The organism is Streptomyces sp. CAU 1734, from assembly GCF_039888735.1.
GTDB lineage: Bacteria > Actinomycetota > Actinomycetes > Streptomycetales > Streptomycetaceae > Streptomyces.
The window spans coordinates 284,028-341,698 of the sequence record NZ_JBDQQP010000004.1; the positions used below are offsets into that span (position 1 = coordinate 284,028).

Below are 57,671 nucleotides of genomic sequence, written 5' to 3' on the forward strand. Positions count from 1 at the left end.
GGACGTACGCCTGCGCTGCCCGCCACCGCCCCTGGAGGACCCGCCGGAACCGGAAGCGGAAGCGGAGTCGGCTCCGTACTCGCCCAGCGCGGCGCGCGCCTGGGTGATGCGGATCTGCTCCATCGTCCGGTCGTGCCGCTGCTCGGCCCGGCTCCAGGCCCGCTCGGCCAGCTCCCACATGGTCGTGAGATGAATGGGGCTGGTGCCCGTCACCTCCGCGAGAGCGACCACGGCCCCCTTGGGCGCGAGAATCCGCCCATTGAGGTAGCGCTCCCAGGATGTCTTGCTGTAGCCGGTGCTGTCCGATACGGCCGATATGCTCAGCCCGCTCCGGTCCACGAGTGTCCGCAACTGCTCCGCGAACTCCTTGACCTCCGGATCCAGCTCCTCCGGCAGCTCTTTCCAACGAGGCATGGCTCCACCCCTCTTGTTCCCCCGAGCGTAGGTGCTGTGCCCCGCGCCCTTCCGCCACCGCACCCCGTCGAAGTCCTCTTGTAGGACCAAACGAAGAGATGCGCGTGGTCAGGATGTCAGTTCCTGACATCAACACGCACGGGAGCACCCGGCACGGCGGCTGCGCCCCTTGTGCGCCCCCATCCCGTGTGCCGCACCAGTGTCCCACTCGCGGAACGACGATCACACCGGGGCGGAACGTCCGCCTCCGTACATCACCGGCCGGCGGCCCGGAAACGCGATATCTCGCCACCGGAATGCTCGATGGCGAGATATCGCGTACGGGTACGGGTACGGGTACGGGTACGGGCGAGAACGCGGGTGCGCGGCCGGAGGGTGTCCGGCTACGGCTGGACGACGGGGGGCCGGCCCATGATCGAGCGGACCAGTTCCTCCACGAACGGCAGATCCAGCCAGGGTCCGGGCTGCGCCACCAGCGCGAGCAGCGAGATCGCGACTCCCAGCAGCCCGTACGTGATCATGTCGGTGAACCGGGACCGGACGGCCAGCATGCCGACCGACGGCAGCACCCGGCGCATCACGGCGCCGGTGATCAGCGCCGCGCCGATCAGCAGGGTGCCGACGCGGAACGCCTGGGGGAACGGGTTCACACCGACGATCAGCAGTCCGAGCGCCGTGATGCCCAGCACCGTGAGCAGCGGCCACTGCCGTGCGGGGGCGGGAGCGTCACCGGGTGCGGCCCGGCCGCCGCCCTCGGGGCGGGCGGTGTCCGTGGTCATGGTGGGCGGCCTGCGGGAACCGGCGGCGGGGGTGGCTCCGGCAGGAGACTCCCCGTCGGAGGTGTCGTCTCCGTGCCGGGAGTCCTCGGCGCTCTCGCTGTCCGGCGCGGGCTTCCCCGCGCCGGATGCGGCCCTCTCCGCGCCGGAGTCGGGCTTCCCCGCGTCGGATGCGGGCTTCTCCGCGTCCGGCGCGGCCTTCCCCTCGTCCGGTGAGACGTTCTCGCCGTCCGGCGAGGCGTGTTCACCGTCCGGCGAGGCGTGTTCACCGTCCGCCGACGCCTTCACGGCGTCCGGCGAGGCGGCGTCCGCCGAGGCGCCCCCGTCGCTCCGTCCCGCACCGCCGGCGGAAGCCGGGTCCTCCGGGGACCCGGCCGCCCGCCCGGCCCGAGGGCCGCCCGTCGCCGGGCGGTCGCCCTCCACCTCGCGGTCGTCGTTCATCAGTACGCCCATCAGGGCAGCCTTTCCTCTGTCAGCCCGCGTCCGCGGCCGAGCGTTCCGCCGCCTCGACCACATTGACCAGCAGCTGCGCACGGGTCATCGGGCCGACGCCGCCCGGGTTCGGGGCCACCCAGCCCGCCACCTCGGCGACCCCGGGGTGCACGTCCCCCACGATCTTGCCGTTCTCATCACGGCTGACACCCACATCGAGCACCGCCGCGCCGGGCTTCACGTCCTCCGGCTTCACCAGATGCGGCACACCCGCCGCGGCGATGATGATGTCCGCCTGCCGCAGATGCGCGGAGAGATCACGGGTGCCCGTGTGGCACTGCGTCACCGTCGCGTTCTCCGACTTGCGGGTCAGCACCAGCGGCATCGGCCGTCCGATGGTGATGCCGCGTCCGACCACGACGACATTCGCGCCCTTGATCTCGACACCGTGGTGACGCAGCAGCTGCACGATCCCGTACGGGGTGCACGGCAGCGGGCCCGGCACGCCGAGCACCAGCCGGCCCAGGCTCATCGGGTGCAGCCCGTCCGCGTCCTTCAGCGGATCCATCAGCTCCAGGACACGGTTGGCGTCGATGCCCTTGGGAAGCGGGAGTTGCACGATGTAGCCGGTGCACTCGGGGTCCTCGTTGAGTTCCCGGACGACCGCCTCGATCTCCTCCTGCGTGGCGGTGTCGGGCAGTTCGCGCTGGATCGACGCGATGCCGACCTGCGCGCAGTCGCGGTGCTTGCCATTGACGTACCAGCGGCTGCCCGGGTCGTCCCCGACGAGCAGGGTGCCGAGACCGGGCGTCACCCCCTTCTCCCTGAGAGCCGCCACGCGGGCGGTCAGATCGGACTTGATCGCGGCTGCGGTGGCCTTGCCATCGAGAATCTGGGCGGTCATGGGCACATCCTCGCGGATGGACCCGCCCCGGTTCCAATCACGTCCGCCTCGCGGCCGGCGGGGCCGCCCGAAATCGCGGGCCGCCGGTGGGCGCGGCATGCTCCGCGGCACCCCGCCCGGCACCGCCGGATGTCCGAAAAGAGCCGTCAGGGGAGATTGCACTTGCACAACACATGGGCTCGCCGCTGGACAGCGGATGGGTGCTGAGCACACGATTGATCGCGTAACAACGCGGAAGGTCTGGGGGGCAAACCGCTGATCTTGTGCAATTCCTCCACTCGGCCCGCGCGTCCCCAGCGTTTCCAACGGAGGAATTCTCGCCATGAGCTTCGGCGACCCGAACAACCCCTACGGCCACCCCCAGCAGCAGGGCGGCCAGCCGGGCCAAGGCTGGCCCCAGGGCGGACCCGAGGGAACCCAGCCGCCCGGATACGGCTACCCGCAGGCCCCGCCGCTCCAGCCCTACGGCGTCGGCGCACCCGTCATGACCGAGATGCCGCCCGCCGTGCGGACCGCCCGGACCCTGCTCTGGGTGATCGTCAGCCTCCAGGGGATAGGCGCGCTCCTCCTCATCGGCTTCGGGCTGGTCGTCAATGTGATCATGAGCGACGAGCAGCTCAAGAACGACTACCAGGCCCAGGATCTCGGCGCCGTGACCAGCGGCAGCGCCTACGGCTTCGGCGTCTTCGCCCTCGTCTGGGGTGCGATCGCCCTGGTCCTCGCGATCAAGTTCAAGTCGGGCGGACAGGGCGTCCGCATCGCCACCATGATCTACGCGATCCTCACCGCCATCGCCGGAATCTATCCGTTCATCCTGGTGGGGCTCATCCACACGGTGCTCGCGATCATCGTCGCGGTGCAGGTGGGCAAGGCCGAGGGCAGCGACTGGTTCGCCCGGCCGCGTCACTGACCCCGCGCGGGCCGGACGACGCCGCGTCACCGGCGCGCACGCCGAACCCGCCGGCCCCTTCGCCGAACACCGGACCGTGTCCCCCGCCCGACCGGCGGGGGCACGGTCCTCGGCCGCTTCCGGCCCGTACCGCCCCCCACGCTCCGGGCGCTCCCCACACCCTCCCGGCGTCCGTTCGGCAGACGTTGTGCGGACGTTTATCGCCCGTTCCTAGGCTGGCACCGCACGGATCCATCGCACGGAATCCCATCGCACGGTATCCAGGGGAGGAGTCAGCCGTGTTCAGCACCATCGCGACGCCCAGACCATCCACCACAGGTCCCGGTGAGCACGTGCGGCCCGCGCCCGGCGGCCACCCGCGCCGAGCCCGCGCCACACCACCCGTACGCGTGTCCGCACCCCCGGTCCCACCCGCCCGCCGCACCGCACCCGCCGCGTCCTTCGCACCGGTGGGAGGCATGCCCCGGTGAACCCGGACTGTCTCGCCCTCCCCGTACCGCACGGATACCGGATCGGCCCCTGGGAGGTCCGCGAGCCGCTCGCCTCCGGTGCCTTCGCGACCGTGTACGCCGCCCGCCGGGTTGTCCCGGCCCCGGGAATGCCCCGGGAGGCGGCGCTCAAATTCCTCCCGACCGGCACCCGCACCCCGCGCCAGCTCCTCCACCTCCGGGAGGTGACCGAGCGGGTGCGCGAGATGATCCGCCGGCTCCGGCGGCCCCGGCTGATCACGATGTACGAGACCCTCACGGTGGACGACCCCGCCGAACCCGCGCTCGACGGTGCGACCGTGGTCGTCATGGAGCGGGCCGCGAGCTCCCTGGACACCCTGCTCACCCGCTGCCCGCGCCCGGCCGCCGGACCCGCGCTCCTCACCGAGATCTGCGAGGGCCTGCACCAGCTCCACCACGCCGGCTGGGTGCACGGCGACCTCAACCCGGGGAATGTGCTGCTCCTCGCCGACCAGTCCGTACGGCTGGGCGATTTCCACCTCGCCACCGAGCTCCGGAGCGCCCACGGCTACGCGCCGGGCTTCCACACCAATGACTACACCCCGCCCGAGCTCCTCGGGGCCGCCGGCGAGCGGGAGCAGCGGATCGACGCCACCGCCGACATCTGGGCCTTCGGCGTACTCGCCCATCTCGTCCTCACCGGCCGGCTGCCCTTCCCCGGCGCCACCCCGGGAGCGCGCCGGGAGGCGGCCGTCAGGTACGCGCGCGGGGTGGGCGTGCTGCGGCTCGCGCCCGGCCTCCCGGAGGCGTGGCGGGGGATCGTGACCGACTGTCTCGCCCGTACGCAGGTGCAACGCTCGGAGGTCGACACGGCGGTGCTGCTGCGCCGGGCCGAGGCCGCCACCGGATCCGAACCCTCGCCCGTGCTGCCCCGCCGCCCCTTCGGCCACCGGCCCCTCACGGGCGCGTCCGGGGCGGGCCGGGAGCGGAGCGGGAACCGCGGCCGGAGTACGAGCCGGTCGCGGTACGGGCTCGGATGGGGCGCCGCGGCGGCGCTCGTCGTCGCGGGCACTCTCATGACGGTCATGGTGCGCAGTGCCGACACCGCGGAGGCCGCCGGGTACGAGCGGTGCGCCCCCGGCCATGTCTGCTTCTTCACCGAGAAGGACGGCGGCGGCGAGATGTGCGCCTGGTACGGAAATGAGCGGGACGCCCACTCCGGGATCGTCGCCTGCGACTGGAGCGAGGTGGAGGCGCCGCGATCCGCCGTCAACAACGGCTCCGGGGCCGTCCCGCTGCCCGGCGCCGGTTTCTATCAGAAGTCGGGATACCAGGAGCAGGTGGGCTGTCTTCAGCCCCGGGAGCGCGCCAATCTCGACGGGGAGACCACCATCCGCTCGGTGAAGTGGCTCCCGAGCTGCTGAACGGCGGGGTGACGCGGGCGCGGCCCGCGGGTCCGGAGTGGACCCGCGGGCCGCGCCCGTGACGTGCGTACCGGTCAGTGGAAGAAGTGGCGCGTACCCGTGAAGTACATCGTCACGCCCGCCTTCTCCGCCGCCGCCACGACCAGCTCGTCGCGGACCGATCCGCCCGGCTGCACCACGGCCCTGACCCCGGCGGCCGTCAGGATCTCCAGGCCGTCGGGGAAGGGGAAGAAGGCGTCCGACGCGGCGTACGCGCCCCGCGCGCGCTCCTCGCCCGCGCGCTCCACCGCGAGCTTCGCGGAGTCGACGCGGTTCACCTGGCCCATGCCGACGCCGACCGAGGCGCCGTCCTTGGCGAGCAGGATCGCATTGGACTTGACGGCCCGGCAGGCGCGCCAGGCGAAGGCGAGCTCGGCCAGCTCCCCGGCGGTCAGCGGGGTGCCGGTGGCCAGCGTCCAGTTGGCCGGGTCGTCGCCCGGCGCCTGGAGCCGGTCGGTGACCTGCGCCAGGGTGCCGCCGTCGATCTGCTTCGCCTCGAAGAGGGCGGCGGGGGCGTCGGGGCAGCGCAGCACCCGGATGTTCTTCTTGCGGGCGAGCACCTCGACCGCGCCGTCCTCGTACGCCGGGGCCACGATGACCTCGGTGAAGATCTCCGCGACCTGCTCGGCCAGCGCGACGGTGACCGGGCGGTTGACCGCGATCACGCCGCCGAAGGCGGAGAGCGGGTCACAGGCGTGCGCCTTGCGGTGCGCCTCGGCGACGTCCGCGCCGATCGCGATGCCGCACGGGTTGGCGTGCTTGATGATCGCCACACACGGCTCGGAGTGGTCGTACGCGGCGCGGCGCGCGGCCTCGGTGTCCGTGTAGTTGTTGTACGACATCTCCTTGCCGTGCAGCTGCTCGGCGCGGGCGAGTCCGCCGTCGCCCACGGCGCTGCCGCTGAGGTACAGCGCGGCGGGCTGGTGCGGGTTCTCGCCGTAGCGGAGCACATTGGAGCGTGTGTAGGTGACCCCGATGAAGTCCGGGAAGCCGGTGGTGTCGGCGGGGGCGTAGGAGGAGGCGAACCAGCCGGCCACCGCCACGTCATAGGCGGCGGTGTGCTGGAACGCCTCGGCCGCGAGACGCTTGCGGGCGGTCAGGTCGAAGCCGCCGTCGCGGACGGCCGCGAGGACATCGCCGTACCGGCCGGGGCTGGTGACCACGGCGACCGAGGGGTGGTTCTTGGCCGCGGCGCGGACCATCGACGGGCCGCCGATGTCGATCTGCTCCACGCACTCGTCGGGGGAGGCGCCGGAGGCGACGGTCTCCCGGAAGGGGTAGAGATTGACGACAACCAGGTCGAACGGCTCGACACCGAGTTCGGCGAGCTGCTCGCGGTGGGAGTCGAGGCGGAGATCGGCGAGGATCCCGGCGTGCACCCGGGGGTGCAGGGTCTTGACCCGGCCGTCCAGGCACTCGGGGAAGCCGGTCAGCTCCTCGACCTTGGCGACGGGCACCCCGGCCGCGGCGATCCGCCCGGCGGTGGAACCGGTGGAGACCAGTTCGACACCGGCCTCGTGCAGTCCGCGGGCGAGCTCTTCGAGGCCGGTCTTGTCGTAGACACTGACCAGGGCCCGCCGGATGATCCGCTTCGCACCGTCGTCCGTCGCCGGCACGGCTCCGGCGCTCCCGGCCGAGCCCCCGGCCGGGCTCTGTGCCGGACTCCCTGCCGGGGTCTCTGCCGACTCGACGTTCTCGACGTTCTCGGTCACGGGAAAACTACCTTTCGTCCCTCAATGCGATAGTCGTTACGGGCCAGGCGCCCCACGACCTCGACGAGCAGCGCTCGCTCGACTTCCTTGATGCGCTCGTGCAGAGCGGCTTCGTCGTCCTCATCACGGACCTCCACCGCCTGCTGGGCGATGATCGGTCCGGTGTCGACACCTTCGTCGGCGAAGTGGACGGTGCACCCGGTGACCTTCGCTCCGTACGCGAGCGCGTCGCGCACTCCGTGGGCACCGGGGAAACTGGGCAGCAGGGCGGGGTGGGTGTTGATGTAACGGCCGCCGAAGCGGGCGAGGAACTCCTTGCCCACGATCTTCATGAAGCCGGCGGACACCACGAGATCGGGCTCGTGGGCGGCGGTCGCCTCGGCGAGCGCGGCGTCCCACTCCGCACGGGTGTCGTAGTCCTTCACCCGGCACACAAACGTCGGGACCCCGGCGCGCTCGGCGCGTTCCAGGCCGGCGATTCCGCCGCGGTCCGCGCCGACGGCGACCACTTCGGCGCCGAGCGGGAGGCGGACACTCCCGGGATCGCCGGGAAGGCCGGAGTCGCCGGGTCCGGTGGACTCGGTGGGCGCGGTGGGCGCGGTGATCCCGGCGGACTCGGCCTTCCCGGCGGACTCGGCGGCGAGGCGGTCCGCGGCGACGGCGTCGAGGAGGGCCTGGAGATTGGAGCCGGAACCGGAAACCAGGACGACCAGGCGGGCGGGGCGGCGGGCGGCGGAGGGCGTGGAGGGCTTGGAGGCCACAGGGGGTCTCTTTCTCGCTTGCGGCTGTCTCTGGGGCTGGGCCCGCTCGCGTGTCCGGGGAGGCTCGCTTGCGGGGCGGCGGGCTTCCGGGACCGCGGGCGTTCAGGGCGTACGTTCTCGGGCTCGCGCAGGTCAGAGGCTCAGCAGCCGGGCCGGCGGGCGTCCCGGCACGTCACGGTGTACGGGGAGGGAGGCATTTCGCGTGGGCGGTACATCTTTCTCGCGGTGACTCGGCGTCACGATCGTTCAACACTGTGCGCGCACGGCTGCCACAAACGCGGAGCGCGCCGATTTTGTACGGTCGTACGAACGACTCATGCTCCCCGATACGGGGAACTCTACGAAGAGGCCGACCGTCAGCAACGATACCGGCACACAGGAAGGCCCCCACGGGACGGGGGCGCGGCCGGGAGGTAGCGTCAGGGGACAACACCCGTCCCTCGACGGGCACAACGACACAAGACCTCATGCGCACCGGTTCCCAAGCTCAGGTGCGCGGGGTCTGAGGGGAAGACGTTCACCAGATGCCGGACCGACGCCGCCGTACGGACCTCCTGTTGCCGCGGGAGCGCCAGTCCACCGACGAGAACAACCCCTTCGCGGCGCCCCCGGAGGGGAGGCCCGACCAGCCCTGGCAGCCCCGGCAGCCGGCGGGCGGCGACTCCGACAAGAAGGGCTCCGACGGCTCGTCCGACGGGTCATCCGGCTCCTCGGAGGAGCGCGGCGGGCGCGGCGGCTGGGGCAGCCAGTGGAGCAGCCGCCAGCCCGGCCGCTCCTCCGGCGGCGGCTTCGGCGGCCGTCCCGGCGGCCAGAACTCCTCCGGCGGCGGGCAGGGCGGCGGCACCCCTGGCCTGCGCTGGGACCCGACGGACCCGACCCAGCGCCGGGCTCGGTACGCCCTGCTCTCGGGCATGTGGGGCTTCTTCTTCGCGGTCTTCCAGTTCACCGAGATCGCGCTGCTGCTGGGCGCGCTGGCGCTCTACTGGGCGATCAGCTCGCTGCGCGGGAAGCCGGGCGGTGTGACCACCGACGCGGCGAAGGCGGGCGGATCGGTCGTCCGGGACGCGGCACCCGCCGTCACCCCGCCGGCCGGCGGCTCCCCGCAGACCGCGGGCCGGTCGCAGCGGACGGCGGCCATCACCGGTCTGGTGATGGGCGGTATCGCCGTGCTGATCGTGGCGGGGACGTACGCCGCCCAGCTCGTGTACCGCGATTTCTACACCTGTGAGCGGGACGCGCTGACGAAGGACGGCCAGATCTCCTGCAATGAGAAGCTGCCGGAGCCGCTGCGCGATGTGCTCGGTGTGACCGAGTAGTCCGCACACCCTCTTCCGCCGCCGTCGCCGCTCCTTCCGGGGCTGCGGCACACGGCACCACAGCGGACACCGACCGGCCCGGCCGGGGATCGACTTCCCCGGCCGGGCCGGTTCGTGTTGCCGCCGTCAGACGGGGCCGGATTCCTGCCCCTGCCCCTGTTCCGGTTTCGGTTTCGGTTCCGGTTCCGGTTCCGGTTTCGGGGCGGGGGCGGGGGGCGCGGGCGGGTCCGCCGGGGTCACCGGGTCCGGGTCCTGGGGCCAGGGGCTGGCCGGGGCCGCCCAGGGGCGGTCGGGGGACGGACCGGCCGGCTCTTCGTCCCGGTCCTCCTCCGGCGGGTCCGGGCGGTGCGGCGGGCCGTCCGCCACCCGGGGGAGTTCCGGCAGAAAGTCATACGCCTCGGCCGGCGCCTCGGGTGCGGCCTTGGCGGCCTTGGCGGGCTTCGGCACCGGGGCGGGAGCGGGTACGGACGCGGGTACGGGAGCGGGTACGGACGGGGCCGGGGGCCCGGAGGTCGGCGGGTTCGGTTCCGGTTCCGGTTGTGGTGCCGATGGGGGTTCGCGATCGGTGGCCGGCGCGGGCGCCGTTCCCGTACCCCGGCGGAATCCGGGCCACCGGGGGAGCCATCGCCGTACGCGTGCCCCCGGTCCCGCACGCCACATCCGTACCGCCGTCGCCAGCGGAACCGCGATCACCGCGGACCAGGCGAGGGCCGCCGCGCCGGCGAGCCACCAGACCGGCCCGAAGGCCAGCAGCCGCGCCGACCCCATCGGTCCCGCCGCGGCGGCTGTCATGGCCGCCGTCAGCACCCCGCAGCCCACGGCGCCCAGAAACGCCGTCAGCGCCGTCTCACGATTGCGCCAGACCAGCGCGGGATCCACGAACCGGGGCGCGGCGGCGGCCGTGGTGAATCCGGCGATCACCAGCCCCGCGAGTACCGGCACAAGTGCGCAAGCCCAGTTCAGCGGGGTGCCGGCGCCCTCCGCCGGGACCGCGGCGAGGAGCGGGAAGACCGGCACGGCGGGGTCGCCGGAGAGTGCCAGCGGGGTGGCCGAGGCACCCGTACCGAGGGCGAAGCCGGGGCCCAGCCCGTACGCCGCTCCCCAGGCCGCCGCGTTCGGCACCAGAGTGAAGGCCAGGAGCAGCACCGTGAACTGACCCGACCAGACCTCGGAGAGGTACGGGAACGCCTCCCGCACGGCCTCCCCGTGCCACACCAGCGAGAGGGCCACGAGCACCGCGCCACCGCCGAAGAGCACCAGCGCTCCCGCGCAGGCGGCCCGCAGGGCGACCGCCACCCGGGTGCGGACGAGCCTGAGCCGCAGCGCTCCCGGCAGCCACTTGGGCAGCGGTCCGGCGGGGCGGCCCTTCGCCGTCCACACTCCGGCACAGGCCGCGAGCACGGTCACCAGCGGGAGCTGGACCAGCGCGCTCAGCGGATTGACCGCCGGCGAACCGCTCCGCGAATATCCCGCCACCACCGCGCCGACCAGCAGATATCCCATGCTCACCGCACAGATCGCGCCACGCGGCGACGGCCGGGGCCGCCGCTCGGCCGGGTCCGGGATGACGCCGTCGCGGGCGGCGCGGTGGACCAGCCAGACCGGGAGCACCACCAGCAGCAGGGGTACGACCCCGACCGGCGCGGGCTGCCCGGAGAGGGTGTCGGTGCGGATCAGCTCGGTGCCGTGTGCCATCAGCCAGAGCCCGGCGGCGATGTGCAGCGCCCCGTCCGGGCCGTTGTCCGGATAGGGCGAACTGATCCACACCACCATGACCAGGACCGCCAGCGCGCCGAGTCCGAGCCCGGCCGCCGTGGCCCCGCGGACCAGGCACGCGACCAGCGCCGCCCTGCGGCCTCCCTGCACGAGGACCGGGGTGGTGGAGTGAACGGGGCCGCGATCGGTCGTCTGGGTCACCGGGCCATGCTCCCAACGACACGCGCCTTATTCATGTAACAGGCGAATAGCCGCTGTGTCGCCCAATATACGTTTATGTACTTTTATGCCGAGTGCAGCGCTTCGGGGAGCCCTTGATGACCCAGAGCACCACACACTCCGCTCCCGATCCACCACTGCCCACTCCCAAGGAGCGGCGCAGGCTCCGGGAGGCGAAGTCGATGACCGAACAGGAGGTCGCGGCGGCGATCGGCGTCACCAGGGCGACCGTGCGCGCGTGGGAGGCGGGCCGGAGCGATCCGCGGGGCCGCCGCCGCGAGGCGTACGCGAAGCTGCTGGCGACTCCCGGCCGGCCCGGTCCGGACTCCGGCGGCGCCGCCCGGGTGGAGCCGGAACAGAAAGCGCCGGACCGGGAGGAATCGAGCGCCGGCGTGGCGGGGTCCGGGTCCCCCTCGGCGGAAGAGTGTGCGACGGGGGACGGCGCCACGGCGGGTGGACCGGAGGCGGTGGACGCGCCGTCCGAGCCCTCCGTGTCCGCCGGGCCGGCCGGGCCGCCGGAGCCGGCCGCGCCCTCCATTCCCGTACGCGCGATCCGGGCCATCCGGGCGGCGCGGGCGGCCGAGCAGCCGGAGCGGACCCGGCGGACCGGACAGACGGAGCTCAGGACCGCCGCCGCCAGGACCGGCGAGAAGGGGAAGCAGCCGCACTCCGTCACCCGGCCGGCCACGGCGGCCAAGCGGGCGGCCCGGCCCGCCCCGCCGCACCCGCCGAAGGGCTCGCCCCCCGTCGTCCACCCGGCGCAGACCGCGCCGCAGGCGCCCTCCGCGCGGCCGGGGCACCCGCCGCACCCCGCGCATCCGCCCCATCCGTCCCATCCATCCCATCCGGCACCGCTGTCGGAGCCGTCGCCCCAGCCGTCGCCCGAGCGGTCGGGGCCGTCCGGGCCGTCGGGGCAGACCGAGCGGACCGAGCGGACCGGGCAGACCGCACCGCGGACCGCGCCTTCGCCGAAAGCGGCGGTGAAGACGGCGGGGGGCTGGGACGGCTGGTCGGAGGAGATCCCGGGATCGGAACAGGGGCCCACCCCGGCCGAGGCGTTCGACACGCTCTACACCCGGACCGCCACCGCGCTGGTCCGTCAGGCATATCTGCTCACCGGCCGGCGGCGGCTCTCGCACGAGGTGGTGGAGCACGCCTTCCATCTTGCCTGGCAGCGGTGGCCCGAGGTCGCCCGCGACCGGGATCCGGTCGGCTGGGTGCGGGCGGCGGCGTACGAATTCGCGATGTCGCCCTGGCAGCGGCTGCGGCCCGCGCACCGCCATCCCGATGTGCCGCCACTGGATCCGCCCCGGCGCGCGCTGCTGGACGCGCTGCTGGAGCTGCCGCCCCCGTACCGCCGCGCGCTGCTGCTCTACGACGGTCTGGGCCTCGATCTGCCCGAGACAGCGGCCGAGACGGAGGCGAGCACTCCGGCGACGGCCAACCGGGTTCTGCATGCCCGGGAGGCCATCGCGGCACGGCTGCCGGAGCTGGCCTCGGCCGAGGCGCTCCACACGGAGCTGGTGGCCATCGCGGGCGCCTGGCCGGCGCCGAGGCCCGCCCCGGCCGAGTCGGTGCGGCTCAACAGCGAGCGGCGGATCTGGTTCTGGACCAGGACGGCGCTCACGGTGACCGCGCTGCTCATCGGCGCGACCGGATTCACCCTGGCCACGGCGCCGACGCAGTATGTGCCGGAGGTCTCCCCCGGCAGCCGGGTGGAGGGAGTCCCGGCCCATGCCGGGCCCGAACCGCTGACGGATCCGGGCAGAGAGCTCCGGCGCAAACTGCTCTCCGACCCGGCCCACGGCCCGGCACGCCTGGTTCCGCAGATCCCCTGACCCGGCGGGCCCGTCCGACCCGTCCGACCCGTCTGACCTGCATGATCCGCCTGACCTGCATGATCCGCCTGATCGGCCTGGCTTGCGTGACCTGTCCGACCCGAGTGACCGGCCCGACCGGCCCGGCCCGCGTGACCCGCCGCGCCCGCCGGCCGCCCCGGCCGGGAACAGGTGTGGGCCCGAACCCCCTGCCGGGGTCCGGGCCCACACCTGTCCTTCATCCGCCGGCGGCCGGCGCGCCATCACGCACCGGAAGCGACGGGGTCGCGCGAGATCAGCCGTTGAGGATCTCGCGCGCCAGCTTGGCGGTCTCGGTCGGAGTCTTGCCGACCTTGACGCCCGCGGCCTCCAGGGCCTCCTTCTTCGCCTGCGCGGTGCCGGAGGAACCCGACACGATCGCACCGGCGTGGCCCATCGTCTTGCCCTCGGGGGCGGTGAAGCCCGCGACGTAGCCGACGACCGGCTTGGTGACATTGGCCTTGATGAAGTCGGCCGCGCGCTCCTCGGCGTCGCCGCCGATCTCGCCGATCATCACGATCAGGTCGGTGTCGGGGTCCGCCTCGAACGCCGCGAGGGCGTCGATGTGGGTGGTACCGACGACCGGGTCGCCACCGATGCCGACCGCGGAGGTGAAGCCGATGTCACGCAGCTCGTACATCATCTGGTAGGTCAGGGTGCCGGACTTCGACACCAGACCGATGCGGCCGGGCTTGGTGATGTCGCCCGGGATGATGCCGGCGTTGGACTGGCCGGGGGTGATCAGACCGGGACAGTTCGGGCCGATGATCCGGGTCTTGTTGCCCTTGGCGATGGCGTGCGCCCAGAAGGCGGCGGAGTCGTGCACCGCGATGCCCTCGGTGATGACGACGGCCAGCGGGATCTCGGCGTCGATGGCCTCGACGACGGCGGCCTTGGCGAAGGCCGGGGGCACGAAGAGCACGGATACGTCGGCGCCGGTCTCCTTCATCGCCTCGGCGACCGAGCCGAAGACGGGTACCTCGGTACCGTCGAAGTCGACGGTGGTACCGGCCTTGCGCGGGTTCACGCCGCCGACGATGTTGGTGCCGTCGCCCAGCATCAGCTTGGTGTGCTTCATGCCCGTGGCACCGGTCATGCCCTGGACGATGACCTTGCTGTCCTTGGTGAGGAAGATAGCCATGGTGGTCTGAATCCCTTACTTCGCCGCGAGCTCGGCGGCCTTGTCGGCCGCACCGTCCATGGTGTCCACACGCTGCACGAGCGGGTGGTTCGCGTCGGAAAGGATCTTGCGACCCAGCTCCGCGTTGTTGCCGTCGAGGCGCACGACCAGCGGCTTGGTGACGTCCTCGCCCTTCGACTTCAGCAGCTCAAGGGCCTGGACGATGCCGTTGGCGACCTCGTCACAGGCGGTGATGCCACCGAAGACATTGACGAACACGGACTTGACGTCCGGGTCGCCGAGGATGATCTCCAGGCCGTTCGCCATGACCTCGGCGGAGGCGCCACCACCGATGTCGAGGAAGTTGGCCGGCTTCACGCCGCCGTGGTTCTCACCGGCGTACGCGACGACGTCGAGCGTCGACATGACCAGACCCGCGCCATTGCCGATGATGCCGACCTGGCCGTCGAGCTTGACGTAGTTGAGGTTCTTGGCCTTGGCCGCCGCCTCCAGCGGGTTCGCCGCGTCCTTGTCCTCCAGCGCCTCGTGCTCCGGCTGGCGGAAGTCGGCGTTGGCGTCCAGGGTGACCTTGCCGTCCAGGGCGATGACCCGGCCGTCGGCGACCTTGGCGAGCGGGTTGACCTCGATGAGGAGCGCGTCCTCGGCGATGAAGGTCTTCCACAGGGTCACCAGGATGTCCGCGACCTGGTCCGCGACCTCGGCCGGGAACTTCGCGGCGGCGACGATCTCGGCCGCCTTCTCCTTGGTCACGCCCTCATTGGCGTTGACCGGAACCTTGGCCAGGGCCTCGGGGTTGTTGGCCGCGACCTCCTCGATGTCCATGCCGCCCTCGACGGAGGCCATGGCGAGGAAGGTGCGGTTCGTGCGGTCGAGGAGGTACGAGACGTAGTACTCCTCGGCGATCTCCGGTGCGGTCTCGGCCAGCATCACCTTGTGGACCGTGTGGCCCTTGATGTCCATGCCGAGGATCTGACCGGCCTTGGCGACCGCGTCATCCGGGCTGTCGGCCAGCTTCACGCCGCCGGCCTTGCCGCGGCCGCCGACCTTCACCTGCGCCTTGACGACCGACCGGCCGCCGAGACGCTCGGTCACCTCGCGCGCCGCCTCAGGCGTGTCGATGACTTCACCGGCCAGCACCGGTACACCGTGCTTGGCGAAGAGGTCCCTCGCCTGGTACTCGAACAGGTCCACGCGCGTCCGTCCCTTTTCTGATGATCGCGGTTCGTTGTCTGCGTGGGCGTGCCGCGAAGGGCAACGTGACTGCGATGTCACAAGGAAGGCGCGCACGGTGACCGGGCACGCGGCATGTCCGCCTCGCAGAGTATCCCCGTGGCCGGTGGCTCCCTAAATCGCAGCTCACACATCAGTGGTGATAACGGTCACAGGTCCAGGGGCAGAGATCGGCCGGGGACCTGGATTTCCCAGGTGCCGCCTGCCCAGGGGCCCCGAAATCGGTACCTTTCCGCACCGCCCCGTACCGCCGCTTCTCCCCGGGCCCCCTCGGTCCCCCGCCCTTGCCTCCCGTCCGCCTCCCGTCTTCCTCTCCCGCTTTCCTCCCGTCTCCTTCCTCCCGTCTCCTTCCTCCCGCACGTCTCCCGTCCTCCCCGTGCCGCTCAGGGATCCGGTACGGGCAGTGGCCGCTTCTCGATCGCCGCCGCCATGACCTCCGGGAAGAGATCCGGCGTACAGGCGAAGGCCGGAGCGCCCAGGGCGGCGAGCGCGGCGGCGTGCTCGCGGTCGTACGCCGGTGTGCCCTCGTCCGAGAGCGCGAGCAGGGCCACGAACTGCACCCCCGACGCCTGCATCGCGGCCACCCGCTTCAGCATCTCGTCGCGTATCCCGCCCTCGTAGAGATCACTGATCAGGACGACCACGGTGTCGGCCGGGCGGGTTATCCGCGACTGGCAGTACGCCAGGGCCCGATTGATGTCGGTGCCGCCGCCGAGCCGGGTGCCGAAGAGCACATCCACCGGGTCGTCGAGCTGGTCGGTGAGGTCGACCACGGAAGTGTCGAAGACGACGAGCCGGGTGGCGATGGACCGCATGGAGGCCAGCACCGCCCCGAAGACGGCGGCATGGACGACGGACGCCGCCATCGAGCCCGACTGGTCGATGCAGAGCACCACCTCCTTCCGCACCGAGCCTGCGGCCCGGCCGTAGCCGATGAGCCGCTCCGGGACGACGGTGCCGAACTCGGGAAGGTAGTTCTTCAGATTGGCGCGGATGGTGCGGTCCCAGTCGATGTCCCGGTGCCGCGGCCTGCTGACCCTGGCCGCCCGGTCGAGTGCCCCGGTGAGGGTGGACACGGTGCGGGTGGCCAGCCTGCGCTCCAGATCGGCGACGACCTTCCGCACCACGGCTCTCGCCGTCTCCCTGGTCGTCTCGGGCATCGCCTTGCCGAGGGAGAGCAGGGTGCCCACCAGATGGACGTCCGCCTCGACGGCTTCCAGCATCTCCGGCTCCAGGAGCAGCGTGGCGAGACCGAGCCGGTCGATGGCGTCGCGCTGCATGATCTGGACGACGGAACTGGGGAAATAGGTCCGGATGTCACCGAGCCAGCGGGCCATGGAGGGCGCGGAGGCACCGAGCCCCGCGGACCGGCCCCGCCCGCCGCCGGCCCCGGCGCCCGCCGGATTCCCGCCGCTTCCGTAGAGAGCGGTCAGGGCGGCGTCCACGGCGAGATCGGTGCCGGTGAGCGAGCAGCCGGTGCCGTCGGCCCCCTCACCGCCCAGCACCATCCGCCACCGCCGCACCCGCTCGTCCCCGTCCACCGCGTACCCCTCTCGCACCCGTTCGCCCCCTCCCGCCGTGTCCATCGCGCCGACCGCTTCCGCTTCCGGCACCGGTGTCATACCCCCGCCCCGGCGAGGCTGTCCTCGTCGATTCCCAGCAGCAGCCGGAGCACCGGCAGCACGGCGTCCGCCCGCCGCTCGTCGATCCCGGTGCCGAAGCCGCCCGCCGGGAGACCGGGCCGGCCGCCGTCCCCGGCGGCCGCCGAGGGACCGCGCCGGACCAGCTCGCCCAGGGTGCGGCGGACTCCGGGCTCATAAGCGGAGAAGGTGCGGCGCAAGAGCGGGAGGACATCGGTGAACTGATCCGGGGGCACCCCGGTGAGCCAGTCGTCCACCAGGCCGCGCAGGCGCTCGTCGTGGACAAGGAGCATTCCGCCCCCGGACGCGCCGCCGATGAACCCCTCGATCCAGGCCGCCGCGTCGGCGGGCGGGGTGCCGGAGGAGAGCGCGAGGCCCATCAGCCGGGCCGCTCCCTCCCGGTCGAGCCGCCCGGCGTCGAGCAGCAGCCGGGCGGCCCGGCCCCGGATCACCCCCGGCACGGTGTCCCGGCCGGCGAGCCGGTGCAGTACGGAGGCCCACCGCTCCGCCTGCTCCGCCGCGTCGGGCAGCAGCCCCAGGGCGGTGTGCACCGCGTCCAGATGACCGCGCATCAGCGCCGCGCCATCCGCGTCGAGCCCGGTGCAGGCGGGTGGCAGCCCGACCCGGATCCGCTCCGCGAGCCCGGTGGCGACCTCGGCGAGTGCCGAGGTGTCGGTGGACCGGGTGTCCCCGTACCGCAGGGAACGGGCGAGCGCGGGCAGCGCCTCGGCGAGCCGGCCGACATCCGTGTCGAGCGCGGCCCGGTCGGCGAGGGCCCGCATCACGGCCGGGAGGGCGTCGGTCACCTCGGCCAGCAGACACTCCTCGGCCAGCACGGTGACCTCGGCGAGTGTCGTCGCGGCGAGTGCCCGGTGCTCCGCCATCGCCGCGGCGGCGCCGAGCACGGTGGTGCCCCAGACCCCGGCCTCGGCGACCCGGACGGAGAGCTCGGGCTCCCAGCGGAGCCGCCAGCTCTCCCGGAAGGTGCCGGTGCTCGCCCGCCCCGCCACCGGCTCGCCCCAGCCGACGGCGAGCAGCCGCAGCCGGTGCAGCAGCCGGCTCCTGGCCGCCCCGGTCTCCTCCCGGAGGTCGAGCTCCAGCTGCCGCTCCGCTGCCTCCGGTCTGAGCCGCAGGCCGCGCTGGAGACGGGCCAGGTCGCGCTGGAGCGGTACGGCGGGGGCGGTGTCCGGGACCTCGCCGAGGACGTCCCCGACCACGAGCCGGTCCCTGATCAGCTCCAGGGGCACATCGGAGCCGTCGCACATCACGGCCCGGACGGCGTCGGTGGTCTCGGTCAGCCCGGCGAGGGGACGTCCGCGCATGGCGGCCAGGGTCTCCGCGAGCCGGACGGCCTCGATGACATGGGCCGGGGAGACCGGATGGTCCTCCGCCCGCAGCAGCCCGGCGACCGAGGTCATCCAGCGCTCGATGGGCCGGTCGGGTGATGCGAAGAGGTGTCCGTACCACCCGGGGGATTCGATTCCGGCGCCGTAGCCGCTGCGCCGGGCGAGCCGGCGGTGGGTCCAGGGCACCCAGGTCATCTCCGTTCTGACCTTGGGCAGTCCTTTGAGGAGGGCCCGGTCGGCGGTGACGGTGGTCCTCTCGGTGAGCGCGGGCACGTGCCAGGCGCCGCAGACCACTCCCACGCGGTCCCCGAACTCCTTCCGTGCCGCGCGCAGCCGCAGCCGCATGTGGGCCTCTCTGACGAGGTCCCGCCGGTGACCTCCGTGGCCATGAGCGGCGCGCAGGGCGCTCATGGCCTCACCGAGTGCGGCGAAGGGCGCGAGCGGGTCACCGCCGTGGCCGCCCCGGTGCTCCACGACGTCCTCCCACCACCGCTCGGGGTCGTCGTATCCCGCCGTCCCGGCCAGTACGGCGAGGGGATCGACCCGCAGCTCCCCCGCCGTGCGCCCCTCGGGCACCGCGTCCCCCTCGGGGTCGGCGACATCCCACTCCGGGTCCGCCGCGGCACCGGGGGACGGGCGCCGCGCCGCGCCGCCGGGCACCGCGTCCCACTCGGGGTCCGGTGCCCCGGCGGGACCGGATCCGGCCTCCGGCCCCTCCCCCGCCCTCTTCTCCGCCCGCTCCTCCGCCGCCGCGGCCAGGGCGAGCGAGTGAGCGGCGGGCAGATCGATGAACCGGACCGGCAGCCCGCGGCCGAGCGCCCAGCGGATGGCCACCCACTCGGGGGAGAACCGGGCCAGCGGCCAGAACGCCGCCCGGCCCGGGTCGTCCACCGCATGGGCGAGCAGGGCGACCGGGGGCCGCATGCCCTCCTGCCCCGCGAGGGCGACCAGCGCGTCCGCCTCCGGCGGGCCCTCGATGAGCACCGCGTCGGGCGACGCGGCGTCCAGCGCGGCCCGCACCGCGCGGGCCGATCCCGGGCCGTGGTGCCGGACGCCGAGAAGCAGCGGACCCTTCACGCGCTCGCCTCCCTGCATGCCCGGTAGAAGTCCTTCCAGCCGTCCCGCTCCCGGACCACGGTCTCCAGATACTCCTGCCAGACGACCCGGTCGGCCGCCGGGTCCCGGACGACCGCGCCGAGGATCCCGGCGGCCACATCCGCCGGCCGCAGCACCCCGTCCCCGAAGTGCGCGGCCAGCGCGAGCCCGCCCGTGACCACGGAGATCGCCTCCGCCGTCGACAGCGTCCCCGAGGGCGACTTGATTCTCGTCCGCCCGTCCTCCGAGATCCCCTCCCGCAGCTCCCGGAAGACGGTGACGACCCGGCGGATCTCCTCCAGCCCCTCGGGCGGAGCGGGCAGATCGAGCGAGCGTCCGAGCTGGTCGACCCGGCGGGAGACGATGTCGACCTCGGCGTCCGCGGTCGCGGGCAGCGGCAGGACCACGGTGTTGAAGCGGCGGCGCAGGGCGCTGGAGAGGTCGTTGACCCCCCGGTCGCGGTCATTGGCGGTGGCGATCAGATTGAAGCCGCGAACCGCCTGGACCTCCTGGCCCAGCTCGGGAATCGGCAGGGTCTTCTCGGACAGGATGGTGATCAGGGTGTCCTGCACATCGGCGGGGATGCGGGTCAGTTCCTCGACCCGGGCGGTCATGCCGTCGGCCATGGCCCGCATCACCGGACTCGGCACGAGGGCGTCCCTGCTGGGGCCGTGGGCGAGCAGCCGCGCGTAGTTCCATCCGTAGCGGATGGCTTCCTCGGGTGTGCCGGCGGTGCCCTGCACCAGCAGGGTGGAGTCCCCGCTGACCGCCGCGGCCAGATGCTCGGACACCCAGGTCTTGGCGGTGCCGGGGACGCCGAGGAGCAGCAGCGCGCGATCGGTGGCGAGGGTGGTGACGGCGACTTCGACGATCCGGCGCGGGCCCACGTACTTGGGTGTGATCACCGTGCCGTCGGGCAGCGCGCCGCCGAGGAGATAGGTGGCGACGGCCCACGGCGACAGCCGCCAGCGGGCCGGGCGTGGCCGGTCGTCGGCGGCGGCGAGCGCCTTCAGTTCGTCCGCGAAGGCGTCCTCCGCGTGGGGCCGCAGGGCCTCTGCCCCCTGGCTCGCGACGGTTTCGGAAACGCTCATGACTCCCCCTTCAGATCGTTCGATCCGATGTGCCTCCCACAGTGCACCACCCCACTGACAATGGGTCGTTGGCGCAGGTCAGGGCCGATTGTCAGTGGCTGCGCGTACCTTCGGGAACATGAATCAGCAGGGGGTGCGCTGGTCGTCGGAACAGGTGCTGGCACTGGCTCCTGACGACACATCACGCAAGGCCGGAAGCAAGCTGGGTCTGCCGGGGCCGTGGTCGGGGGCGGGTGCCGACGGCGCGGGTGCGGTGTGGGGTCTGTGCGGGGGCAGCGGAGGCAAGCCGTACCGCACGGTCGCGGACACGGCCGGGCCCGCGTTCCGGTGCAGCTGTCCCAGCCGCAAGTTCCCGTGCAAGCACGCGCTGGGTCTGCTGCTGCTCTGGGCCGCGGAGGACCCTTCCGTGGCCACCGGGGGCGCCGAGCCGGAGTGGGCGGCGGAGTGGCTGGAGGGCCGGCGCGAGCGGGCCGCGGCGCGGAAGGAGAGCGCGGCCGGCGGGGAGGGCGGCGGGGCGCCCGCCGACCCGGAGGCGGCGGTCCGCCGGGCGGAGCGGCGCGCGGGGCGCATCACGGCGGGGGCCGCGGAGCTGGAGCGGCGGCTCGCGGATCTGCTCCGCGGCGGTCTCGCCTCGGCCGAGCAGGGGGGTTACGCCCTCTGGGAGGAGACCGCCGCCAGGATGGTCGACGCCCAGGCGCCGGGTCTGGCCGCGCGGGTGCGGGAGCTGGGGGCGATCCCGGGGTCGGGCCGGGACTGGCCGGTGCGGCTGTTGGAGGAGTGCGCGCTGCTCCATCTGCTCGACACGGCCTGGCTGCGGGTGGAGCGGCTGCCGGAGCCGCTGGCGGCGACCGTGCGCGGCCGGGTCGGTCTGTCCACCTCGGAGCGGGGCGCGCCGATCCGCGACCGCTGGCTGATCCTCGCTCAGTACGACTCGTCCGACGGGCGGGTGACGACCCGCCGGATCTGGGTGCGGGGCGAGGAGTCCGGGCGGATCGCGCTGGTGCTGTCGTTCGGCGCGGGCGGCCGGGCGCCGTCGCTGTCGCTGCCGGTGGGGCTGGTGGTGGAGGCCGATCTCTCCCCGTATCCGGGCGGGGGCGGGCTCCGGGCCGATCTGGGGGAGGCGCTGGGGCCCGCGGTCCCCTCGGCGGCCGCCCCGCCCGGCGGTCCGGTCCGGGCGGCGCCGGCCGCGTACGGCAGGGCGCTGGCCGCCGATCCCTGGCTGGATGCCTGGCCGGTGATTGTCTCGGAGGTGATACCGGTCCCGGACGGAAGCGGGGAGGGGTGGCAGCTGGCCGACGCCGGGGACGGCTCCGCACTGCCCGTCGCACCCGCCGCGCTCGGCCGTCCGGGGCTGTGGAAGCTGCTGGCGCTCTCCGGCGGCGATGCGGTGACGGTGTTCGGCGAGTGCGGCCACGCGGGGCTGACCCCGCTCGCCGCCTGGTCCGCCGGGACGGCCGGGGCCACGGCCCTGGTCTGAGGGGACCCGGACACCGTCTGCCGGGGGGGGAGACGCGGAACCGGGCGGGAGGGTCGGGCGGACGACATGCATCAGGCGGACACGCGGTTACGGAGGGACAACATGACCGGTATCGGCGGTACCTCGCTGTGGGAGGAACTGATCACCTCGGCGCTGCTCGGCACCGACCGCCGCACGCCGCCCGAGGAGGTGATGGCGGCCGGGGCCGAGGCGCCCGCCGCCCTGCTGGACGCGGCTGCGCTGCACACGGTGCGGCGCAGGGCGGGGCTGCGGCCGGCCCGGGCCGCCGAGCGCCCTGCTCCCGCGCCGCCCGACGGGCGGCCGTTTCCGCCGCCGGCGGCGGAGCGGCGGCTCGCCCAGCTGCTGGCGGACCGTTCGGCGCCGTCGTCGGGCGGGCGGCGGGGCACGGCCCCGGATCTGACCGAGCTGCTGCCGCAGTGGCTGGCCGCGGCGAACCACCACGGCTACCAGGCCCCTCCGGCACTTCTCCCGGCGCTGCTGGACGCCGCCCGGGCGCGTACGGATCTGCGTCCGCCGGCGCTCGCCTTCGCCGGATCGCGCGGGCTCTGGCTGGCCCGTTTCAATCCCGAGTGGCGGTTCGCGCTGCGCGGCGCGTCCGGGGGCGGTGCGCTCCTTCCGGAGGTCACGGACACCGAGGCGGTCCGGCGCCTGTGGGAGGAGGGGCTCTTCGCGGAGCGGGTCGCCCTGCTGACGGCCGTGCGCGGGGACGCCCCGGACAGGGCGCGGGCCCTGCTGGCGAGCGGCTGGGCGGCGGAGCGGGCCGAGGACCGGCTGATGTTCCTCGACTCCCTGCGCACCCGTCTGTCGGACGCGGACGAGCCGTTTCTGGAGCGGGCACTCGCCGACCGCAGCCGCAATGTCCGGGCGACGGCGGCGGAATTGCTCTCCGGTCTGCCCCACTCGGCGCTCGCCGGACGGATGGCGGCACGCGCCCGGTCCTGTCTCGCCCTGGATCCGAGCGGTGGCGATCCGCTGATCGCGGTGGAGGCGCCGCATGCGTGCGATGCGGAGATGCAGCGCGACGGGGTGGTTCCGGCCCCGCCGGCGGGCCGGGGCAAGCGGTCCTGGTGGCTGGGCCAGCTGGTGGAGGCGGCGCCGCTGGCGACCTGGGAGACGCGCTTCGGCGGGCGGACCGTACGGGAGATCGTCGCCCTGCCCGTGGCGGACGGCTGGCGCGAGGAGCTGCATGCGGCCTGGTGCCGGGCCGCGGTGCGGCAGCGGGATCCGCAGTGGTCCCGCGCGCTCCTCGGCTCCCCGGGCAGCCCGCCCGAGACCGGCCCCGGGACCTCTCCCATCGCCGAGCGGGCGAAACTGCTGGCGAGCCTGGATCCGGCGGAGCGCGCGGAGTGGGTGGCGGAGTTCATCGCCTCGCACGGTCTCTCGGAGGCGTTCCAGCTGCTCGGCGTCTGTTCGGTCCCCTGGGCGGAGCCGCTGGGCCGCTCGGTGGTGGACGCCCTGGACATCGCCCGGGAGGCGGGGAGCTATCCGTGGAGTTTCAGCGGGGTCATGGGGCTGGCCGAGCGGTGCCTGGCGCCTTCGGAGGCGAGCCGTCTGGATCTGCTGACGGCGACGCCGGACGAGGTGGAGGGCGGTTCACCGGGCGCGGGCGGCTACTGGTCCGAGGCGTTCCAGCGCCTGGTCTCCACCCTGCGGCTGCGCGCGGCCATGCACCGGGAGCTCACCCCGGCCGCTCCCGCGGGGTGACCTCCCGTGTGCCGCCGGCGACCGCCCGCGGCCCGGGGGCCGCCGGCGTCACGTGCCCGCGGGCTGGCGCACGTTCGCGTTCACCCAGTCGACGATCGCGACCGTGGTGGCGCCGGGGGTGAAGATCTCCGCCACACCGAGCTCCTTGAGCGGCGCGATGTCGGCCTCGGGAATGATCCCCCCGCCGAACACCTTGATGTCCTCGGCCTCGCGCTCCCCGAGCAGTTCGATGACCTTCGCGAAGAGCGTGTTGTGCGCCCCGGAGAGGATCGAGAGCCCGATGGCGTCGGCGTCCTCCTGGATCGCCGTGTCCACGATCTGTTCGGGCGTCTGGTGGAGGCCCGTGTAGATGACCTCCATCCCCGCGTCCCGGAGCGCCCGCGCGATCACCTTGGCCCCTCGGTCATGGCCGTCCAGCCCCGGCTTGGCCACCACTACACGGATCGGACCAGTCACACCCATAACTGCCTCCACACACCCGGCTCCGCCGCAAGTGAACGAACGTTATCTCCAGCATCCCGCACCTGTCCGTTTCGCGGTGGACAGGGAGGGGGAAATCACATGGTGGGACATGTTCGCTATGCGTCGTACCCGTATCGCCCGGCCCACAAGCCGGGCGGGCCCGGCGCAGAGGGAGCCACTTCAGGGCCGCGCCTCCGCGCCGTCAGCCGCACGGCACGGGGGCCCGGCGCCCCTGCCGCCCGAACCGACGCCGGGACAGGAGACCGCGAGAGGCCACAGCTCACACCACAGGCAGCTTGAAGAGGCCCCATGAGGGCATGGCGGGGGACGGATCGCCGTCTCCTGCGATGTCGTACGGAGGTCGGCCCATGAAGGTTCTCCCCTTCCCGCCTTTCTCGCCCCCGAGCTCGGACGCACCGGCTCCGGGCGGGCCGCCCGAGAGCGCGGCCGGACCGCGCGCCCCGGCGGCGGGCACTCCGGAATCAGACGGCGAGCCGTCCGGGCCCGAGCCGCCCCCGGATGCCGGGAACCCCGGCACCGACCCTCCCCGCCTCCCCGCCGCACACCAGCTGTGGAATCTCCGGGCCGGCCTGCACGATCTCGGCGGACTGCGCATGCCCGCCGCCCTGCTCCGGGCCACGGCACTGGAGCTGGCGATTCTCGCCGGGCACATGCTCCTTTACCCCACCGGCCTCACCTCCGAGCGCCCCGGGCCCGAGCACAGCCCGCACACACCCGGCGACCCCGCGGAGGCGGCGCCCGCCGCACGGCTCGCCGCCCCGGGCCCGGACCATCCGCCCGTTCTGCTGCTCCACGGCTTCGCCGACAACCGCTCGGTCTTCGTACTGCTCCGCCGCTCCCTCGCCCGGCACGGCTGGCGCCATCTCGAATGCCTCAACCACTCCCCCCTGACGAGCGACATCCGCACCGCCGCCGAACTGCTCGGCCGCCATGTCGAGGACATCCGCGACCGCACCGGCCGGAACCAGGTCGACATCGTCGGCCACAGCCTCGGCGGGCTGATCGCCCGCTATTACATCCAGTGCCTCGGAGGCGACTTGAGAGTGCGCACCCTGGTCACCCTCGGCACCCCGCACTCCGGCACCAGCGCCGCGCCGCTCGCGAGCGCCCACCCCGTCGTGCGCCAGATGCGCCCCGACTCTGCCGTGATCGAGGAGCTGAGCCGGCCCGCGCCGGACTGCCGCACCCGCTTCGTCAGCTTCTGGAGCGACTTGGACCAGTGGATGAACCCGGTCGAAACCGCCCGGCTCGACCATCCCGACCTGGTCAGGAAGAACATCCGGGTCAGCGGGATCGGCCATCTCGCCCTGCCCGTGCACCCCGCCGTCGCCGCCGCCATCCGCGAGGCGCTGGAGGAAAATGATTCGACAGCGGGCCCCTCGGGAGTCATCTCCGTGGCCTGATCGACACCGAATCTTTCGAACGAATTTCGAACATAGGGCCAAAGCTGTGCCCACACTCCTCCGAAAGACGCTCGAATGCCCGTTTCCTGATTGCTCAAAACCTCAGGAAGATTGTCGCCGTCGCATACCGCCGGGTACAGTCGCGCCACTGGTTCCCCTCTGGGACTCGTGTGCTTCACGGCCCGGAATCCAGGTCCTGCTGCCGAGGCGAGAGAGAAGTTGGTGAACGACCAGCACGCCCACGCCGGGCACGTCGGCAACGACGACTACAGCACCGGCAGCTACGGCACCGATCCGTTCTACGGTGCCCTCCCGGACGGTCAGGCCGGTTACGACGCCGGTCAGAGCGGCCAGTACGACACCGGCCAGTGGGACACGGGTGCACACCCGGTCACCGGCTATCCGGCGTACGACATCCAGGACCAGGGCCATCAGTTCGGCGGACACGAGGCGGGTGGGCAGTACGACACCGCCGCCGGGCAGACCCCCGGCGGGCAGTACGACACCGGCGTTTCCTACGAGGCCACGGGCCAGTGGGACGCGACCGGGTGGGATCACTCCGCACAGACGGGCCAGTTCGAGACCGGGCAGTTCGAGACGGGCCAGTTCGAGGCCGGTCGGTTCGAGGCCGGTCGGTTCGAGGCCGCGGACACGGCTTTCTCGTACGACACCGGCGCGCAGTGGGCGGTACCGGCCTTCGGGACCGGCTCCTTCGACGCCACCGCCTGGAACACGGGTACCGAGACCGGCGCGATGGCCGATGTCCTCGTACCGCAGCAATTCACTCCCGAGCACGAGTTCGGCCAGGAGTTCGGCGCCGAGTTCGCCCCGGAGCTCACGGGTGACGCCATCCCCGAGCAGGCCACCGAGCTGCTTCAGGAAGTCTCCGAGGGCTTCACCGCCGACACTCCGGCTTACGGCTCCGGGTATGAGACGGAGTTCGACTCCGGCGACCTGCGTTCCGAGGACCTCACCGGCGAGGACCTTCACTCCGAAGGACACCTGACGGGACTCACCGAGGAATTCCCCTCGCTCGACGGTGACACCGACTTCGCCGCACCGGTCGGCGCCACCACCGGGGCGGACGACACGCCCGAGTGGGAGCTCGACCCCATCACCGCGGCCGCCCCGATCACACCGCGGCCGGTGCGCCGCTCCGGCGGAAGCGGCAGCCGGGGCCGGCGCCGTACCCCCGCCAAGCGTTCCGCTCTCTTCACCGTCGCGGTCCCCTCCGCCTGTGTCATGGGCGTGGCGGGAATCGCCGCCGCCTCCGTCGGCGATATCACCGGCGGCGAGAGCAAGAAGACCGACAACACCAAGCTGGCCGCGGCCGATGTGGCCGAGACCGAGGCGAAGACAGCCGCCGCGAACAACAAGATGGACACCCAGCTCGCCGCGCTCAACGCGGAGGCCCGGGACTTCGGCGACCGCGCCTCGCGCACCCAGGAGCGCATCGACCTCCAGGTCCGCCAGGAGGCCGACCGGAAGAAGCGCATCGAGGAGGCGAAGCGCCGCGAGGCGCTGCGCCCCAAGTTCGCGCTCCCGGTGAAGAGCAAGGTGCTCAGCACCTACTACGGCGAGTCCGGCGTCAACTGGATGTCGCTCCACACGGGTATCGACTTCCCCCTGTCCTTCGGCGCGAACATCTACGCCGCGACCGACGGCACCATCCGCACCCAGTTCCACAACGCCTACGGCAACATGATCATCCTGACCGCGCCCGACGGCACCGAGACCTGGTACTGCCACCTCAGCAGCGCCAAGATCCGCTCGGGCACGGTCAAGGCCGGCGATGTCATCGGCTACGCCGGCAACACCGGCAACTCCACCGGTGTCCACCTCCACTTCGAGGTCAGGCCCGGGGGCGGCGCGACGGTCGACCCGCTTCAGTGGCTCCGCAGCAAGGACCTCAAGATCTAGGCCGGGCACGGACACAGAACGGCCGCACAGCGATGTCAGCTGTGCGGCCGTTCTCCGTGCGCCGGCCGCGCCGGCGGAGACGGCCGCCGCATCGGCGGCCCTCCCCGCGACAGCGCGGTGCGAACGGGTCAGAGCTTTTCGACCGGCGCGTACCTCAGCAGCAGCTTCTTCGGCTTCGGGTCCCCGAAGTCGATGGTCGCCTGGGCCTCTCCGCCGGTGCCCTGCACCTGGACCACGGTCCCCAGACCGAACTGGTCATGCGTGACCCGATCGCCCACGGCCAGCGAGATCACCGGCTTCTCGGAGGCCGTGCGCCGGGTGGCGAACCCGGCCGCGCCGGTGCGGGTGCGCGAGGAGGGCGCCGACGGCAGCCGCGAACCGAACCCGGAGGTGGGCCCGGCGGGCGCGGCCATCGGGCCGGTCCGCTTCCACTCCAGATGCTTGACCGGGATCTCCTCCAGGAAGCGCGACGGCGGGTTGTACGAGGGCTGCCCCCACGCGCTCCGCATCAGGGCCCGGGTCAGATAGAGCCGCTCACGGGCGCGGGTGATCCCGACATACGCCAGCCGCCGCTCCTCCTCCAGCTCCTTCGCCTGGCCGAGTGCCCGCATGTGCGGGAAGACGCCGTCCTCCATGCCGGTGAGGAAGACAACCGGGAACTCCAGGCCCTTGGCGGTGTGGAGGGTCATCAGGGTGATGACGCCGGAGCCGTCCTCGTCCTCGTCGGGGATCTGGTCGGAGTCCGCGACCAGGGCGACCTGCTCCAGGAATTCGGGAAGCGTGCCCGTGCCCTCGCCCTCCGCACGGCCCTGTTCGAATTCCAGCGCCACCGCGGCCAGTTCCTGGAGGTTCTCGATCCGGGTCTCGTCCTGCGGGTCGGTCGACGCCTGGAGCTCGGCCAGATATCCGGTCCGCTCCAGCACCGCCTCCAGCACCACCGCGGGTCCGGCGCCGGATTCGACGATCGTCCGCAGCTCCTCCATCAGCACATTGAAGCGCTTGACCGCATTGGCCGAGCGGGCCGCCATGCCATAGGCCTCGTCCACCCGGCGCAGCGCCTGCGGGAAGGTGATCCGCTCGCGCAGCGCGAGCGCGTCGATCATCGCCTCGGCGCGGTCGCCGATGCCCCGCTTGGGAACATTGAGGATGCGGCGGAGCGGGACATTGTCCTCGGGGTTGGCCAGGACGCGCAGATAGGCCAGGACGTCCCTGACCTCCTTGCGCTCATAGAAGCGGACCCCGCCGACGACCTTGTACGGCAGCCCGACCCGGATGAAGATCTCCTCGAAGACCCGGGACTGGGCATTGGTGCGGTAGAAGATGGCGACATCGCCCGCCTTGGCGTCGCCCGCATCGGTCAGCCGGTCGATCTCATCGGCGACGAACTGCGCCTCGTCGTGCTCGGTGTCGGCGACATAGCCGGTGATCTGCGCGCCGGTGCCCGCGTTGGTCCACAGATTCTTGGGGCGGCGGCTCTCATTGCGTTCGATGACCGCGTTGGCGGCGGAGAGGATCGTCTGGGTGGAGCGGTAATTCTGCTCCAGAAGGATGGTGGTGGCGTTCGGGTAATCCTCCTCGAACTGGAGGATGTTGCGGATGGTGGCGCCGCGGAAGGCGTAGATCGACTGGTCGGCGTCGCCCACGACACAGAGCTCGGCGGGCGGGAGATCCTCGTACCCCGTGCCGACCAGCTCGCGCACCAGGGTGTACTGGGCGTGGTTGGTGTCCTGGTACTCGTCCACCATCACGTGACGGAACCGGCGCCGGTAGTGCTCGGCGACATCGGGAAACGCCTGGAGCAGATGGACGGTGGTCATGATGATGTCGTCGAAGTCCAGCGCATTGGCCTCGCGCAGCCGGGCCTGGTACATGCGGTACGCCTGGGCCAGGGTCTTCTCGAAGCCGCCCCCGGCGCCTTCCCCCGCCATCTGATCGGCATAGCTCTCCTCGTCGATCAGCTCGTTCTTCAGGTTCGAGACCTTGGCGCTGAAGGACTTGGGAGGGAACTTCTTCGGGTCGAGATCGAGATCACGGCAGACCAGTGCCATCAGGCGCTTGGAGTCGGCCGCGTCGTAGATCGAGAAGGAGGAGGTGAAGCCGAGTTTCTTGGACTCCCGGCGCAGGATGCGGACACAGGCGCTGTGGAAGGTCGAGACCCACATGGCATGGGCGCGCGGGCCGACCAGCTGCTCGACCCGCTCCTTCATCTCGCCGGCGGCCTTGTTGGTGAAGGTGATCGCCAGTATCTGTCCGGGGTGGACGCCGCGGGAGGAGAGCAGATGGGCGATCCGGTGCGTGAGCACCCGGGTCTTGCCGGAACCGGCCCCGGCGACGATGAGCAGCGGCGATCCGGTGTGGACGACGGCGGCGCGCTGCTGGTCGTTCAGACCCTCCAGCAGGGCTTCCGGGTCGATGACGGTCCGCGGCGTGCCGTCGCGGTGGTGGGCGTCCCGGGCCGGGGGTACGTCGAAGGCGCCCTGGAAGAGATCGTCGGGGATCTCCTCCCCGGCATGACCTTCGTGGTCCTCGTGGTCCTCGGGCGGCGGCGGGTGCTCCTCCGGGGTGGATTGGAGGCTCGCCAGGAACTGGTCGTCAAAGAGGCTGCTCATCGCTCTCCGAGTCTAGGCGGCCGCACTGACAACTCGCCGCCGCATTGACGGACCGGAGCACCGGGGATCACCGACGGGCCCGGCGGGACGCGGTGCGGTCGCCCGTCGCGCCCGGTGCGGTCTCAGCTCGGGCACCGTGCGGTCGCCGGCCGGGCGCGCTCCGTCACCGTCACCGCCATCGCCACCGGATCCGCGGACCGGGCCGGGCCGGCTCAGACCCAGACGGTGGCGATGAAGATGTTCACGACGGTCAGGCCGCCGACCGCGGCAAGCAGTCCCTTCTCCACCGTCTCCTCGTCGCGCTTGACGTACACCAGGCCGAGGATCACCACGAGCAGGGCGAGCTTGATGCCGATCTTGATGTTGTTGACCGTCTGACCGTCGGCCTGATTCAGCCCCACCAGCGCCACGCCCGTGATCAGCATCGTCAGCGCGCCGTGCAGCATCGCCGGGGTGAAGCGCGCCGTTCCGGCGGCCATCGCCTTCATCTGGGTGAGGAAGCCGCCCAGCAGCGAGGCGATACCGATGATGTGCAGTGCGACAACAATATTGATGAGTACGTCCATGTCGCGGAGCCTAGACCGCCGGATGTCACCGCCCTCAAGCCAGGTGAGCCTCACCAGGCACATCGGTCACCGGCGTGTGCGGATGACGTCTGTTCCGGCCCTCCCACCGGCAGGAACGGAGCGAATACGGCAACTTCGACCACCTTTGGTCCTTTCGCCGCCCTCCCGTGACCTCCAGGCCTAGCGTCCTGTTGAGATTCGACCCATGGCATGGCGCAGGCAAGGCGGAAGGACGTGGACGCCCTCGTGGCCGTACACCGCAAGCACCGGAAACCCCGGCAGTACCTCTTCGGCGGATCGGCGGCCCGTACCGCCGGATCCCTCGCACTCGCCGGGGCGGCGACCGCGACCGCTTTCAGCGGTACGGGGCACGCCGAGCCCGCGCTCACCCCCGCGCAGATCAGGGCCGAGGCGGACCGGCTGTACCAGGAGGCCGGGGCGGCCACCCAGCGCTACAACAGTGCCCGGGAGCGCACCGCGCGAGCCCAGGTCTCGCTCAACCGGCTGCGCGACGAGGCCGCGCGCGGCATGGACCGGCTCAACTCCACCCGCAACGCCCTGGGCTCGATCGCCACCGCCCAGTACCGCGCAGGAGGCATCGACCCCGGTGTGCGGCTCGCGCTGACCTCCGATCCCGATGAGTATCTGGCGCGGGCCTCCCTCGCCGAACGCGTGGGCGACCGGCAGGCCGCCGCCGTGCGCGAGGTGCGGCAGGGGCTGTCGGAGGCCGGCCGGATCAGGGCGGAGGCCGGTCACCGCCTCGTCGAGCTCGAAGCCGAACGGCGTGAGCTGGCGCGCCAGAGGTCGGCGGTGCGTCGGAAGCTCGCCCGCGCCGAGCAGCTGGTGGGGCGGCTGACCCCGGCGCAGCGCGCCGTGTACAACACCCCGCCCGACCCGGCCGCGCCCGGGACACCCGCGCCCAACCCGCGCGCCGCGCGGGCCGTCGCCCATGCGTACGGCGCTCTCGGCAAACCGTATGTCTGGGGCGCGACCGGCCCCGGCGCCTACGACTGCTCCGGGCTGACCCAGGCCGCCTGGCGGGCGGCCGGGGTCTCGCTGCCCCGCACCACCTATACCCAGATCGACTCCGGCCGGCGCATCGAACGCTCCGCGCTCGCCCCCGGTGACCTGGTCTTCTTCTATCCGGGCATCACCCATGTCGGCCTGTACATCGGCGACGGCAAGATGATCCACGCCCCGCGCCCCGGGGTGCCCATCCGGATCGCGCCGATCGACGAGATGCCGTTCGCGGGCGCGACCCGCCCGGTATGACCGCGCGCGCCGAGCCGGGCGCCGGACCGATTCGGACCACCCGACCGGGATCGCGGCGCGGGCCGGGTACGGGTCCGGCGCGGATACGGCCGGGGCGCGGTACGGGGACCCGGGGCGCGGCGGTGTGCTTCCCGGACCGGAGTGTCCCGGGGCGCGGGTCCCGCAGGTTGGCTCCCGGCGCCGGACGGCTACCCGTGCGCCCGCCGGGCCGCGTAGCCGACGAACACCGTCCATGCCCCGGGGCCCACGCCGACCTCGGGGCCGGGAACGCTCTTGGAATCGCGGACCCGGACGGTCCTGGGGTGGAGGGCGACCTCCACGCACTGTCCGGCGCCGCTGGCGCTGTAGCTGGACTTGTGCCACTCGTGGGCCGCCTCGGTGCACGTGCTGTCCCCGGTGCCGCCGGTACCGGACGTGAATCGGACCAGTTCCCCACTCATAGCTCAGCCACCATCCACTCGATGAATCGCGCCGGCTTCTCGGTGCCGGCCGCCTCCCGGTGGATCATTCCAACGCCGCCGCGCCACCGCACCCGGTTCCCCCGGACCGGGCTCAAGAAGGCCGACGGGCCACCCTGCCACGAGCGGGCTCCACGCCCCCGCGCCGCCTGTGGAGCCATGGACTCCCGGGAATCCCCCCGGCCCCGCACCGTGGCGCGGTGACTGGCCGGATTCACCCCGTCGCCCCGGGTCGCGGGAGACCGGCGGCGCGCGATCCGCCGCCCGCCACCGCCGAGCCCGGCCCCGGTCCGGGCCGGCACCCCGGCGGTCACCGGGTCACCGGGTCACCGGGTCACCGGGTCACCGGGTCACCGGGTCACCGGGTCACCGGGTCACCGGCGGAGTGTCACACCAGCCGGCGGGCGGTCGCCCAGCGGGTGAGCTCATGCCGGTTGGAGAGCTGGAGCTTGCGCAGTACGGCGGAGACATGGGACTCCACCGTCTTCACCGAGATGAAGAGCTGCTTCGCGATCTCCTTGTAGGCATAGCCCCGCGCGATCAGCCGCAGCACCTCCCGCTCGCGCTGAGTGAGACGGTCCAGGTCCTCGTCCACCGGGGGCGCGTCCGTGGAGGCAAAGGCGTCGAGGACGAATCCGGCGAGCCGCGGCGAGAACACCGCATCGCCCTCCTGGACCCGGAAGACCGAGTCGACCAGATCCTTGCCGGTGATCGTCTTGGTGACATAACCGCGCGCACCGCCGCGGATCACCCCGATCACATCCTCGGCGGCGTCCGAGACCGAGAGCGCCAGGAACCGCACGGGATCCTCCGGCGCGGTCATCAGCGACGCACAGCGGCGCAGCACCTCCACACCGCCGCCGCCGGGCAGATGGACGTCCAGCAGGACGACCTCCGGGCGGGTCGCGGTGATCACGGTGATCGCCTGGTCGACATCGGCCGCCTCACCGACGACCTCCACACCCGTGCGCTCGGTCTCCCCGATCTCCGCCTGTACACCGGTCCGGAACATCCGGTGGTCGTCCACGAGCACGACCCGCACCCGGCGTGCCACTCCCCCGGCCTCTGCCTCGGTCGTCATTCGTCCGCCGCCCTCTCCATCTCCAGCTCCACTTCCGTCCCCCCACCGGGAGCCGGGCGGAGCCGAGCCGTCCCGCCGTTGCGCTGCATACGGCCGATGATCGACTCCCTGACGCCCATCCTGTCGTCCGGCACGGAATCCAGGTCGAACCCGGGCCCCCGGTCCCGTACGGACACATAGACCGTACGGCCGTCGACCTCGGCGAAAACCTGGACCGCGCCGCCCTGGCCACCGTACTTGGCGGCGTTCACCATCGCCTCACGCGCGGCCTGTATCTGTGCGGTCAGTCCGTCGTCGAGCGGGCAGTCCCCCACCACCACGACCTCCAGGGGGACACCGTGCTTGTCCTCGACCTCGGCGGCGGCCTTCTTGACGGCGTCGGCGAGGGTGTCGGGTTCCTCGTCCTCGTCCTTGCCGGTGCCCTCCGGTTTGTAGAGCCAGTGCCGCAGCTCGCGCTCCTGGGCCCGGGCGAGGCGGCGGACCTCGCCCGGGTCGTCGGCATTGCGCTGTATCAGGGTCAGGGTGTGCAGAACGGAGTCATGGACATGGGCGGCGACCTCGGCCCGCTCCTGGGCCCGGATGCGCATGGTGCGCTCCTCGGAGAGGTCCTGGGTCATCCGGACCAGCCAGGGTCCGGCGAGCAGGCCGATACCGGCGATGACGGCGATCGCGCCGGTGAGGACATTGCCCAGCTGGGCGGCGGAGCCGCGCACCACCACGAAGACGGTCAGGCCCATCCCGACCAGGGCGGCTCCGGCGAGCCCGCGGGCTATCTGGAACAGCCGCCTGCGGCGGGAGTTCGCCTCGCTCCAGCGGGCACGGCGGGCATTGTCCGCCTGCCGCCACACCAGCACCACACCCGCGCCGATCAGCAGGGTCGGCCAGACATAGCGGTTGGTGGCGCTCTGGGTCTCGATGCTCCCTATGAAGATCGCGGCGCCGATGACCAGCGCGAACATCGCGAAGAGCTGGCCCTTGTCGGGCTTGCGGAGGCGGCGCCGGCCGTCGCCGGTGACCTCGAAGAGCGAGCGCGGTTCGGCGGTCCTGCCGCCGACGCCGAGCGGGACGACGACCCAGAAGACCGCGTACAGCAGAGCGCCGAGGCCATCGGCCATGAAGAGGCCGAAGAAGATCAGCCGGACCCAGATGACGGGCAGGCCGAGATGGCCGGCCAGGCCGCGGGCCACACCGCCGAGGAGACGGCCGTCGGCACTGCGGTAGAGCTTGCGCAGTGATGCGTCCTCCGGCGCCGCGGCGCGGGAGGATGTGGCGGGTCGGGGCGTGGCGACGGGCATGACTCGATCGTCACACGCCCGCGCGGGCGGCGGTATCGGGGACCACCCCTGACGCGACCCTGATCGCGAACCGGGTATCGGGCGGGCGGATATCAGGGACGGGCCAGGGTGGACCCCGGTGCCATCCGCGCCCTGCGGCAGTCACCATGGCTGTATGAAACAGCCGACCACTCCGCACCGGGCGGTACCGGACGGATCCCCCGACGGGCAGCCGGGCGTTCAGCCAGGGACACGCCCACTGCGACGTACGCCCCGCCAGAAGGTTCTGGCCGGTGTCTGCGGTGGGCTCGGCCGGTATTTCGACATAGATCCGGTGATCTTCCGGATAGTGACCGGTGTGCTCGCGGTGACCGGTGGCATCGGCCTGATCTTCTACGGATTCGCCTGGCTCCTGATCCCCCTGGAGGACGAGGAGGAGAACGAGGGCCGCCGGCTGCTGTCGGGCCGGGTCGAGGGGGCCGCGCTCACGGCGGTCTTTCTCGCGCTCATCGGCTGCGGGCTGTTTCTGACGATGCTGGGCAATGGCGGGATGCTCACCTTCGCCGCGCTGCTGGCGCTGACGACGTCCGGGGCCGCCGTGTGGTCACAGCGGCGCCGCACCATCCCGGAGAGCGGTCCGCTCGACCCGGCGGTGGCCCATGCCGTGGCGGATGCCCCGCCGGAGACCAAGGCACCGCCGGCCCCGGAGAGCCCGTCGTGGTGGCGGGACCCCATCGTCAAGGAGACCCCCGCGGGGGTCGGGGCGACCGGATATCTGTGGGGTCCGGAGTCCGCGCTGGGGCCGGACGCGCGGGGCCGCGGGGACGGCTCCACCCCGGCTCCCTCCCGGCGGGTGGATCCTCCCGCCATCGGCGGCGGCATATTCTTCCTGGCCCTGGGGGCGGGTTATCTCGGTGCCCGGCTGAGCTGGGAGAACAGCCCGCTCGGCACCAGTCTCCAGATCGCCCTCGCCTGTGCGCTGGGGGTGTTCGGCCTCGGTCTGATGATCAGCTCGATCCTGGGCCGCACCGGATTCGGCACGATGCTGCTGACGGTGGTCACCGCGGCTCTGCTGGCCGTGTCGGCGGCCCTGCCCAAGGACATCAGCACGGAGTGGGTCCGCAAGGAGTGGAAGCCCGCCTCGGTCGCCGCCGTCAAGCCGGGGTATGAGCTGGAGACAGGGATCGGCACGCTCGATCTGTCGGATCTCAAGGCCCCGGCGGGCGAGACCGTCTCGACCCGGGCGGAGGTCAGAGCGGGTCGGCTGAAGGTCCTGATACCCGAGGACACCCGGGTGCAGCTGCGGGTCACCGCGGATCTGGGAGACATCAAGCTGCCGGGTGACAAGCCCAACGACATCGACATCTCCCCCGGCAAGGAGCGGAAGAAGACCCTCCCCGCTCCCCCGGGAGCCGAGCCGTCGGGGACCTTGGTGCTCCGGCTCGATGTCGGCATAGGACAGGTGGAGGTCACCCGTGCGGCGTCATGAGTACGAGCCCGGGGAGTCCGGGGGCCGGCGGCCCGACGAGCCGGAGGGCAATCGTTTCCCCGGGCTCGGCGGGTCGCGTCCCGGCGCCGGCGGTGGGGTCCGGGCGGCGGTACGGCTCCGGACCGGGGAACGGCGGCCCGGCCGGCGGGTCGCGCACGAGTTCCTGCCGGGCAGGCTCATCGCCGGGCTGACCGCCATCGCCGCGACACTCGTCTACGCGGGCGACGCGGCGGGGTCCTGGCGGACCCCCTGGTATGCCATGGTCCCGCTGGTCCTCGGCGGGCTGTTCCTCGCGGGAGGGGCGGGCGCGTGGCACTACACCGCGCGGCGGCGGCGTGCCGCGAGCAGCGCGTCGGCGGAGAGTGTGGCGGCCCCGGCCAGCACCAGCGGGAGCCAGGCCATGAGGTAGACGAGATCGTTGCCGTAGTAGTAGGGCTCGGTCCGCCAGCTGACCGTGAGCCACAGACTCAGCGAGATCAGCGCTCCGCCCAGGGCGGCGATCCGGGTGAGCAGACCGATCAGCGCGCCGATGCCGACGGCGAGCTCACCCAGGGCGATGGCATAGCCGAAGCCCACGGGGTTCTCCAGGGCGAGATCGACCAGCCACGGGACGGCCGAGGTGTTCCGCACGCCGCGCATCAGATCGCCGATGGAGCCGATCCCGCTGTTCGCCATGAACTGGCTGTCCGTCAGCTTGTCCAGGCCCGCGTAGATGAAAGTGACGCCGAGGAAAATCCGCAGCGGCAGCAGGGCGTGCTCGCGGGCGCGGGCCCGCAGGCCCCCGCCGCCCGTTCCGCCGGAGGAGGTGCGGCCGGGGCTGGTCCGGTGTGTGTCTGTCATGGCTCTTCCCGCCTTCAGTTGACCCGTCAACCGACACTACGTACATCGGCGCCGGAAGGCTCACCCGAAGTGTTCGCACTCGACCACGGGTCGAGCGCCCGACGGAAACGCGCACGGGCGGCCCGCTCGTCGAGCGGCCCGGCGGATACGCCGATGCCGCCGCTCGGTGCGTGAGCGGCGGCATCGGCTCCGGCCCGTCAGGGGCCGGGAACAGCGGTGGGGACTACTCCCACTCGATGGTGCCCGGCGGCTTGCTGGTCACGTCCAGCACCACGCGGTTCACATCCGCGACCTCGTTGGTGATCCGGGTCGAGATCCGCGCGAGCACGTCGTACGGCATCCGGGTCCAGTCGGCCGTCATCGCGTCCTCGGAGGAGACGGGGCGCAGCACGATCGGGTGACCGTAGGTGCGGCCGTCGCCCTGGACACCCACGCTGCGGACATCGGCCAGCAGGACGACCGGGCACTGCCAGATCTCCCGGTCGAGACCGGCGGCGGTCAGCTCCTCGCGGGCGATGGCGTCGGCCTCGCGCAGCAGGTCGAGCCGGTCCTTGGTGACCTCGCCGACGATGCGGATCCCCAGACCGGGGCCCGGGAAGGGCTGGCGCTGGACGATCTCCTCCGGCAGGCCCAGCTCCTGGCCGACCATCCGGACCTCGTCCTTGAAGAGCTGCCGAAGCGGCTCCACCAGCTTGAACTCCAGGTCCTCGGGCAGTCCGCCCACATTGTGGTGAGACTTGATGTTGGCGGTGCCGGTGCCGCCGCCGGACTCCACCACATCCGGGTAGAGGGTGCCCTGGACCAGGAAGGCGACCTCTTCGCCGTCGGCGGCGCCCTCGGCCACGATCTCCGCCTGAGCCTGCTCGAAGACCCGGATGAACTCGCGTCCGATGATCTTCCGCTTCTCCTCGGGGTCGGAGACCCCGGCGAGCGCGGCCAGGAACCGCTCCTGGGCGTCGACCACCTTGAGCTGTACGCCCGTGGCGGCCACGAAGTCCTTCTCGACCTGCTCGGTCTCGCCCTTGCGCATCAGCCCGTGGTCGACGTAGACGCAGGTGAGCTGGGAGCCGATGGCCTTCTGGACGAGCGCGGCGGCAACGGCCGAGTCGACTCCTCCGGAGAGGCCGCAGATCGCCCGCTTGGTGCCGACCTGGGCGCGGATCGCGGTGACCTGCTCGTCGATGACATTGCCGGTGGTCCAGGTCGGCTCGATGCCGGCACCCCGGTAGAGGAAGTGCTCCAGCACCTGCTGGCCGTGAGTGGAATGCATCACCTCGGGGTGGTACTGCACCCCGTAGAGCTTCTTCTCGTCGTTCTCGAAGGCGGCGACCGGCACGACATCCGTGGAGGCGGTGACGTTGAAGCCCTCCGGCGCGGCGGAGCAGGCGTCGCCGTGCGACATCCACACCGGCTGCTCGTCAGGAGTGCCCTCGAAGAGGGTGGAGCCCGACTTGGAGACATGCAGGGGCGTGCGTCCGTACTCGCGCGCCCCCGAGTTGTCGACGGTGCCGCCGAGTGTCGTCGCCATCAGCTGGAAGCCGTAGCACATGCCGAAAACGGGCACTCCGGCCTCGAAGATCTCGCGGTCCAGGCGCGGTGCGCCCTCGGCGTAGACGGAGGAGGGGCCACCGGAGAGAATGATCGCCTTGGGGTTCTTGGCCAGCATCTCGGCCACGGGCATCGAGGACGGGACGATCTCGCTGTAGACCCGTGCCTCACGGACGCGGCGGGCGATGAGCTGGGCGTACTGCGCGCCGAAGTCGACTACGAGTACGACATCGGGCGCGGCAGCGGGAGACGCTGATGACACTGGCGGCCTTCCGGCGGGGGGTTCGGTTCTTCCGATTCTACCGGGGCTGTGGGAGTCGTCGCCGTCTCACCATCCGAACCCGGCTTTGGCCCGGTGCGCTCCCCCGGTCCATACTGTGCCCATGCCCAAGCAGCTGACCTTCCTCTTTACCTATGGCACCCGGCCCGTCCGGTGCCATGGTCGTGCTGCTTGAGCCACTGACAAGCGACTTCCCAGGCGCCCCGGGCCGACAAGGCCCGGGGCGTTCTGCTGTTTCCGGGCCGTGCCGCTCCGGGGCCCGACCGCCCCGAGGAGACCCAGAGATGACCACCACCGGCATGATCACCGGCACCACGACCGCCCCCGCCGCGGGCCCGGCCCGCACATCCGCCGGAATGACCGAGTCCGAGCGGACGGGGGCCCACACCGACGAGGCCGCGAGCCTGATCGCGGGGGCACGAGACCGGATCGACGCGCTCGACGACCGGATCATCGGCCTCGTCCAGGAGCGGATGGCCGTCTCCGCGGTCATCCAGGACGCCCGTATCGCCTCCGGCGGCCGGCGGGTGAACCTCTCCCGCGAGATGGAGGTGCTCGCCCACTTCCGCGCGGCGCTGGGAAAGCCGGGCACCTCCCTCGCCATGACCGTGCTGGAGCTGTGCCGGGGCCGCGTCTGAGACCGGCGGCGAATCCGCGTTCGAGCTCACTCTCACCCATACGGAGCGTGACCACGGGCGCCATGGCTTCGTTGGTCCCCATGTCCGTGTCAGCCAGGGGCGGGCTCCGAAGGAAACCACGCGTGGCTCCGCTGGAGCGTGTGACGCACTCAGGTGCGTCGTGGGACCTCGCACCAGCGCGGGTGACCGGTCGGCAGGGGACAGCAGCCCGGTCACCCCGAAGCGGTCGGTTCCGGGGACGCCCGGAACCGACCGCAATCCGGTCCAAACGGTTGCGCAAGCCGCACTCCGTACAGGACGATGCCAAATGAAGCGCAGTCTCTTCTGCGCAACCCCTCCGAGCGCCCCCGCGCGCCGGACGGACAGAGACCTTTCCCCGCGGCGCACCCCCCGGCGCCGCTCTCGGCACCGCGGCCGCCCTGACGCCGGTGCCGACCGACAAGGGCCCCGCGGACACCGTCCTCCGGGGCCCTTGCTCCGCCCCCGCACCACCCGGTGCGCTGCCCGCCGCCCCGCCCCGCGGCCGGACCGCACACGACCACCCACCGGACACGACAGCCGGCCGCACGCCGTCCGCGCGTCACCGGCCCCCCGTGCTCCTCACGGCCGGGGCGGCACCACCGGCATCCCCAGGAACGGCAGCCGCAGCTCCCCGTACGCCCCCTCGGGCACCACCGGCGCCCGCGGCCGTACCGGCGCCACCCGCTCGTATCGCGCGCCCTGCGCGGGACGCGGATCCGGGTCCCCCTTGTTCGGCCAGAGCGCCATGGCCCGCTCCGCCTGCGCGGTGATCGTCAGCGCCGGGTTCACCCCGAGGTTCGCCGTGACCGAGGCGCCGTCCACCACCGAGATGCCCGGGTGACCGAAGAGCCGCTGATACGGATCGATCACCCCCGATTCCGCCGTGGCCCCGATCGGGCAGCCGCCCAGGAAGTGCGCGGTCAGCGGAGTGCCCATCAGTTCACCGATGTTGGATCCCGCGAAACCGTTGATCTCCTCGGCGAGCAGGGACGCCGCCCGGGTGGCCTCCGGAATCTGGTCGGGATTGGGCGTGCCGTGCCCCTGCCGGGCCGTGAGCAGGCCCTTCCCCAGCCCCTTCGGCTTGCGGTAGGTGGTCAGGGAGTTGTCCAGGGACTGCATGACCAGCCCGATGATGGTCCGCTCCGACCAGCGCCGCGCTGAGAGCGAGCGGGCCGCCCGGACCGGATGCCTGGCCATGTTGCCGAGCCATCCCGCCACCCGGGCCCCGGGCCGGTACGGCACCTGAAGGATGGTCAGCCCGCCCATGGCGTTGGAGCCCCGGCCGTATCGGACGGGCTCGATATGGGTGTGGGCGTCCGGGTGGATGGAGGAGGTGATGGCCACTCCCCGGGTGAAGTCGACCCGTGCCGCGCCGTGCCGCGCGCGGTAGCGCCGGTCGTCGGTCTGCGCGCCGACCAGGGCCTCGGAGTTGGTACGGGTCAGTTCGCCGAGCCGGGCCGGGATGCGCGGCAGCAGGCCGCCGTCCCTCATCCGGTGCAGCAGGGTCTGGGTGCCGTAGGTGCCCGCCGCGACCACCACCCGCGCGGCCGTGAACGTACGCGCCGCGCCCTTGCGCCGGTTGTCGCTGGGCAGCGTGCCGACGGCGAGGCCGCCCCGGGAGTCCTCGGTGAGGGTGACCGCCGTGGTCATCGGGTGGACCTCGGCGCCCGCCCGCTCGGCGAGATGGAGATAGTTCTCGTTGAGGGTGTTCTTGGCGCCGTGCCGGCAGCCGGTCATGCACTCGCCGCACTCCCGGCAGGCCCGGCGGGAGGGTCCCGTACCGCCGAAATAGGGGTCCTCGGCCTGCCGGCCGGGAGCCGCCCGTACGGAGCCGTCGGCGTCCTCGCCGTCGCCGAAGAACACTCCCACCGGGGCCCGGTGGAAGGTGTCGCCGACGCCCATGGCCTCCGCCGCGGCCTTCAGATGGACATCGGACGGGGTCATGGTCGGATTGAGCCGGACGCCGAGCATCCGCTGGGCCTGGTCGTAGTACGGCTTCAGCTCCGCCCGCCAGTCGGTGATGTCCTTCCACTGCGGGTCCAGGAAGAAGGCGGGCGGGGGCACATAGAGGGTGTTGGCGTAGTTCAGCGAACCTCCGCCCACCCCGGCCCCGGCCAGCACCATCACCTTGCCCAGCAGATGGATCCGCTGGATGCCGAAGAGGCCGAGCGCGGGCGCCCAGAGGAAATTCCGCAGGTCCCAGGAGTTCTTCGGCAGCGTCTCGCGGGTGAAGCGGCGGCCCGCCTCCAGGACGCCCACCCGGTATCCCTTCTCGGTGAGCCTGAGCGCCGCGACCGAGCCGCCAAAACCCGACCCGATGACGATCACGTCGTAGTCGTAGTCGTAGTCGTGGTCATCGTCGTAGTCGTGATCGTGGTCATCGTCGTGGTCACGGCCTCCTGCGGCGCCGGGAGCGCCGGCCCCCGGATCGGCCGGCTTCGGGACAGGGGGGAACTCGGCCATGGCTCTCCTCGGATGCGCGGTGAAAGCGACGGAAACGACGGAAGCGACGGAACCCGCGGAGGGGCCGAGACGGGCGTCAGCGCAGGCGGAGGGCCTTCAGCACCTTCAGCGAGCGGCTCATCAGGGCCGCGTACCCCTCGTCGTCCATCCCGAACGACGGCGCCAGGGGCAGCAGCCGCTGCCGGGCGATCGTCTGCGCCTCGGTGTACTTGAGAATCCCCTCGGCACCATGGCGCCGCCCCAGGCCGGATTCCTTCATTCCGCCCATGGGGGCGGCCACACTGCCGTAACCGGCCGCGTATCCCTCATTGATGGTGACCATGCCGGCCCGCAGCCGGGCGGCCAGGGCATGCGCCCGCCTGCCGTCACGCGACCAGATGCCCGCGCTCAGCCCGTACGCCGTGGCGTTGGCCAGCTCGATCGCCTCGTCCTCGTCGCGGAACCGGTAGACGGAGACGACCGGGCCGAAGGTCTCCTCCGTGCAGACGGCCATCGGCTCCTCGACACCGTCGAGAATGGTCGGCTCGTGGAAGAACGGGCCGATGTCGGGCCGCGCCGCGCCGCCCGCGACGACGGTCGCGCCCTTGGCCACGGCCTCGCTCACATGGCGGGTGACGGTCGCCAGCTGGCGCTCACCCGCGAGGGAGCCCATATCGGCTCCGTACGCGAGGGATCCGCCCAGCCGCATCGCCCTGGTGCGCTCGGCGAACCGCTCGATGAACCGGTCGGCGATCGACTCATGGACATAGAGCCGCTCGATGGAGACACAGAGCTGCCCCGCCGAGGCGAAACAGGAGCGGATCGCTCCGGCCGCCGCCAGGTCGATGTCCGCGTCGTGCAGCACGAGCATCGGATTCTTGCCGCCGAGTTCGAGGGAGACGCCGATCAGCCGGGCCGCCGCGCCCTGTGCGACCTCGCGGCCGGTGCGGGTGGAGCCGGTGAAGGAGACGTAGTCGGCGTGTTTCACGACCTCGGGGCCGATCACCGGGCCCTCGCCGATCACGATCTGGAGGACGGCCTCGGGCAGCCCCGCCTCGATCAGCAGATCCCGGGCCCAGAGCGCGGTGAGCGCGGTCTCGGTGTCGGGCTTCATGACCACGGCGTTGCCCGCCGCGAAGGCGGGCAGGGCGTCGCCCACGGAGAGTTCGAGCGGGTAGTTCCAGGGCGCGATCTGGCCGACGACACCGCGCGGCTGGCGGAGTTCGGTGACCTTGGTGAGCAGGGGGATGACGCCGAGATGCCGCCCGGGGCGCAGATAGGAGCCGGCCGCGCGGCCGTAGTGGCGGGCCGCGACCGCGACCGCCTGGACCTCCTCATGGGCATGGAGCCGGGCCTTGCCGGTCTCCAGCTGGATCAGGTCGAGGATCTCGGCCTGCCGTTCCAGGAGCAGATCGTGGAAGCGCAGCAGTACGGCGGAGCGGGCGCGGACGGGGGTCGCGGCCCAGGCCGGCTGTGCGGCGCGGGCGCGGGCGAACGCCTCCGCGACGTCGTCGGCGGACGACTCCGGCAGATCCGCCAGCTTCGCCCCGGTGAGGGGGGTGTGGACGGCGGTGCGGCCGGAGCCGATGACGCCGCGCACGAGCTGGGCGATCACTTCCGGGGTGACCACATCCGCCGCGGTGCGCGCGCCGGCCGGTGCGACGGCGGCGGGGTTGGTGACAGGGTTGGTGACGGGGGCCTTCGCGTGCGTCATGAGGCCGAGCGTATGCCGCCGCCGGAGCTTTGGGTACCCGCGGGTAACACTTTCCGGGGGCTGCTTCGTCACGTCGGCGGCTGTCCCGCCGCGCGCCGCCGACCGGCCGCGACAGCCGGTGCCCCGCCCTGGCCGCGCCGGCGCTTCTCCGTATGTGCCGGCACAGAAGCCCTGGCCAGAGGAGCCTCGATGCGGTGAGGGCGGAGCCGGGGGCGCTCGAAGCCCGAGCGGGGAGCGTGGTGTCTCCTCGTACGCCCCCTGAGGACGGTGCCGCCGTGCCGCGCGGGATGCCGGCTCAGAGGTCCTGGATCTCCAGGTGTGCGACAACCCGCTCGAAGAGCTCGTCGCCGCGCTCGGCCGCCCACCCCTCCGCCGGTCCCGAGACCCGCAGCCGCCAGTAGACCGCGCCCGCGCCCTCACCCTTGCCGACGATCCGCTCCTGCCAGCGGAGACGGATCGGATCATCGCCGACCGCGCTGTACGGGACATAGTCGACGGTGGTGTCGAAGGCGTCCGCGCCCTGCTGGGACGAGGTTCGGATGCTCACCCTCTGGTCCTCGATCTCGGTCCCGTTCTCGCCGCCCCTCTCGTAGAACTCCCGCCAGGCGTCCTGGACCGGGGCGAGTTCGTCCTTCTCCTCGGCGGTGTCGACCCGCTCCAGATGGACCCGGAACACCCCGCTCGGATCCCCGTAGGTGACGCCGGAACCATCGGTGTCCTGGACGCGTTCATACTCCGAGGGGACGGCGAGATTCGCCGAGACGACCTCCCTGTCGGAGCGGATCTCCCACCCCTCGGGCATGTCTCCTTCGCCGGGGCCGAAGGGGTCCACGACGATCAGCGCCGCGGCGACCGCTGCCGCGAGCAGACCGGCGCCGAGTCCGTACCGGGCCGCTCTGCCGCTCCGGAGCACCGGGGGCACCCACCGGCTCCCCGTGCGCTCCCCCGTGCCTCCGGCGGCGGGGGCGGTGAGGGGCGGCCGGGCCACGCTCTCCAGCGTCTGCCGGATCTCGCCCGCGTCCGGCCGCATCGCCGGTTCCTTGCGGAGCAGTTGCATCACCAGTGTGCCGAAGGCGCCCGACCCCCGCGCGGGCATCTGCGGTTCGGCGGAGACCACGGCCTGGAGGGTCGCGGGGGCATTGGACCTGCGGTAGGGGGACATCCCCTCCACCGCCGCGTACAGCACCACACCCAGCGACCACAGATCCGACTCGGGACCGGGCCGCTGCCCCAGCACCCGCTCCGGGGCGATGAATTCCGGCGAACCGACGAAGCCGCCGGTCTCGGTGAGCCCCTGCTCGCCCTCGACCTGGGCGATGCCGAAGTCGGTCAGGACGACCCGGCCGCCCGGGCCGAGCAGGACATTGTCGGGTTTGACATCGCGGTGGAGCACCCCGGCCTCATGGGCGGCCCGGAGCGCGCCGAGTACGGAGAGCCCTATTCCGGCCGCCTCGCGGACATCGAGGGTGCCCTCCTGGAGGCGGGCGGCGAGGGACTGGCCCCGTACCAGCTCCATGACGATCCACGGCTTGCCGTCCTCGATCACCACATCGTGGACGGTCACCACGGAGGGGTGGTCGATCCGGGCGGCGGCGCGGGCCTCGCGCTGCATCCGCAGATGGGCCTTGTCCCGCTCCTTCGCGCTCAGCTGGTCCGGAAGCCGGGGCTCCTTGACGGCGACGTCCCGGTCGACGACCTCGTCATGGGCGCGCCAGACCGTACCCATGCCGCCGTACCCCAGCCGGGAGGTGAGCCGGTAGCGCCCGCCGAGCCGGTGTCCGGCCCCGGGCTGCCCGGCGGAAGGAGTCTCGGGCGCGGGCGGTACGGGACCGTCCTGTACGGGACCGGGTGACGCGGGCGCGAGCGGTACGGGACCGGGGGCCGGCACCGCCGCCGTCTGTGCGGCGTCCGGTGGCCTGAGCCGGTAGCTGGTGGGCTCGTGCGCCTGTCCCCGATTGTTCGTCATGCTCACATCCTGGCCAAGGTCTGGTGTCCCATGCCACCGGGGCGGATCGCCGGATGCACACCCGTAACGTACTCGGGCCGGTGTGCGGGTGCCCCGGCCCGTACCGTCAGCCCGTCTGCCGCCAGCTGCGCAGCATGGTGTCGAACTGCTTCCGCACCTCGGGCCAGTTCGCCACCGGACCCGCCATGTAGAAGGCGTACTCGGTTCCGTCATCGGCAAAGTACATCTGGTCGATGGCACGCCACTCCGCGGAGGTCTTCTCCTCGGTCCAGGTGAACTCCCACAGCGCCGACTTCCGGTGGTCCCGGAAGACATTGGCCTCCAGCGTCACCCGCTGATAGGTGGGCCGCAGGACCTTCATGTCCTCTTCCATGCCCAGCAGATGGAGATACGGGTTCTCGAAATCGGGCGCGGCGTCGATGCCGATCCGGAAGCGGTGGCCACCGCCGCCGGGCGGCACATAGTCGATCTGCCCCTCCACCACGATCTTGCGCGTCCAGCCGTCCGGTACGAGCAGGCTGAATCCGGCCGGGTCCCGCACCCGCTGCCAGCCCTCCGGCACCTCGTCCGACGCACCCGGGGAACCGGACGGCGGCGCGGCGGACGGCGGGGTCGGGTCCGGCCCGGCGCCGGAGCTCTTGCCGGTGGGGGCCGACGGCTTGAGGGAGCCGACCCGGGCCTCCGGGAGGATCGCGGTACGCGCCTTGGGGTTGTCGCCGTCGCCGTTGTCCGAGCCGTCCCCGTACTGCATGACCGCGAAGCCGGCTCCCAGACCGACGACGGCCGACACCACCACGACCAGCGCGGCGGTGCGCAGCCGCCCGCCGCGCCGCGGCCGTGCGGCAGCGGAATCCGGTCCACCGCTCCATCCCGGTCCGCCCGCCGGGGAGCCGGCCGGGGCCGGAGCGGGGCGGGTCTCACCGGCGTACGGCCGCGGGGACTGCGCCATGCCCTGCTCGGCGGGGACGACCAGGGTGGGTGACAGCGCCGGCGAAAGCGAGTGCGTACGGCCCTCGGTGACCGCCTGAAGTATTCGCTCGGCCTCCGCGGAGGAGAGACGGGCGGCCGGATCCTTCCGCAGCAGAGCCATGATCACTTCGGCGAGCGGCCCGGCATGCTCCGGCCGGCGGGGCTCGTCGGTGACCACCGCCTGCATGGTCGACAGCGGTGACGAACGGCGGAACGGCGACTCGCCCTCCACCGCCGTGTAGAGGGTGGCGCCCAGCGACCAGAGGTCGGACGCGGGCCCGGGGTCACCGCCGCGCACCCGCTCGGGGGCGAGGTAGTCGATCGATCCGACGATCTCGCCGGTCCGGGTGATGGTGGCGTCACCCTCGATCGCCGCGATGCCGAAGTCGGTGATCAGGGTCTGGCCGTCCCTGCTGAGCAGGACATTCGCCGGCTTCACATCCCGGTGCAGGACTCCGGCGGCATGGGCGGCGCCCAGCGCGCGCAGGACGTCGAGACCGATACGGGCGGCGTCCCCGGCCGGAATGCGGCCGGACTCCTTGGTGACATCGGCGAGCGAGGGCCCGTCGACGTACTGCATGACGATCCACGGGCGGGCATCGTGTTCCAGGACATCGTGCACGGTGACGACACCGGGGTGGCTGATCCGGGCCGCCGCCCGCGCCTCTTTCTGCGTACGGGCGTGGAGTACGCTCCGGTCCGACTCGGACGCGTACATACCGGCCGTCAGTTCCTTGACGGCGACGGTGCGGTGGAGCAGTTCGTCGTGGGCCCGCCACACCTTGCCCATGCCGCCGCGGCCGATCGACTCGCCCAGCCGGTACCGCCCCGCGAGCAGCAGCCCCGCACCCGTACCCGTGCTCTGTGAATTCTCCACGTCCCCCGCCCCGGTCTCAGGTGCCCCAGCGTACGGAAACCGATCACACCGGCGGAACAGCGACCGGCCCAAGTGACCGCACTGTGACGCACCTTGCACATCCGGCCGGGGGGACGGCCCGGCGCGGGCATGCGATCCGGGGGAAAAGCCGGGATTCGGCGTCGGTCAGCGGGTGGTCCGGTAGGAGTCGGCGGCGGCGCGGTACGCCGCCGTCACCCGGTCCCGCTGCTCGTCGGGGCCGATGACCTGGACGACGTGGTACCGGCCGTCGACTATCAGGGCCAGGTTGCGGACATAGACCTGGCGTCCGTTGGTGTCCTGCCAGGTGTACTGGCCCTCGGCCATCACCCGCCGGCCGACCTCTATCCGGCGGAGCCCGGTGGCCTCGGCCCAGGTGGAGTCCCGGAACGGCTGCAACTCGCGTTCCTTGTCGCGCTGGTAGACGAGCGGGTCGTCGCCGTTGGCGCTCACGGTGTCGCGGCCGGGGACGACGATCAGGGTGAAGTCGCCGTTGCTGTAGCGGATCTGGCCGATGTCATTGATGGGGCTGCGCCGCCAGCCCTTCTCGACGGCGACCCGGAAACCCTCGGTGTCGTCGCGGATGGTGAACCCGGCCGGCGCGGGGGGCGCGTCCGCGGCGGGGGCGGAGGTCCGGGGCCGCTCGGAGGCGGGTCCGCCGGTCGGCGACGGGGTGGTGGTCCGCTCCGGGCCGGGGGTCTGCGAGGCGGCCGGGCGCGGGCCGGTGTCGCCCTGGGGCTCGGTCTTCCCGCCGGTCGCCGTCTTCGGCATGAACACCATGGCGTAGGCGATGGCCCCGACCACCAGCAGCAGTATGAGAAGGAGGAGGGTACGGCCCAGGGTGCGCGGACGGCCCCGCTCCTTGCGGGGCTTCTTGTGACGGTGGCGGCCGTGCACCACCTCGGCCGAGCCCCGGCGGCGCCTGCGGACCAGCTCGCCCCGGCGGCGCACCACGGGGAGCCTGCTGCCCTCGGTCACCCCGGGCGGCAGGGCTATGACCTCCACACCCGCGTCGGGCTCCGGCGCGGACCGCACCAGTGAGCGCAGCCAGCCGCGCAGCTCCTCCACGTCCGGCCGCTCGGTGGGGTCCTGGCGCAGCAGCGATTCCACGACCGGGCGGAGCGGACCGCACTCCTCCGCGAAGGCGGGGGGCTCGGAGCAGACGAGCTGGACCAGCTCGGAGGCGTTCTCCTCCGGGTAGGGGGCGTGGCCCTGGACGGAGCGGTAGAGCAGCGCGCCGAGCGCCCAGAGGTCGGTGGCGGGGCCGACGGGCGCGGCGAGCTGCCAGTTCTCATGGACCGGACCGGCCTGCTCCGGTGCCCAGCGCTCGGTGACGGCGCCGACGACGGCTATCCGGGCCTGCCGGGCGCGCTCGGCGGCGAGCGGTGTGGCGGGGCCCCGGTGGACGGGCGGATCGCCCGCTCCTCCGTCGTCCCACCGTCCGGCGGGCCCGTCGGCGGGCGTCTCGGCGGGACCGGGGAGGCGCTGGGCGTCGGCCCGCAGCGCCTCGCGGCCCGCGCCGCCGCGGTCCCAGCCCCCGGCCGCCGCCATGGGCACGGGCGCGGTGCCGGTACGGGAACGGCCGGCCGGGAGGACGGGCCGGTCGCGGTAGGGGTCACCGGCCGGGCCTCCGCCGCGTCCGGCACCCGCCGGGGGTGACTGCCGGACGCCGTAGGGGTCGGTGTCCCGGTGCGGATTGGGCTGGGAACCGCCGAGGGCGGGCAGCTCCCCCGCCTCGTCGGGAGCCTGGCTGAAACCGGCGGGCAAGGGGCGGACCGGGCCGGGGGCCTGGCTGAAACCGGCGGGCAGCGGACGCGGCTCTCCGGTCGCCTGGCCGAAACCGGCGGGCAGCGGGAGACCGCCCGGGGTCCCGCCGGCGAACTGTCCGCCGCCGGCGGGCAGGGAGCCGGGGCCCTCCTGCCCGGGGAGCGGACCGTCGTGCCAGCTACCGGCGAGCCGGACATAGCCGGGGCCGTCGGAGTCGTACTCGTCCCCGTCGTCCTCCGGGTCGTCATGGGGGGTGCCGCCCTGGGCGGGATCACCGGGTTTACGTGCCCACCAGTCACGGTCGCCGCCGGACTGGACGGGCGGGCCGCCCTGTCGCTGTTCCTCGCCGGACCGGGCGGCGGCACGGGCCCCGGCGCGGTATGCGGCGATCGCCCCGGACCGGGCGGCGCGCAGGTCCGGCAGGCCGCTCCCGGGCTCCGGCGGGAAACCGGCCGGGGGCGGGGGGCTCGGGTACGGCTGCACGGAACCGGGTCCGCCGAAGGTGCCGGTGTCGTCGTGCGCGCTGCGAACGCCGTACCCATCGGGCTCTTCGGGCTCGTCCTCGTGGTCGTGGTCGACGTCGTCGTATGCGAGGTCGTCGTCCGAGGCGTGGTGATCGTCGTCGTGATCGTCGTGGTCATCGCCGTCGTGGCCCTCGGGAAGCTCCCGGGGCACCGGGGCGTATCCGCACAGGGCCTCCTCCGCGGCTCCGGACGCCAGCCCGGTGAGGACGACGCGTCCGTCGTCGCAGACCAGGACCGTGCGCGCGGTGATGTTGCGGTGGGTCCAGCCGTGCGCGTGCAGCACATCGAGGGCGGTCAGCACATCGGAGGCGACCTCGGCGGCCCGGTAGGGCGAGAGGGGCTTCTCCGCCAGCAGGGCGGCGAGCGGGCGGGCGGCGACGCGCTCGCTCACGATCCAGAGCGAGCCGGCTTCGGCGAAGACGTCGAAGACCTGGTCGAGCCGGGGGTGGTCGGGGATCCGCGCGGCTGCCTGGGCCGCTTCGACGGCCCGCAGCACCGCCGGGTCGCCGAGCCCGCGGAAGGTCCTGCCGGGGATTCCCGGGGCTCCCGTGAATCCGGGGGCGAAAGCGGATCCGGCCGGGCCCTCCGGGCCGACGACCTCGGCCTCCACCACCTCCGGCAGGGGTACCTGACGGATCAGGACTTCCTGTCCGCTGTAGGTGTCGAAGCCCCGCGTGTCGGCGAGTTCGTACTCGTCGGAAGGTGGCAGCGGCAGACGGTAGCGGTCGGCGAGCACCCTTCCCGCATAGTCCTCCACGTCGCCTCCCCTCCAGCGAGCTGCCCATTCAACAGCCGGTTCTGTGGTGCCCTGCGAGAGAACCCGGGAATCCCCCGGCACCACCGATACACATCAATGAGATTTGTTCAAGGTCCCGCTACGGCCGCGGACGGACGCCATCCGCTCACCGGCACGCCCTCCGGCGAACAGGTCTTCGCACGAACACGCCTTCTCAACGATACGGTCCCGGCTCAGTCCTTGGGCTGGAATGTACGGAACGCCGTCTCGCGCAGCGTCCTGCACTCGGCCTCGTTCCATTCGCTCGCCTTGCAGCTGACCATGATCGAATAGCCGCGCTTGGCGTCAACCCGGAATCCGCGGTTGAGGACCCGTATTCGCTCACCCTGCTGATTGCGCTCGAACTGCCAGTCGGCGACGGTCGGATAACCGTTGAATTCGACCTCTTTGATGCCGAGGTGCTCATATTTGTTGCTGGCACCGCGAGTGGCGGGAACAGCGGCCTTCCAGGCGGCTGCGGCATCGGTGCCCGGGCGGGAGTTGAAGTCGACCTGCACCCGCGGGAATCCACCACTCCGGTTGAAGATTCCGCCGGAGTTCTGTCCCGCTATACCGTTCATACGGAAGTTCTCGGGCATGGTCATCCCGAAACGGAACCGGTCGTTGGTGACCGCCGCATACCCGGCGGGAACTTCACCCTTGCCGGATTCCTTTCCCGGGGTGGAGCCGGACGACTCCTGGGGGTCATCCTTGCCGGCCGTGCCGCCGGTGTCCTTCCCGGACGGCTCGCCGCCGGAGCCGTCGGTACCGCTCTCGCTCCCGTCGGGCTTCTTCTCCCCGCCGGACTCCTTGTCGCCGCCGCCCGGATTCCCGGTGCCGGACGACTTCGTGGTGTCGGTCCCGGAGCCCTTGGCGGCACTGTCGGCGTCATCGTCACTGAGCGACAGATAGAGCACCACACCGAGAACGGCGAGCAGCACCGCGGCCGCGATGGCGATCAGTGTGCGCCGGGGCACCACATCGGTCAGCGGTGCCCGCACCGGGGCGGCCCGCTGGACCGGCGGTGACGGCGACGGTACGGGCGGCTGCGCCGCACTCGGTGCCGCGGCCGGTGAAGCGGCGGCCGCGGCCTTCCGCGCGGGCCGGCGCGGGCCGCGCGGCTCCTCCTTCTCCGCGGTCACCGCGGGCGGTACCGGCGGGAGGGTCATCGCCCGGGTCGCGTCCGCCGGGGGCTGCGCGGCGGAGCTCTCGGGGGCGCTGATCACCTTGCTGAGCAGCTCCCGCGCACCGGTGTCGCCGAGGCGCTGGGCGGGGTCCTTGGCGAGCAGACCGTAGATGACCTCTTCCAGCGGGCCCGCGTTCTTCGGCGGGTCGAGCGGCTCGGTCATCACGGCCGTCAGGGTGGCGATCGCGGAGCCCTTGTCGTACGGCGGGCAGCCCTCGACGCTGGCGTAGAGCAGACCGCCGAGCGACCACAGGTCGGCGGCGGGGCCGGGGCGGTGGCCGCGCGCCCGCTCGGGCGAGATGTACGAGGGCGCGCCGACCAGCATGCCGGTGGAGGTGATCGAGGGGTCGCCCTCGACCTGGGCGATGCCGAAGTCGGTGAGCACCACGCGGCCGTCGTCGGCGATGAGCACATTCGACGGCTTCACATCGCGGTGCAGAATGCCCTGGCGGTGCGCGGAACGCAGCACGTCCAGGATGGCCAGACCGACCTCGGCGGCCCGGCGGGGGGTCAGTATGCCGTCCTCGCGGATGACTTCGGCCAGGGACTTGCCCTCGACCAGCTCCATCACGATCCAGGGGCGGTCGTCCTCGTCCACCACGTCATAGACCGTCACCGCGCTGTTGTTGCGGATCCGGGCGATGGCCTTCGCCTCGCGGAGGGTGCGGGTGATGAGGCGGCGCTTCTCCTCCTCGTCGATGCTGGTGGGGAAGCGCAGCTCCTTCACGGCGACGGTACGGCTGAGGGTCTCGTCGACCGCCCGCCAGACCGTGCCCATGCCGCCCCGGCCGAGTACGTCACCGAGGCGGTAGCGCCCGGCGAGGAGCCGGCCCTCGGAGTCCGTACCGCCGGAGCCGCCGGGGGCGGACCCGCCGGCCTTTCCGCTCTTGTCCGGGCCGCCGGAGCCGCCCGCCTTCCCGGCCGGGCGCGCGCGCTCAACCCCGGGCGCGGCCGGTACGTCTGTATCGGCGTCAGCCGCACCACCGGACCCGGCCTTCCCGGCGGGCCCGGCCGCCGGTGCCGCGGTGTCCGCCTGCCCGGCGGTCTCCCCCGGTGCCCTGCCGGATCGCCCTGACTTCGGCGGCTCGGCCTCCGTGGACTTGCCACGCTGGGGTTCCCGCGACTGCTCCGCCTCCGACATGCGTCCCCTCTGCGATCCATGATCTTCGCCCGCGCCTGCCGCTCCCGCGCGATGCGGTAACACGCCTTGGCAGAACCTTCATTGTCCCTCACTCCGGGACCGGCGTTCATCCCGGGTCCGCCGACCCCCCGGGCGGACCCACCTGGTTGAAACATCCACCATGTCACCGCCCCGGGGGAAGGCCGATGTCCGTCCCGGGTCCGACCGTGACAGGACCGTGAAGGACCGGCCCGGCGTCCCGAGCCGTGCCACCGGCCGGACCGCCCGGTGGCAGACCGCGCCGGATCGCCGCGGACCGCACCTCGGCGCACGGACCACCGGGGGCACCGGGGACCATCCGGGCCGTCAGGGACGACGCGCCGGACGGGATATGACACCGGGCCGGACGCGGGCCGGATCAGAGGGGAACGATGTCCGGCGCCCCCAGCCGCGCCGCGTCCGCCGTCAGGTCGTCGGGCTGCCGCTGCGACTCCCGCTCCGCCTCCACCCGCTTCTCGTAGTGCGCCACTTCCTTCTCGATCTGCTCCTGCTCCCAGCCCAGGACGGGCGCCATCAGCTCCGCGCACTCACGGGCGCTGCGCGTGCCCCGGTCGAAGGTCTCGATCGAGATCCGGGTGCGCCGGGTGAGCACATCGTCCAGATGCCGCGCGCCCTCGTGCGAGGCGGCGTAGACGATCTCGGCCCGGAGGTAGTCGTCCGCCCCGCCGAGCGGTTCACCGAGGGTCGGGTCCTCGGCGATCAGCGCGAGCACTTCCTCCGTCAGCGAGCCGAAGCGGTTGAGCAGATGCTCGACCCGCACCACGTGCAGTCCGGTGCGGGCGGCGATCCGCGCCCGGGCATTCCACAGCGCCGTGTACCCCTCCGCGCCGACCAGGGGCACATTCTCCGTGACACAGTCGGCCACCCGCTGGTCCAGGCCGTGCACCGCCTCGTCGACCGCGTCCTTCGCCATCACCCGGTAGGTGGTGTACTTGCCGCCCGCGACCACCACGAGTCCCGGTACGGGATGGGCGACCGTGTGCTCACGGGAGAGTTTGCTGGTCGCGTCCGACTCGCCGGCGAGCAGCGGCCGCAGCCCCGCGTACACGCCCTGGACGTCATCCCGGGTGAGCGGCACGGCGAGCACCGAATTCACGTGCTCCAGCAGATAGTCGATGTCGGCGCTGGAGGCGGCCGGGTGGGCCTTGTCCAGATCCCAGTCCGTGTCCGTGGTGCCGATGATCCAGTGGCGGCCCCAGGGGATGACGAACAGCACCGACTTCTCGGTGCGCAGGATCAGCCCGGTGGTGGAGTGGATCCGGTCCTTGGGCACCACCAGATGGATGCCCTTGGAGGCGCGCACATGGAACTGGCCGCGCTCGCCGATCAGGGCCTGGGTGTCATCCGTCCACACCCCGGTCGCGTTCACTATCTGCCTGGCGCGGATCTCGTACTCCCCGCCGCCCTCGACATCCTGGACCCGGGCGCCGACGACCCGCTCGCCCTCCCGCAGAAAGCCGATGACCCGGGCCCGGCTGGCGACTTGCGCCCCATAGCTCGCGGCGGTGCGCACCAGGGTGGCCACATAGCGGGCGTCGTCCATCTGCGCGTCGTAGTACTGAAGGGCCCCGACCAGGGAGTCCTTCCTCAGACAGGGCGCCACCCGCAGAGCGTGGCGCCGGGAGAGATGACGGTGGACCGGCAGACCCCGGCCGTGCCCCGAGGAGACGGACATCGCGTCGTACATGGCGACGCCCGATCCCGCGTACAGGCGCTCCCATCCCTTGTGCTGCAAGGGATAGAGGAACGGCACCGGTTTCACCAGATGGGGAGCGAGCCGCTCCAGGAGCAGTCCGCGCTCCTTCAGGGCCTCCCGCACGAGCGCGAAGTCGAGCATCTCCAGATAGCGCAGCCCGCCGTGGATGAGCTTGCTGGACCGGCTGGAGGTGCCGGAGGCCCAGTCGCGCGCCTCCACCAGCCCGGTGGAGAGTCCTCTCGTAGCGGCGTCCAGTGCGGTACCGGCGCCGACCACGCCCGCACCGACCACCAGCACATCGAGCTCCCGCTCGGCCATGCCGGCGAGTGCCCGGGCGCGCTCTTCGGGTCCCAGTGTCGCTGTCCTCACTGCGCTTTCCTCCCGTCGCCCCCGTACAAACCCTGCGCGCAGGGCGCTGCGCCCTGTGCCCGATCCGCCCCTGCGTCCGCCCGGGCGAACCGCGGATCCGCGGAATGTGCCCTGACCCGTCTGCCCAGGTGCCCGATGCCGCCGGGCTCATGCGCCGCGGCCCTCGGGCATCCGCCCGCCCGGCCGCCGGGTCCTCCGCCGGTGCGCCGTCGCCCCGGGTCCGCACCCGGGTGCTCCGGCTCACAACATCGATTCTGTCCGGAGTCTCCGACTTCAGCCACCGCCTGTGGATAACACTCAGGGGAGCCACAAGCCCACAATGCGGCATATCGGTCATATTTACGCCTAGTCTGACATTGCGCCCGCCCGTTCTGCCCACAGGGCTTGCGCCAACGCTCCCCTCCGGCTATAGGGAAGGACGGCCAACCCCGTGCCAGCAGATCTCGCCGTCATCGGACTCGGTCACCACGGCCTGCCCCTCGCCCAGGCCGCCGTAGCCGCGGGTATCGAGACCATCGGCTACGACACCGACCCGCGGCACCTCAGCGAACCGGCAGCGGGCCGTACCCCCGCCGACATCCGCCGGATGGTCTCCGGAGGGTTCCGGACCGTCACCGACCCGGCCGAACTCGGCCGCGTGCGCACCGCCGCCATCTGCGCCCCCACCCCTCTCGGCCCGGACGGCAATCTCGACCTCACCGCACTGTCCGAGGCGGCCCAGGCCCTCGCCGCCCGGCTCCGTCCGCACACCACGGTGCTCCTGGAATCCGCCGTGCAGCCGGGCACCACCGAGACCTTTCTGCGGCCCCTCCTCGAAGAGGGCTCCGGACTGCGCGCCGGCCGCGACTTCCATCTCGCGTACTCCCCCGGCCGGGTCGATCCCGGCTCCCGCACCCACGACTACGGCAACACCCCCAAGGTCATCGGCGGGCTCACACCGGCATGCACCGAATCGGCCGCCGCCTTCTACGGCAGACTCACCGACCGGGTGGTCCGCGCCCGCGGCCTGCGCGAGGCCGAGACGGTCAATGTCCTCGAAACCAACTTCCGCCATGTCAACATCGCCCTCGTCAATGAGATGGCGGTGCTCTGCCACGATCTGGGAGTCGACCTCTGGGATGTCATCCGCTGCGCCGAGACCAAGCCGTACGGCTTCCACGCCTTCCGGCCCGGCCCGGGCGTCGGCGGCCACGGCGTACCACTGGACCCCGGCACCCTCCCGTACAGCGGACGCACCCCCGGCCACCCGCTGCGGATGGTCGGGCTCGCCCAGGAGATCAATGCCCGGATGCCGCAATACGTCATCCAGCGCTGCGCCACCCTGCTGAACGAGCACGGGAAGTCGGCGCGCGGAGCACGGGTGCTCCTGCTCGGGATCACCTACAAACCCGATCTGCCGGACCTGACGGGCTCTCCCGCCACCGAGATCGCCCGCAGGCTGATGGAACTGGGCTCGGCCGTCAGTTATCACGACCCCTATGTCCCCGACTGGCGGGTGAACGGCAGGCCGGTGCCGCGCGCGGACTCGCTCTACGAGGCCACGGCGGGCGCGGATCTGACGGTGCTGCTCCAGCACCACCGCACGTACGACCTCCAGAGCCTCGCCGTCAAGGCACCGCTGCTCCTGGACACCAGGGGAGCCTCCCCGGCGGGAGCCGCGCACCGGCTGTGACCTGGCCCGATCCGCACCGGAGTCGTAGGGCGGGGAAAGAAACCCGGGCGGTGCCGTCAGTGCGGGCTGCTAATGTCCGGGCCTTGAACGCACATCTGTGCGGATGCACACCCATGGGGGGATTTCCATATGAGCCAGCCCGTACCGCCGCAGTCCGGCAATCCGTTCGCCGAGGGCCCGCCCGGCGCGTCCAACCCTTACGCCCAGGCTCCGCCGCCACCCGCCCCGGCCCGGAACAACGCGGGAATCGGCATCCTCGCGGCGGTCGTCGCCGCACTCGTCGGCGCCGGCGTCTATGGCGCGATCAGCGGTGCGATCGAGCGCGAGATCGGCTTCGCGGCCATCGGTGTCGGTTTCCTGATCGGCTTCGCGGCAGCCAAGGCCGGCGGCGCGCACCCGGCACTGCCCGCGGTCTCGGCCGCCCTCGCCCTGCCCGCCATCTGTCTGGGACAGATCATCGGCGCGGCGGTGATGCTCAGCGACTTCCTGAAGATCTCCTTCATGAAGGTGCTGACCGAGAATTTCTCCACCCTCGTGGACGCCTGGACGGAGTCGGCCGACTTCATGACCTATGTCTTCCTGGCGATAGGCGCCGTCACCGCCTTCAGCACCGCCAAGAAGGGCAATGCCCTCAGCCTCTGATCCGCGGGCGCGCGCCGCGCTGCACGACAGGCTCCCCGGCCGGACCCCATGGCGGAGGGGCCCGGCGCCGTCATCGGCGCCGGGCCCCTCACCGGACGGAATGTCCGCTCCCCGCGGAGTGTCAGCGGCGGTGCTGCGAATCCGCGACCGTCACCTCGACACGCTGGAATTCCTTGAGCTCGCTGTAGCCCGTCGTGGCCATCGCCCGGCGGAGCGCACCGAAGAAGTTCATCGATCCGTCCGGGATGTGCGAGGGGCCGGTGAGGACCTCCTCGGTGGTGCCCACGGCGCCGAGGTCGACCAGCTTGCCGCGCGGCAC

At 72.4% G+C, this 57,671-nt stretch carries 41 protein-coding genes (2 of these 41 cut by a window edge); 14 read left to right on the forward strand and 27 right to left on the reverse strand.

Going from position 1 to position 57,671, the window contains the following annotated elements:
- From AAFN69_RS09600 to AAFN69_RS09610, 3 genes are all read right to left on the reverse strand, one after another.
- Window positions 1-414: the 5' end (the start) of a DUF2690 domain-containing protein gene (locus AAFN69_RS09600; RefSeq protein WP_347727923.1), read on the reverse strand. 714 nt of this gene lie to the left of the window's left edge; only the first 414 of its 1,128 coding nucleotides appear in the window; the start codon lies at window positions 412-414; its stop codon lies beyond the left edge, outside the window.
- A 383-nt stretch (window positions 415-797) separates the two neighbouring features.
- Entirely contained in the window at window positions 798-1,643 is an 846-nt protein-coding gene (locus AAFN69_RS09605) for a DUF3017 domain-containing protein (protein ID WP_347727924.1), read from the reverse strand.
- Between the two features lie 19 nt (window positions 1,644-1,662).
- Complete coding sequence (locus AAFN69_RS09610; protein WP_347727925.1) at window positions 1,663-2,526, reverse strand: bifunctional methylenetetrahydrofolate dehydrogenase/methenyltetrahydrofolate cyclohydrolase; 864 nt, start codon at window positions 2,524-2,526, stop codon at window positions 1,663-1,665.
- A 322-nt stretch (window positions 2,527-2,848) separates the two neighbouring features.
- On the opposite strand from AAFN69_RS09610, the gene AAFN69_RS09615 reads away from it, so the two are divergent.
- Together AAFN69_RS09615 and AAFN69_RS09620 are read left to right on the forward strand one after the other, a co-directional pair.
- The gene (locus tag AAFN69_RS09615; protein WP_347727926.1) at window positions 2,849-3,436 is read left to right on the forward strand and encodes a hypothetical protein; all 588 of its coding nucleotides are present in this window, start codon (window positions 2,849-2,851) and stop codon (window positions 3,434-3,436) included.
- A gap of 466 nt (window positions 3,437-3,902) precedes the next feature.
- Window positions 3,903-5,309 (forward strand): protein kinase, encoded by a 1,407-nt coding sequence (locus tag AAFN69_RS09620; RefSeq protein WP_347727927.1) that lies wholly within the window; start codon window positions 3,903-3,905, stop codon window positions 5,307-5,309.
- Between the two features lie 74 nt (window positions 5,310-5,383).
- Here AAFN69_RS09620 and purH read toward each other — a convergent pair whose 3' ends face one another.
- A complete protein-coding gene (gene purH, locus AAFN69_RS09625; protein ID WP_347728105.1) occupies window positions 5,384-6,964 on the reverse strand; it encodes a bifunctional phosphoribosylaminoimidazolecarboxamide formyltransferase/IMP cyclohydrolase in 1,581 nt (526 codons plus the stop codon).
- A gap of 92 nt (window positions 6,965-7,056) precedes the next feature.
- A complete protein-coding gene (purN, locus tag AAFN69_RS09630) occupies window positions 7,057-7,821 on the reverse strand; it encodes a phosphoribosylglycinamide formyltransferase (RefSeq protein ID WP_347727928.1) in 765 nt (254 codons plus the stop codon).
- A 524-nt stretch (window positions 7,822-8,345) separates the two neighbouring features.
- Here purN and AAFN69_RS09635 point away from each other — a divergent pair.
- The gene (locus AAFN69_RS09635) at window positions 8,346-9,137 is read left to right on the forward strand and encodes a hypothetical protein (protein WP_347727929.1); all 792 of its coding nucleotides are present in this window, start codon (window positions 8,346-8,348) and stop codon (window positions 9,135-9,137) included.
- Window positions 9,138-9,263: 126 nt separating this feature from the next.
- On the opposite strand, the gene AAFN69_RS09640 is transcribed toward AAFN69_RS09635, so the two are convergent.
- Window positions 9,264-11,054, reverse strand: coding sequence for a DUF6350 family protein (locus AAFN69_RS09640; protein WP_347727930.1), 1,791 nt, complete (start codon window positions 11,052-11,054; stop codon window positions 9,264-9,266).
- Between the two features lie 116 nt (window positions 11,055-11,170).
- Between AAFN69_RS09640 and AAFN69_RS09645 the strand changes: the two genes are divergently transcribed.
- Window positions 11,171-12,910 (forward strand): sigma factor-like helix-turn-helix DNA-binding protein, encoded by a 1,740-nt coding sequence (locus AAFN69_RS09645; protein ID WP_347727931.1) that lies wholly within the window; start codon window positions 11,171-11,173, stop codon window positions 12,908-12,910.
- Window positions 12,911-13,184: 274 nt separating this feature from the next.
- On the opposite strand, the gene sucD is transcribed toward AAFN69_RS09645, so the two are convergent.
- The 5 genes from sucD to AAFN69_RS09670 all read right to left on the reverse strand — a co-directional run bounded on the left by sucD (window position 13,185) and on the right by AAFN69_RS09670 (window position 20,471).
- Window positions 13,185-14,069 (reverse strand): succinate--CoA ligase subunit alpha, encoded by an 885-nt coding sequence (sucD, locus tag AAFN69_RS09650; protein WP_347727932.1) that lies wholly within the window; start codon window positions 14,067-14,069, stop codon window positions 13,185-13,187.
- Window positions 14,070-14,084: 15 nt separating this feature from the next.
- Window positions 14,085-15,260 (reverse strand): ADP-forming succinate--CoA ligase subunit beta, encoded by a 1,176-nt coding sequence (gene sucC / locus AAFN69_RS09655; RefSeq protein WP_347727933.1) that lies wholly within the window; start codon window positions 15,258-15,260, stop codon window positions 14,085-14,087.
- 422 nt (window positions 15,261-15,682) lie between these two features.
- Window positions 15,683-16,885, reverse strand: coding sequence for a VWA domain-containing protein (locus tag AAFN69_RS09660; protein WP_347728106.1), 1,203 nt, complete (start codon window positions 16,883-16,885; stop codon window positions 15,683-15,685).
- A 32-nt stretch (window positions 16,886-16,917) separates the two neighbouring features.
- Window positions 16,918-19,380 carry a DUF5682 family protein gene (locus AAFN69_RS09665; RefSeq protein ID WP_347727934.1) on the reverse strand — a complete coding sequence of 821 codons (2,463 nt, stop codon included), beginning with the start codon at window positions 19,378-19,380 and terminating at the stop codon, window positions 16,918-16,920.
- Complete coding sequence (locus AAFN69_RS09670; RefSeq protein WP_347727935.1) at window positions 19,359-20,471, reverse strand: AAA family ATPase; 1,113 nt, start codon at window positions 20,469-20,471, stop codon at window positions 19,359-19,361. Before AAFN69_RS09670 ends, AAFN69_RS09665 begins: the two co-directional genes overlap by 22 nt.
- Window positions 20,472-20,589: 118 nt before the next feature.
- Between AAFN69_RS09670 and AAFN69_RS09675 the strand changes: the two genes are divergently transcribed.
- Both AAFN69_RS09675 and AAFN69_RS09680 read left to right on the forward strand, forming a co-directional pair.
- Window positions 20,590-21,948: an SWIM zinc finger family protein gene (locus AAFN69_RS09675; protein WP_347727936.1), complete on the forward strand. Its 1,359-nt coding sequence runs from the start codon at window positions 20,590-20,592 to the stop codon at window positions 21,946-21,948.
- A gap of 102 nt (window positions 21,949-22,050) precedes the next feature.
- The gene (locus tag AAFN69_RS09680) at window positions 22,051-23,673 is read left to right on the forward strand and encodes a DUF5691 domain-containing protein (protein WP_347727937.1); all 1,623 of its coding nucleotides are present in this window, start codon (window positions 22,051-22,053) and stop codon (window positions 23,671-23,673) included.
- A gap of 48 nt (window positions 23,674-23,721) precedes the next feature.
- Here AAFN69_RS09680 and AAFN69_RS09685 read toward each other — a convergent pair whose 3' ends face one another.
- A complete protein-coding gene (locus tag AAFN69_RS09685; protein ID WP_347727938.1) occupies window positions 23,722-24,135 on the reverse strand; it encodes a cobalamin B12-binding domain-containing protein in 414 nt (137 codons plus the stop codon).
- Window positions 24,136-24,749: 614 nt separating this feature from the next.
- Between AAFN69_RS09685 and AAFN69_RS09690 the strand changes: the two genes are divergently transcribed.
- Together AAFN69_RS09690 and AAFN69_RS09695 are read left to right on the forward strand one after the other, a co-directional pair.
- On the forward strand, window positions 24,750-25,559 hold the full coding sequence (locus AAFN69_RS09690; RefSeq protein WP_347728107.1) for an alpha/beta fold hydrolase: 810 nt from the start codon (window positions 24,750-24,752) through the stop codon (window positions 25,557-25,559).
- Between the two features lie 222 nt (window positions 25,560-25,781).
- Window positions 25,782-27,479, forward strand: a complete 1,698-nt coding sequence (locus AAFN69_RS09695; protein ID WP_347727939.1) for a M23 family metallopeptidase — start codon at window positions 25,782-25,784, stop codon at window positions 27,477-27,479.
- A 128-nt stretch (window positions 27,480-27,607) separates the two neighbouring features.
- On the opposite strand, the gene pcrA is transcribed toward AAFN69_RS09695, so the two are convergent.
- Window positions 27,608-30,088: a DNA helicase PcrA gene (pcrA, locus tag AAFN69_RS09700; RefSeq protein WP_347727940.1), complete on the reverse strand. Its 2,481-nt coding sequence runs from the start codon at window positions 30,086-30,088 to the stop codon at window positions 27,608-27,610.
- Window positions 30,089-30,300: 212 nt separating this feature from the next.
- Window positions 30,301-30,654, reverse strand: a complete 354-nt coding sequence (locus tag AAFN69_RS09705) for a hypothetical protein (RefSeq protein ID WP_347727941.1) — start codon at window positions 30,652-30,654, stop codon at window positions 30,301-30,303.
- A 210-nt stretch (window positions 30,655-30,864) separates the two neighbouring features.
- On the opposite strand from AAFN69_RS09705, the gene AAFN69_RS09710 reads away from it, so the two are divergent.
- On the forward strand, window positions 30,865-31,926 hold the full coding sequence (locus AAFN69_RS09710) for an NlpC/P60 family protein (RefSeq protein WP_347727942.1): 1,062 nt from the start codon (window positions 30,865-30,867) through the stop codon (window positions 31,924-31,926).
- Window positions 31,927-32,114: 188 nt separating this feature from the next.
- On the opposite strand, the gene AAFN69_RS09715 is transcribed toward AAFN69_RS09710, so the two are convergent.
- From AAFN69_RS09715 to AAFN69_RS09725, 3 genes are all read right to left on the reverse strand, one after another.
- Entirely contained in the window at window positions 32,115-32,366 is a 252-nt protein-coding gene (locus AAFN69_RS09715; protein ID WP_347727943.1) for a DUF397 domain-containing protein, read from the reverse strand.
- 406 nt (window positions 32,367-32,772) lie between these two features.
- Complete coding sequence (locus tag AAFN69_RS09720) at window positions 32,773-33,465, reverse strand: response regulator transcription factor (RefSeq protein WP_347727944.1); 693 nt, start codon at window positions 33,463-33,465, stop codon at window positions 32,773-32,775.
- Window positions 33,462-34,760, reverse strand: a complete 1,299-nt coding sequence (locus AAFN69_RS09725; RefSeq protein ID WP_347727945.1) for a PspC domain-containing protein — start codon at window positions 34,758-34,760, stop codon at window positions 33,462-33,464. Before AAFN69_RS09725 ends, AAFN69_RS09720 begins: the two co-directional genes overlap by 4 nt.
- 154 nt (window positions 34,761-34,914) lie before the next feature.
- On the opposite strand from AAFN69_RS09725, the gene AAFN69_RS09730 reads away from it, so the two are divergent.
- A complete protein-coding gene (locus tag AAFN69_RS09730; protein WP_347727946.1) occupies window positions 34,915-36,228 on the forward strand; it encodes a PspC domain-containing protein in 1,314 nt (437 codons plus the stop codon).
- On the forward strand, window positions 36,215-36,637 hold the full coding sequence (locus AAFN69_RS09735) for a hypothetical protein (protein WP_347727947.1): 423 nt from the start codon (window positions 36,215-36,217) through the stop codon (window positions 36,635-36,637). Before AAFN69_RS09730 ends, AAFN69_RS09735 begins: the two co-directional genes overlap by 14 nt.
- On the opposite strand, the gene AAFN69_RS09740 is transcribed toward AAFN69_RS09735, so the two are convergent.
- Together AAFN69_RS09740 and guaA are read right to left on the reverse strand one after the other, a co-directional pair.
- Window positions 36,544-37,068, reverse strand: a complete 525-nt coding sequence (locus AAFN69_RS09740; RefSeq protein ID WP_347727948.1) for a DoxX family protein — start codon at window positions 37,066-37,068, stop codon at window positions 36,544-36,546. The genes AAFN69_RS09735 and AAFN69_RS09740 overlap by 94 nt on opposite strands.
- A gap of 223 nt (window positions 37,069-37,291) precedes the next feature.
- Window positions 37,292-38,878: a glutamine-hydrolyzing GMP synthase gene (gene guaA, locus AAFN69_RS09745; RefSeq protein ID WP_347727949.1), complete on the reverse strand. Its 1,587-nt coding sequence runs from the start codon at window positions 38,876-38,878 to the stop codon at window positions 37,292-37,294.
- 302 nt (window positions 38,879-39,180) lie between these two features.
- Between guaA and AAFN69_RS09750 the strand changes: the two genes are divergently transcribed.
- Window positions 39,181-39,534 (forward strand): chorismate mutase, encoded by a 354-nt coding sequence (locus AAFN69_RS09750; protein ID WP_347727950.1) that lies wholly within the window; start codon window positions 39,181-39,183, stop codon window positions 39,532-39,534.
- Between the two features lie 600 nt (window positions 39,535-40,134).
- Here AAFN69_RS09750 and AAFN69_RS09755 read toward each other — a convergent pair.
- From AAFN69_RS09755 to AAFN69_RS09785, 7 genes are all read right to left on the reverse strand, one after another.
- On the reverse strand, window positions 40,135-42,018 hold the full coding sequence (locus tag AAFN69_RS09755) for a GMC family oxidoreductase (RefSeq protein ID WP_347727951.1): 1,884 nt from the start codon (window positions 42,016-42,018) through the stop codon (window positions 40,135-40,137).
- 76 nt (window positions 42,019-42,094) lie between these two features.
- Window positions 42,095-43,711, reverse strand: a complete 1,617-nt coding sequence (locus AAFN69_RS09760; RefSeq protein ID WP_347727952.1) for a succinic semialdehyde dehydrogenase — start codon at window positions 43,709-43,711, stop codon at window positions 42,095-42,097.
- A 295-nt stretch (window positions 43,712-44,006) separates the two neighbouring features.
- The gene (locus tag AAFN69_RS09765) at window positions 44,007-45,677 is read right to left on the reverse strand and encodes a protein kinase (RefSeq protein ID WP_347727953.1); all 1,671 of its coding nucleotides are present in this window, start codon (window positions 45,675-45,677) and stop codon (window positions 44,007-44,009) included.
- Window positions 45,678-45,783: 106 nt separating this feature from the next.
- On the reverse strand, window positions 45,784-47,523 hold the full coding sequence (locus tag AAFN69_RS09770; RefSeq protein WP_347727954.1) for a serine/threonine-protein kinase: 1,740 nt from the start codon (window positions 47,521-47,523) through the stop codon (window positions 45,784-45,786).
- A gap of 165 nt (window positions 47,524-47,688) precedes the next feature.
- The gene (locus AAFN69_RS09775) at window positions 47,689-50,589 is read right to left on the reverse strand and encodes a protein kinase (protein WP_347727955.1); all 2,901 of its coding nucleotides are present in this window, start codon (window positions 50,587-50,589) and stop codon (window positions 47,689-47,691) included.
- A gap of 212 nt (window positions 50,590-50,801) precedes the next feature.
- Complete coding sequence (locus tag AAFN69_RS09780) at window positions 50,802-52,934, reverse strand: protein kinase (RefSeq protein ID WP_347727956.1); 2,133 nt, start codon at window positions 52,932-52,934, stop codon at window positions 50,802-50,804.
- 397 nt (window positions 52,935-53,331) lie between these two features.
- Window positions 53,332-55,038: a glycerol-3-phosphate dehydrogenase/oxidase gene (locus tag AAFN69_RS09785; RefSeq protein ID WP_347727957.1), complete on the reverse strand. Its 1,707-nt coding sequence runs from the start codon at window positions 55,036-55,038 to the stop codon at window positions 53,332-53,334.
- A 430-nt stretch (window positions 55,039-55,468) separates the two neighbouring features.
- On the opposite strand from AAFN69_RS09785, the gene AAFN69_RS09790 reads away from it, so the two are divergent.
- Window positions 55,469-56,710 (forward strand): nucleotide sugar dehydrogenase, encoded by a 1,242-nt coding sequence (locus tag AAFN69_RS09790; protein WP_347727958.1) that lies wholly within the window; start codon window positions 55,469-55,471, stop codon window positions 56,708-56,710.
- Between the two features lie 129 nt (window positions 56,711-56,839).
- Window positions 56,840-57,352 (forward strand): hypothetical protein, encoded by a 513-nt coding sequence (locus tag AAFN69_RS09795; protein WP_347727959.1) that lies wholly within the window; start codon window positions 56,840-56,842, stop codon window positions 57,350-57,352.
- 121 nt (window positions 57,353-57,473) lie between these two features.
- Here the strand turns inward: AAFN69_RS09795 and AAFN69_RS09800 are convergent, their stop codons facing one another.
- A protein-coding gene (locus AAFN69_RS09800) for a GuaB3 family IMP dehydrogenase-related protein (protein WP_347727960.1) crosses the window boundary here: on the reverse strand, window positions 57,474-57,671 show its 3' portion. 927 nt of this gene lie beyond the right edge of the window; only the last 198 of its 1,125 coding nucleotides appear in the window; its start codon lies beyond the right edge, outside the window; it ends in the stop codon at window positions 57,474-57,476.

Excerpts from the sequence above, each read along its gene's own strand:
- AAFN69_RS09760 (WP_347727952.1), bottom strand. The coding sequence starts at position 43,711 with ATGACGCACGCGAAGGCCCCCGTCACCAACCCTGTCACCAACCCCGCC.
- AAFN69_RS09750 (WP_347727950.1), top strand. The coding sequence starts at position 39,181 with ATGACCACCACCGGCATGATCACCGGCACCACGACCGCCCCCGCCGCG.
- AAFN69_RS09685 (WP_347727938.1), bottom strand. The coding sequence starts at position 24,135 with ATGGGTGTGACTGGTCCGATCCGTGTAGTGGTGGCCAAGCCGGGGCTG.
- AAFN69_RS09680 (WP_347727937.1), top strand. The coding sequence starts at position 22,051 with ATGACCGGTATCGGCGGTACCTCGCTGTGGGAGGAACTGATCACCTCG.
- AAFN69_RS09765 (WP_347727953.1), bottom strand. The coding sequence starts at position 45,677 with ATGACGAACAATCGGGGACAGGCGCACGAGCCCACCAGCTACCGGCTC.
- AAFN69_RS09725 (WP_347727945.1), bottom strand. The coding sequence starts at position 34,760 with ATGCCCGTCGCCACGCCCCGACCCGCCACATCCTCCCGCGCCGCGGCG.
- AAFN69_RS09780 (WP_347727956.1), bottom strand. The coding sequence starts at position 52,934 with ATGTCGGAGGCGGAGCAGTCGCGGGAACCCCAGCGTGGCAAGTCCACG.
- AAFN69_RS09720 (WP_347727944.1), bottom strand. The coding sequence starts at position 33,465 with ATGACGACCGAGGCAGAGGCCGGGGGAGTGGCACGCCGGGTGCGGGTC.
- AAFN69_RS09660 (WP_347728106.1), bottom strand. The coding sequence starts at position 16,885 with ATGGACACGGCGGGAGGGGGCGAACGGGTGCGAGAGGGGTACGCGGTG.
- AAFN69_RS09675 (WP_347727936.1), top strand. The coding sequence starts at position 20,590 with ATGAATCAGCAGGGGGTGCGCTGGTCGTCGGAACAGGTGCTGGCACTG.
- AAFN69_RS09690 (WP_347728107.1), top strand. The coding sequence starts at position 24,750 with ATGCCCGCCGCCCTGCTCCGGGCCACGGCACTGGAGCTGGCGATTCTC.
- AAFN69_RS09795 (WP_347727959.1), top strand. The coding sequence starts at position 56,840 with ATGAGCCAGCCCGTACCGCCGCAGTCCGGCAATCCGTTCGCCGAGGGC.
- AAFN69_RS09715 (WP_347727943.1), bottom strand. The coding sequence starts at position 32,366 with ATGAGTGGGGAACTGGTCCGATTCACGTCCGGTACCGGCGGCACCGGG.
- AAFN69_RS09605 (WP_347727924.1), bottom strand. The coding sequence starts at position 1,643 with ATGGGCGTACTGATGAACGACGACCGCGAGGTGGAGGGCGACCGCCCG.
- AAFN69_RS09755 (WP_347727951.1), bottom strand. The coding sequence starts at position 42,018 with ATGGCCGAGTTCCCCCCTGTCCCGAAGCCGGCCGATCCGGGGGCCGGC.
- AAFN69_RS09635 (WP_347727929.1), top strand. The coding sequence starts at position 8,346 with ATGCCGGACCGACGCCGCCGTACGGACCTCCTGTTGCCGCGGGAGCGC.
- AAFN69_RS09740 (WP_347727948.1), bottom strand. The coding sequence starts at position 37,068 with ATGACAGACACACACCGGACCAGCCCCGGCCGCACCTCCTCCGGCGGA.
- pcrA (WP_347727940.1), bottom strand. The coding sequence starts at position 30,088 with ATGAGCAGCCTCTTTGACGACCAGTTCCTGGCGAGCCTCCAATCCACC.
- AAFN69_RS09670 (WP_347727935.1), bottom strand. The coding sequence starts at position 20,471 with ATGAGCGTTTCCGAAACCGTCGCGAGCCAGGGGGCAGAGGCCCTGCGG.
- AAFN69_RS09665 (WP_347727934.1), bottom strand. The coding sequence starts at position 19,380 with ATGCAGGGAGGCGAGCGCGTGAAGGGTCCGCTGCTTCTCGGCGTCCGG.
- AAFN69_RS09610 (WP_347727925.1), bottom strand. The coding sequence starts at position 2,526 with ATGACCGCCCAGATTCTCGATGGCAAGGCCACCGCAGCCGCGATCAAG.
- AAFN69_RS09710 (WP_347727942.1), top strand. The coding sequence starts at position 30,865 with ATGGCGCAGGCAAGGCGGAAGGACGTGGACGCCCTCGTGGCCGTACAC.
- AAFN69_RS09645 (WP_347727931.1), top strand. The coding sequence starts at position 11,171 with ATGACCCAGAGCACCACACACTCCGCTCCCGATCCACCACTGCCCACT.
- AAFN69_RS09615 (WP_347727926.1), top strand. The coding sequence starts at position 2,849 with ATGAGCTTCGGCGACCCGAACAACCCCTACGGCCACCCCCAGCAGCAG.
- AAFN69_RS09705 (WP_347727941.1), bottom strand. The coding sequence starts at position 30,654 with ATGGACGTACTCATCAATATTGTTGTCGCACTGCACATCATCGGTATC.
- sucD (WP_347727932.1), bottom strand. The coding sequence starts at position 14,069 with ATGGCTATCTTCCTCACCAAGGACAGCAAGGTCATCGTCCAGGGCATG.
- AAFN69_RS09730 (WP_347727946.1), top strand. The coding sequence starts at position 34,915 with ATGAAACAGCCGACCACTCCGCACCGGGCGGTACCGGACGGATCCCCC.